The 56818-nt window shown below is 52.5% G+C and carries 55 protein-coding genes (2 of these 55 only partly in view); 23 read left to right on the top strand and 32 right to left on the bottom strand.

The features are described from left to right. The 5 genes from F3J38_RS23610 to spfP form a co-directional block, all read left to right on the top strand. Positions 1-258, top strand: the 3' portion of a protein-coding gene (locus tag F3J38_RS23610) for a YihD family protein (RefSeq protein WP_084935705.1). 18 nt of this gene lie to the left of the window's left edge; the window shows 258 of its 276 coding nt (coding positions 19-276); the start codon falls outside the window, past its left edge; the stop codon is at positions 256-258. Between the two features lie 46 nt (positions 259-304). Beyond that, the gene (locus F3J38_RS23605; protein WP_167142805.1) at positions 305-1291 is read left to right on the top strand and encodes a serine/threonine protein kinase; all 987 of its coding nucleotides are present in this window, start codon (positions 305-307) and stop codon (positions 1289-1291) included. A gap of 26 nt (positions 1292-1317) precedes the next feature. Next, complete coding sequence (dsbA, locus tag F3J38_RS23600) at positions 1318-1947, top strand: thiol:disulfide interchange protein DsbA (RefSeq protein ID WP_167142784.1); 630 nt, start codon at positions 1318-1320, stop codon at positions 1945-1947. A gap of 367 nt (positions 1948-2314) precedes the next feature. Next, positions 2315-5104: a DNA polymerase I gene (gene polA / locus F3J38_RS23595; RefSeq protein ID WP_167142781.1), complete on the top strand. Its 2790-nt coding sequence runs from the start codon at positions 2315-2317 to the stop codon at positions 5102-5104. Positions 5105-5379: 275 nt separating this feature from the next. Continuing rightward, entirely contained in the window at positions 5380-5427 is a 48-nt protein-coding gene (spfP, locus tag F3J38_RS28500) for a small protein SpfP (RefSeq protein ID WP_071892919.1), read from the top strand. 85 nt (positions 5428-5512) lie between these two features. On the opposite strand, the gene yihA is transcribed toward spfP, so the two are convergent. After that, entirely contained in the window at positions 5513-6154 is a 642-nt protein-coding gene (gene yihA / locus F3J38_RS23590; RefSeq protein ID WP_167142777.1) for a ribosome biogenesis GTP-binding protein YihA/YsxC, read from the bottom strand. Between the two features lie 555 nt (positions 6155-6709). Between yihA and yihI the strand changes: the two genes are divergently transcribed. Together yihI and hemN are read left to right on the top strand one after the other, a co-directional pair. After that, entirely contained in the window at positions 6710-7231 is a 522-nt protein-coding gene (gene yihI, locus F3J38_RS23585; RefSeq protein WP_167142774.1) for a Der GTPase-activating protein YihI, read from the top strand. A gap of 237 nt (positions 7232-7468) precedes the next feature. Next, entirely contained in the window at positions 7469-8842 is a 1374-nt protein-coding gene (gene hemN / locus F3J38_RS23580) for an oxygen-independent coproporphyrinogen III oxidase (protein ID WP_167142771.1), read from the top strand. A 29-nt stretch (positions 8843-8871) separates the two neighbouring features. On the opposite strand, the gene glnG is transcribed toward hemN, so the two are convergent. The 3 genes from glnG to glnA all read right to left on the bottom strand — a co-directional run bounded on the left by glnG (position 8872) and on the right by glnA (position 13009). Further along, complete coding sequence (gene glnG / locus F3J38_RS23575; protein ID WP_167142768.1) at positions 8872-10281, bottom strand: nitrogen regulation protein NR(I); 1410 nt, start codon at positions 10279-10281, stop codon at positions 8872-8874. 7 nt (positions 10282-10288) lie between these two features. Beyond that, complete coding sequence (gene glnL, locus F3J38_RS23570) at positions 10289-11338, bottom strand: nitrogen regulation protein NR(II) (RefSeq protein ID WP_167142765.1); 1050 nt, start codon at positions 11336-11338, stop codon at positions 10289-10291. 261 nt (positions 11339-11599) lie between these two features. Beyond that, positions 11600-13009: a glutamate--ammonia ligase gene (gene glnA / locus F3J38_RS23565; RefSeq protein WP_167142762.1), complete on the bottom strand. Its 1410-nt coding sequence runs from the start codon at positions 13007-13009 to the stop codon at positions 11600-11602. 439 nt (positions 13010-13448) lie between these two features. On the opposite strand from glnA, the gene typA reads away from it, so the two are divergent. From typA to fabY, 5 genes are all read left to right on the top strand, one after another. Further along, the gene (typA, locus tag F3J38_RS23560; protein WP_166935480.1) at positions 13449-15269 is read left to right on the top strand and encodes a ribosome-dependent GTPase TypA; all 1821 of its coding nucleotides are present in this window, start codon (positions 13449-13451) and stop codon (positions 15267-15269) included. Positions 15270-15452: 183 nt separating this feature from the next. Further along, the gene (gene yihX, locus F3J38_RS23555; RefSeq protein ID WP_167142760.1) at positions 15453-16049 is read left to right on the top strand and encodes a glucose-1-phosphatase; all 597 of its coding nucleotides are present in this window, start codon (positions 15453-15455) and stop codon (positions 16047-16049) included. Beyond that, positions 16050-16922 (top strand): virulence factor BrkB family protein, encoded by an 873-nt coding sequence (locus F3J38_RS23550; protein WP_167142757.1) that lies wholly within the window; start codon positions 16050-16052, stop codon positions 16920-16922. Continuing rightward, entirely contained in the window at positions 16919-17356 is a 438-nt protein-coding gene (gene dtd / locus F3J38_RS23545) for a D-aminoacyl-tRNA deacylase (protein WP_167142754.1), read from the top strand. Before F3J38_RS23550 ends, dtd begins: the two co-directional genes overlap by 4 nt. Before the next feature lie 59 nt (positions 17357-17415). Beyond that, positions 17416-18363 carry a fatty acid biosynthesis protein FabY gene (gene fabY / locus F3J38_RS23540; RefSeq protein WP_167142751.1) on the top strand — a complete coding sequence of 316 codons (948 nt, stop codon included), beginning with the start codon at positions 17416-17418 and terminating at the stop codon, positions 18361-18363. 146 nt (positions 18364-18509) lie between these two features. Here fabY and F3J38_RS23535 read toward each other — a convergent pair whose 3' ends face one another. From F3J38_RS23535 to F3J38_RS23525, 3 genes are all read right to left on the bottom strand, one after another. Next, a complete protein-coding gene (locus tag F3J38_RS23535) occupies positions 18510-20189 on the bottom strand; it encodes an AsmA family protein (RefSeq protein WP_167142747.1) in 1680 nt (559 codons plus the stop codon). 122 nt (positions 20190-20311) lie between these two features. Further along, positions 20312-21688: a nucleobase:cation symporter-2 family protein gene (locus F3J38_RS23530; protein WP_167142744.1), complete on the bottom strand. Its 1377-nt coding sequence runs from the start codon at positions 21686-21688 to the stop codon at positions 20312-20314. 92 nt (positions 21689-21780) lie between these two features. Then, a complete protein-coding gene (locus F3J38_RS23525) occupies positions 21781-22716 on the bottom strand; it encodes a quinone oxidoreductase family protein (protein ID WP_167142741.1) in 936 nt (311 codons plus the stop codon). A gap of 70 nt (positions 22717-22786) precedes the next feature. Here F3J38_RS23525 and F3J38_RS23520 point away from each other — a divergent pair, with 70 nt between their 5' ends. Further along, positions 22787-23263: a MarR family winged helix-turn-helix transcriptional regulator gene (locus F3J38_RS23520; protein ID WP_167142738.1), complete on the top strand. Its 477-nt coding sequence runs from the start codon at positions 22787-22789 to the stop codon at positions 23261-23263. 51 nt (positions 23264-23314) lie between these two features. Here F3J38_RS23520 and recG read toward each other — a convergent pair whose 3' ends face one another. From recG to gmk, 5 genes are read right to left on the bottom strand one after another with little or no spacing between them, the layout of a single operon-like run. Beyond that, on the bottom strand, positions 23315-25393 hold the full coding sequence (gene recG, locus F3J38_RS23515) for an ATP-dependent DNA helicase RecG (protein ID WP_167142735.1): 2079 nt from the start codon (positions 25391-25393) through the stop codon (positions 23315-23317). Continuing rightward, entirely contained in the window at positions 25390-26085 is a 696-nt protein-coding gene (gene trmH, locus F3J38_RS23510; protein WP_167142732.1) for a tRNA (guanosine(18)-2'-O)-methyltransferase TrmH, read from the bottom strand. Before trmH ends, recG begins: the two co-directional genes overlap by 4 nt. 3 nt (positions 26086-26088) lie before the next feature. Further along, a complete protein-coding gene (gene spoT / locus F3J38_RS23505; protein WP_167142729.1) occupies positions 26089-28197 on the bottom strand; it encodes a bifunctional GTP diphosphokinase/guanosine-3',5'-bis pyrophosphate 3'-pyrophosphohydrolase in 2109 nt (702 codons plus the stop codon). A 20-nt stretch (positions 28198-28217) separates the two neighbouring features. Continuing rightward, on the bottom strand, positions 28218-28493 hold the full coding sequence (gene rpoZ / locus F3J38_RS23500) for a DNA-directed RNA polymerase subunit omega (protein WP_034823855.1): 276 nt from the start codon (positions 28491-28493) through the stop codon (positions 28218-28220). A gap of 57 nt (positions 28494-28550) precedes the next feature. Next, the gene (gene gmk, locus F3J38_RS23495; protein ID WP_167142726.1) at positions 28551-29174 is read right to left on the bottom strand and encodes a guanylate kinase; all 624 of its coding nucleotides are present in this window, start codon (positions 29172-29174) and stop codon (positions 28551-28553) included. Positions 29175-29412: 238 nt separating this feature from the next. Between gmk and ligB the strand changes: the two genes are divergently transcribed. Further along, positions 29413-31158: an NAD-dependent DNA ligase LigB gene (gene ligB / locus F3J38_RS23490; RefSeq protein WP_167142723.1), complete on the top strand. Its 1746-nt coding sequence runs from the start codon at positions 29413-29415 to the stop codon at positions 31156-31158. On the opposite strand, the gene F3J38_RS23485 is transcribed toward ligB, so the two are convergent. From F3J38_RS23485 to F3J38_RS23455, 7 genes are all read right to left on the bottom strand, one after another. Beyond that, positions 31099-31716 (bottom strand): trimeric intracellular cation channel family protein, encoded by a 618-nt coding sequence (locus tag F3J38_RS23485; RefSeq protein ID WP_084935683.1) that lies wholly within the window; start codon positions 31714-31716, stop codon positions 31099-31101. The genes ligB and F3J38_RS23485 overlap by 60 nt on opposite strands. 311 nt (positions 31717-32027) lie before the next feature. Continuing rightward, positions 32028-32669, bottom strand: coding sequence for an oligosaccharide flippase family protein (locus F3J38_RS23480; RefSeq protein WP_167142720.1), 642 nt, complete (start codon positions 32667-32669; stop codon positions 32028-32030). 74 nt (positions 32670-32743) lie between these two features. Next, positions 32744-33010 (bottom strand): hypothetical protein, encoded by a 267-nt coding sequence (locus F3J38_RS23475; RefSeq protein WP_167142717.1) that lies wholly within the window; start codon positions 33008-33010, stop codon positions 32744-32746. Between the two features lie 436 nt (positions 33011-33446). Further along, positions 33447-33842 (bottom strand): polyketide cyclase, encoded by a 396-nt coding sequence (locus tag F3J38_RS23470; RefSeq protein ID WP_167142715.1) that lies wholly within the window; start codon positions 33840-33842, stop codon positions 33447-33449. A 234-nt stretch (positions 33843-34076) separates the two neighbouring features. Continuing rightward, positions 34077-35510 carry an efflux transporter outer membrane subunit gene (locus F3J38_RS23465; protein WP_240156066.1) on the bottom strand — a complete coding sequence of 478 codons (1434 nt, stop codon included), beginning with the start codon at positions 35508-35510 and terminating at the stop codon, positions 34077-34079. A 150-nt stretch (positions 35511-35660) separates the two neighbouring features. Next, positions 35661-36584, bottom strand: a complete 924-nt coding sequence (gene lpxP, locus F3J38_RS23460; RefSeq protein WP_167142709.1) for a kdo(2)-lipid IV(A) palmitoleoyltransferase — start codon at positions 36582-36584, stop codon at positions 35661-35663. 421 nt (positions 36585-37005) lie between these two features. Continuing rightward, positions 37006-37869, bottom strand: coding sequence for a YicC/YloC family endoribonuclease (locus F3J38_RS23455; protein ID WP_167142706.1), 864 nt, complete (start codon positions 37867-37869; stop codon positions 37006-37008). A 174-nt stretch (positions 37870-38043) separates the two neighbouring features. Here F3J38_RS23455 and F3J38_RS23450 point away from each other — a divergent pair, with 174 nt between their 5' ends. Then, positions 38044-38487, top strand: coding sequence for a DUF3574 domain-containing protein (locus tag F3J38_RS23450; protein WP_167142802.1), 444 nt, complete (start codon positions 38044-38046; stop codon positions 38485-38487). A 41-nt stretch (positions 38488-38528) separates the two neighbouring features. Here F3J38_RS23450 and F3J38_RS23445 read toward each other — a convergent pair whose 3' ends face one another. Beyond that, entirely contained in the window at positions 38529-39713 is a 1185-nt protein-coding gene (locus F3J38_RS23445) for a NupC/NupG family nucleoside CNT transporter (RefSeq protein ID WP_167142800.1), read from the bottom strand. Positions 39714-39859: 146 nt separating this feature from the next. Between F3J38_RS23445 and rph the strand changes: the two genes are divergently transcribed. Further along, entirely contained in the window at positions 39860-40576 is a 717-nt protein-coding gene (gene rph, locus F3J38_RS23440) for a ribonuclease PH (RefSeq protein ID WP_167142703.1), read from the top strand. A gap of 49 nt (positions 40577-40625) precedes the next feature. Further along, positions 40626-41267, top strand: a complete 642-nt coding sequence (gene pyrE, locus F3J38_RS23435) for an orotate phosphoribosyltransferase (RefSeq protein WP_034823839.1) — start codon at positions 40626-40628, stop codon at positions 41265-41267. A gap of 61 nt (positions 41268-41328) precedes the next feature. Here pyrE and slmA read toward each other — a convergent pair whose 3' ends face one another. From slmA to coaBC, 3 genes are all read right to left on the bottom strand, one after another. Next, a complete protein-coding gene (slmA, locus tag F3J38_RS23430) occupies positions 41329-41925 on the bottom strand; it encodes a nucleoid occlusion factor SlmA (RefSeq protein ID WP_167142700.1) in 597 nt (198 codons plus the stop codon). 117 nt (positions 41926-42042) lie between these two features. Next, complete coding sequence (gene dut / locus F3J38_RS23425; RefSeq protein WP_167142697.1) at positions 42043-42501, bottom strand: dUTP diphosphatase; 459 nt, start codon at positions 42499-42501, stop codon at positions 42043-42045. Further along, a complete protein-coding gene (gene coaBC / locus F3J38_RS23420; RefSeq protein WP_167142694.1) occupies positions 42479-43699 on the bottom strand; it encodes a bifunctional phosphopantothenoylcysteine decarboxylase/phosphopantothenate--cysteine ligase CoaBC in 1221 nt (406 codons plus the stop codon). Before coaBC ends, dut begins: the two co-directional genes overlap by 23 nt. A gap of 189 nt (positions 43700-43888) precedes the next feature. On the opposite strand from coaBC, the gene radC reads away from it, so the two are divergent. The 4 genes from radC (at position 43889) to mutM (ending at position 46084) form a co-directional block, all read left to right on the top strand. Then, positions 43889-44545 (top strand): RadC family protein, encoded by a 657-nt coding sequence (radC, locus tag F3J38_RS23415; RefSeq protein ID WP_167142691.1) that lies wholly within the window; start codon positions 43889-43891, stop codon positions 44543-44545. Between the two features lie 243 nt (positions 44546-44788). After that, on the top strand, positions 44789-45025 hold the full coding sequence (rpmB, locus tag F3J38_RS23410) for a 50S ribosomal protein L28 (protein WP_007885297.1): 237 nt from the start codon (positions 44789-44791) through the stop codon (positions 45023-45025). Between the two features lie 11 nt (positions 45026-45036). Further along, entirely contained in the window at positions 45037-45204 is a 168-nt protein-coding gene (rpmG, locus tag F3J38_RS23405) for a 50S ribosomal protein L33 (protein ID WP_001051798.1), read from the top strand. Between the two features lie 70 nt (positions 45205-45274). Then, positions 45275-46084 carry a bifunctional DNA-formamidopyrimidine glycosylase/DNA-(apurinic or apyrimidinic site) lyase gene (mutM, locus tag F3J38_RS23400; RefSeq protein WP_167142688.1) on the top strand — a complete coding sequence of 270 codons (810 nt, stop codon included), beginning with the start codon at positions 45275-45277 and terminating at the stop codon, positions 46082-46084. Here the strand turns inward: mutM and coaD are convergent, their stop codons facing one another. The 6 genes from coaD to F3J38_RS23370 form a co-directional block, all read right to left on the bottom strand. Next, a complete protein-coding gene (coaD, locus tag F3J38_RS23395) occupies positions 46085-46570 on the bottom strand; it encodes a pantetheine-phosphate adenylyltransferase (RefSeq protein WP_167142685.1) in 486 nt (161 codons plus the stop codon). It abuts the gene before it with no gap. Next, positions 46567-47343, bottom strand: coding sequence for a glycosyltransferase family 2 protein (locus F3J38_RS23390; RefSeq protein WP_167142683.1), 777 nt, complete (start codon positions 47341-47343; stop codon positions 46567-46569). Before F3J38_RS23390 ends, coaD begins: the two co-directional genes overlap by 4 nt. A 3-nt stretch (positions 47344-47346) precedes the next feature. Further along, entirely contained in the window at positions 47347-48621 is a 1275-nt protein-coding gene (waaA, locus tag F3J38_RS23385) for a lipid IV(A) 3-deoxy-D-manno-octulosonic acid transferase (RefSeq protein ID WP_167142681.1), read from the bottom strand. An 85-nt stretch (positions 48622-48706) separates the two neighbouring features. Continuing rightward, positions 48707-49840 carry a glycosyltransferase family 4 protein gene (locus tag F3J38_RS23380; protein WP_167142678.1) on the bottom strand — a complete coding sequence of 378 codons (1134 nt, stop codon included), beginning with the start codon at positions 49838-49840 and terminating at the stop codon, positions 48707-48709. Next, on the bottom strand, positions 49833-50909 hold the full coding sequence (gene rfaQ, locus F3J38_RS23375; protein ID WP_167142674.1) for a putative lipopolysaccharide heptosyltransferase III: 1077 nt from the start codon (positions 50907-50909) through the stop codon (positions 49833-49835). Before rfaQ ends, F3J38_RS23380 begins: the two co-directional genes overlap by 8 nt. 73 nt (positions 50910-50982) lie before the next feature. After that, a complete protein-coding gene (locus tag F3J38_RS23370) occupies positions 50983-51972 on the bottom strand; it encodes a glycosyltransferase (RefSeq protein WP_167142671.1) in 990 nt (329 codons plus the stop codon). Between the two features lie 181 nt (positions 51973-52153). Here F3J38_RS23370 and F3J38_RS23365 point away from each other — a divergent pair, with 181 nt between their 5' ends. Then, complete coding sequence (locus tag F3J38_RS23365; RefSeq protein ID WP_167142668.1) at positions 52154-53185, top strand: glycosyltransferase family 9 protein; 1032 nt, start codon at positions 52154-52156, stop codon at positions 53183-53185. Here the strand turns inward: F3J38_RS23365 and F3J38_RS23360 are convergent. Beyond that, complete coding sequence (locus tag F3J38_RS23360) at positions 53160-54131, bottom strand: polysaccharide deacetylase family protein (protein ID WP_167142665.1); 972 nt, start codon at positions 54129-54131, stop codon at positions 53160-53162. The two genes, F3J38_RS23365 and F3J38_RS23360, sit on opposite strands and share 26 nt — an antisense overlap. 184 nt (positions 54132-54315) lie before the next feature. On the opposite strand from F3J38_RS23360, the gene F3J38_RS23355 reads away from it, so the two are divergent. After that, the gene (locus tag F3J38_RS23355; RefSeq protein ID WP_167142797.1) at positions 54316-55395 is read left to right on the top strand and encodes a glycosyltransferase; all 1080 of its coding nucleotides are present in this window, start codon (positions 54316-54318) and stop codon (positions 55393-55395) included. 33 nt (positions 55396-55428) lie between these two features. On the opposite strand, the gene tdh is transcribed toward F3J38_RS23355, so the two are convergent. Together tdh and F3J38_RS23345 are read right to left on the bottom strand one after the other, a co-directional pair. Further along, entirely contained in the window at positions 55429-56457 is a 1029-nt protein-coding gene (gene tdh, locus F3J38_RS23350; RefSeq protein ID WP_167142663.1) for an L-threonine 3-dehydrogenase, read from the bottom strand. Next, positions 56454-56818, bottom strand: the final stretch of a protein-coding gene (locus F3J38_RS23345) for a glycine C-acetyltransferase (protein ID WP_167142660.1). 844 nt of this gene lie beyond the right edge of the window; only the last 365 of its 1209 coding nucleotides appear in the window; the start codon falls outside the window, past its right edge; it ends in the stop codon at positions 56454-56456. Before F3J38_RS23345 ends, tdh begins: the two co-directional genes overlap by 4 nt.

The following is a 56818-nucleotide window of genomic DNA, read 5'->3' as shown; positions in this document are numbered from 1 at the left end:
AATGAACTCCTCGAACTCCTGCAACCAGCATGGCAAAAGGAGTCCGATCTTAACCTGCTGGCATTTTTACAAAAACTGGCGCAGGAATCCGGTTTCAGTGGCCCATTAAGTGAATTAACAGATGATGTATTGATTTACCATCTCAAGATGCGTGATGCCGATGGCCATGCTGAAATTCCCGGACTGAAAAAGGATTATGAAGTGGACTTCAAAACTGCGCTATTACGTGCACGCGGTGTGATTAAGGATGATGAGTAGTGTTATCCTTGCGCATTCCTTGCAACGGTAACACACAGGCAAAATGATGAGCGAAGCCGCCTTTACTTTCCAGACGCTGGACCCCGATGTCATCCTGGATGCACTTTGGGATGCGGGTCTGCGTGTCGAATCTGGCTTAACCGCCCTCAATAGCTACGAAAACCGTGTCTATCAGTTCAGTGATGATGATAAGCGTCGCTATGTGGCCAAGTTTTATCGACCACAGCGTTGGAGTGCGCAGCAAATTATTGAAGAACATCAGTTTACGCATGACCTGCTGACTGATGAGGTCCCAGTGGCTGCGCCAATGACACTGCAAGGCAGCACGTTAAATCATCATGCCGGATTTATGTTTGCCGTTTTCCCGAGCTTGGGCGGGCGGCAATATGAAACCGACAATGAAGAGCAGATGGAGTGGGTTGGCCGTTTTCTGGGACGCATCCATCAAACGGGTCGTCAGAGTCTGTTTCAAGAACGCCCCACGTTCGGTCTGGATGAGTACGTGTTTCAACCTCGCCGTGAACTGGAGCAAAACACACTGGTACCCGGTGCGTTAAAAGACGCATTGCTGAATGCTGTTGATAAACTCAGTGACACACTACAGCAATGCTGGCATAGCCGATGGCAGCCGCTCAGGCTGCACGGTGACTGTCATCCAGGCAATATTTTGTGGCGAGATGGCCCCATGTTTGTCGATCTTGATGATGCGCGTAATGGTCCTGCGGTACAGGATTTGTGGATGCTGGTGAATGGCGATCGTCAGGAACAACTGATCCAATGGGACATTCTGTTAGAAGCTTACAATGAATTCAGTGATTTCGATTTAAATGAATTGTCACTGATTGAGCCTTTACGCGCTATGCGCATGGTTTATTATTTGGCTTGGGTGGTACGCCGCTGGCAGGATCCCGCTTTTCCGCGCGCCTTTCCGTGGATGACCGATGAGGATTTCTGGCGCCGACAAATTGCACTATTTATCGAGCAGGAGAAGCTGTTACACCAACCTCCGTTGCAGCTTAGCCCGCAATTTTAATGATGTACTCAGGAGATTTTTTCACGATGAAAAAGATTATGTTTGCGCTGGTAGGATTAATGCTGGCATTTGGCGCTTCAGCGGCACAATTTGATGACGGCAAACAATACGTCACGTTGCCTAAGCCCGTTGCCGGTGAGCCACAGGTGCTGGAGTTTTTCTCCTTCTTCTGTCCGCACTGCTACCAGTTCGAACGCGTTTATCACGTGAGCGATGCAGTGAAAAAGAACCTGCCAGCGGATACCAAAGTCACTAAGTACCACGTTGATTTCCTTGGTGGTGATTTCGGTCCGGTAGTGACTCAGGCATGGGCCGTGGCGATGGCGCTCGGTGTCGAAAGCAAAGTGACTACAACAATTTTCGATGGCATCCAGAAAACCCAAACCATCACTGATGCGGCAAGCCTGAAGGCGGCCTTCATCCAGGCTGCGGGCATCTCTTCTGAAGATTATGATGCGGCATGGAACAGCTTTGCAGTTAAAGCTCTGGTCGCACAGCAGCAGAAAGCGGCTTCAGATCTGAATCTGCAAGGCGTGCCAGCGATCTTCGTTAACGGCAAATATATGGTTAATAATGGTGGTCTGGATACCAGCTCCATGGACAATTTCGTTGCCGATTATGCCAACGTAGTGAAATTCCTGGTTGAGAAGAAATAATTCAGCTCAGTTAAACGCCGACAATGTCGGCGTTTTTGTTGCATTTATCTTGTCGCACAAATGATATTCCTGTACAGCCTCTGCTTAATATCCACATGGACGATCCCCTTTTCAAAAAGCGGCTACGCATCACGGTAAGTTTATAGTTCATTGAATAAAAAGAACTTTTATAAGTAAAATGATTGCAATTAACGTAAATAACAATACGTTATGATTTTTACGCACAAACTTATCCACAATCTGATCCCTGCGATCCGTGCCGCGTAACAGTGAAAAAGATCCTCACTTCCCCGTACGGATTCAACATTCTTCTCTGGATGTGGCATCCTTATACCCCTGATTATCGCAACGAAGAAAATACGAACCTATGGCGCAAATTGCAGAAAATCCCCTGATTCTGGTAGACGGATCCTCCTATCTCTACCGGGCGTATCATGCCTTTCCGCCGCTGACGAACAGTGCTGGCGAGCCAACAGGCGCCATGTATGGTGTGCTCAACATGCTGAAGAGCTTGTTGATGCAGTATCAGCCAAGCCATGTGGCTGTGGTCTTCGATGCAAAAGGAAAAACCTTCAGGGATGAGCTATTCGAGCATTACAAATCCCATCGCCCACCCATGCCTGATGATCTGCGTGCGCAGATTGAGCCCTTGCATGAGATGGTAAAAGCGATGGGGCTGCCATTATTAGCGGTCACCGGCGTTGAAGCGGATGACGTTATTGGCACGCTGGCGCTGGAAGCTGAGAAACAGGGCCGAGCGGTCCTGATCAGTACCGGTGATAAAGACATGGCACAGTTGGTTACGCCAGGCATTACGCTGATCAACACCATGACCAATACGGTACTAGGCCCGGAAGAGGTTGAGCAGAAGTATGGCGTACCTCCTTCATTGATTATCGATTTCCTCGCCATGATGGGCGATAGCTCGGATAACATTCCTGGCGTGCCAGGCGTGGGAGAGAAAACCGCGCAGGCCCTGTTGCAGGGCTTGGGCGGCATGCAGTCCATCTACGATAACCTGGAAAAAGTCGCTGACCTCTCGTTCCGTGGCGCGAAAACCATGGCAGCGAAGCTGGAGCAAAACCGTGAGGTCGCATTCCTGTCCTATCAGCTGGCGACCATTAAAACTGACGTTGAACTGGAACTGGGTTGTGAGCAACTCACCGTCAACGAGCCGGACGTTGAAAAACTGCAAAATCTCTTCGGCCGCTATGAATTTAAACGTTGGATCAGCGATTTACAGGACGGCACTTGGCTGCAGGGCAAAAAGAGCAACGTGCAGGCGCAGAAATCGCTGGCTAGTGAACCTGCGGTTGAGGCTGTTGAAGCAGCCAGCGTGCTGTCATCAGACGGTTACGTCACCATTCTTGATGAGGCAACCTTTAGCGAATGGCTGCAGAAGCTGAAAAAAGCGGAGTTGTTTGCCTTCGATCTCGAAACAGATTCTTTGGATTCGTGGAGCGCGAATATCATTGGTCTTTCCTTTGCCACCGCACCGGGTGAGGCTGCTTATCTTCCTGTGGGCCATGACTATCTGGATGCGCCAGACCAGTTAGATCGTAATGAAGTACTAAAACGGCTCAAACCTTTATTGGAAGATGCCAAAGCGGCGAAAGTGGGGCAAAACCTCAAATACGACCGTGGTGTGCTGAAGAACTACGATATTGAGCTGAACGGCATAAAATTCGACACCATGCTGGAATCATACTGCCTGAACAGCGTCGGCGGTAAGCATGATATGGATAGCCTCGCAGCGCGTTGGCTCAATCATAAAACGGTCACTTTCGAAGAGATCGCGGGAAAAGGTAAAAATCAGCTGACCTTCAACCAGATTGCTATTGAGCAGGCTGCTCACTACGCCGCGGAAGATGCTGATGTCACCCTGCAACTACATCTGCAAATGTGGCCAAAACTGGAACAGGAAGCGGGTCCGAAGCAGGTCTTCACAGATATTGAAATTCCACTGGTCACGGTCATTTCACGCGTAGAACGTAATGGCGTGTTAATCGATCAAAATATTCTGGCGAAGCACTCGCAGGAGTTAACGACTCGCCTGGCTGAACTTGAGCTGAAAGCACACGAGTTAGCGGGGGAACCCTTTAACCTCTCGTCTACTAAACAGCTGCAAACCATTCTGTTTGAAAAGCAGGGGATTAAGCCTACTAAGAAAACGCCAGGCGGTGCGCCGTCTACCAGTGAAGAAGTGCTGGCTGAGCTGGCACTCGACTATCCACTGCCAAAAGTTATTCTGGAGCATCGCGGTCTGTCGAAGCTGAAATCGACGTATACCGATAAACTGCCACTGATGATCAATCCGATTACGGGTCGCGTACACACGTCTTATCATCAGGCCGTAACGGCAACCGGGCGACTCTCGTCCACCGATCCGAACTTGCAAAATATTCCGGTACGTAATGATGAAGGGCGCCGTATTCGTCAGGCGTTTATTGCGGGTGCTGATAAGCGCATTGTTGCTGCTGACTACTCGCAAATTGAACTGCGTATCATGGCACACCTGTCGCAGGACAAAGGTTTGTTGGACGCCTTTGCCCAAGGTGAAGATATTCACCGCGCGACGGCGTCAGAAGTCTTTGGTGTCGCGCTGAGCAAAGTCTCAAGCGAGCAGCGCCGCAGCGCCAAGGCCATAAACTTCGGCCTGATTTACGGGATGAGTGCGTTTGGTTTGTCGCGCCAGTTGAATATCGGTGCAGGAGAAGCGAAAAAGTATATGGATCTCTACTTTGAACGCTATCCGGGTGTGTTGCGTTATATGGAAGAGACTCGCGCGCAGGCTGCTGAGAAGGGTTACGTTGAAACGCTGGATGGCCGCCGCTTGTGGTTGCCAGACATCAACTCCAGCAACGCCATTCGTCGTAAAGCGGCCGAGCGCGCGGCGATCAATGCCCCAATGCAAGGTACAGCAGCAGACATTATCAAACGTGCCATGATTGCCGTGGATGGCTGGTTACTGCAGCAGCAAGACGATGCGGTGAAGATGATCATGCAGGTACACGATGAATTGGTGTTTGAGATTCACAATGATGTGGTAGAGAGCGCCAGTGCCAAAATCCGCCAACTAATGGAAAGCAGCATGAAGTTAGATGTACCGCTGCAGGTTGAAGTCGGTATGGGCGATAACTGGGATCAGGCGCACTGATAAGGCACTATCGGCGGCTTATCCAGGTCGCCGATGTCGTCATAAGAAAAAAGTTTACTTAATCGGTTCAGCAACCTGTCAAAGCCGCTGGTTAAATACGCGTTTTGTAACTCTCTATAGCCTAAGCATTTTTTTAGTAATTAAACTACATGCCATGAGTCAAAGTGTGACGTACTTGGTAAAAAAGATGTCGTTTCCTGAAACTTAACAACAAAAAAACCTTTGTTGGTCAGGAAAAATCAGGTAAAGTTCATCGCGTAGGGTACAGAGGTAAGATGTTCTATCTTTCAGACCTTTTACTTCACGTAATCGGATTTGGCTGAATATTTAGCCGCCCCAGTCATTTATGACTGGGGCGTTTTTTATTGGGCTTTTTCTGAAAAAGCGGGCTTAAACCCGCTTTTCACATCACGAAGATGGCGTTTCTTCCTCACCTTCTTGTGCCGGTTCCAGCTCGCTGAACCAGGTGTCCAGTTTGCGGCGAACGACATCAACGCCCAGCTTTTTCAGCGATGAGAACATCTCTACCTGCACATCGCCCATAAATCCGAGTGCGGCTTCACGCACCATATTCAACTGGGCTTTACGCGCACCCGAAGCCAATTTATCTGCCTTCGTTAACAGCACCAGCACCGGAATGCCGCTCTGTACTGCCCACTCAATCATATTTTGATCGAGGTCTTTCAGTGGATGGCGGATATCCATCAGCACCACCAAGCCTTTCAATGCCTGACGTTTCTGCAAATATTCAGACAGTGCACGCTGCCATTTGCGCTTCATCTCTTCGGGAACTTCGGCGTAACCATAGCCCGGTAAATCGACCAGGGTTTTCCCCTCAACAACCTGAAACAGGTTGATGAGCTGAGTACGGCCAGGCGTTTTACTGGTACGCGCAAGGCTTTTCTGGTTGGTGATGGTATTCAACGCGCTGGATTTGCCTGCGTTAGAGCGCCCGGCAAAGGCGACCTCAATGCCCACATCCGCCGGTAAATGGCGAATATCTGGGGCGCTGAGCACGAAATGGGTCATGTGATAATTCAAAGCAGACAAAGTAGAACTCCAGCAGAGTGATTCGATCAATTGAGCTGATTATACCTGTTATGGCGCAAAAGTACCCGATGGCGTCTTAACGCGCTATTTTGTAAGAGATCGACGATTACTACTGCCAGTCATTACCCTTTAATACAATGTTCATTTTATTTTTTATTATTAAATTTCAATGCATTAATAAAAAATTGAAAAATACCATTCTAAATTAGAGACAAGTCCCACTTGTTCATTTTACTGGTTGGTCTACATTTGGTGTCAGTGCACGGCGGCACCCATCAGGATGATGCGCTCAGGAGCGTCGAGGATGACCATGAGCATGGCAGGATACGATTCAGGAAAGAGTCGGACAGGGATAAGGAGTCATCGCAGGAGCGATTGGGCGAAGGAGCAACCGGGACGTTGTGAGCCGTAAAGGATATATAACGTCATTCCTTCATAAGAAGGTGCGAAATAAGGCGATAGCATAGGCTGTCGCCTTTTTTCTTTGCCCGCTTTCTGCTAGATTTCGCCGCAATTCTATACTGAATTCACTGAGCATGACTGAGACCGGACACCATGAAGCAACCTGCACAAGCCCAGCGTGGCAAACCTGCTGCTAAAACCAAACGCAAATCGCGTGAAGAACTGAATCAGGAAGCACGCGATCGTAAACGCGATAAAAAGCACAGCGGCCATAAAGCGGGCAGCCGCGCGAATCCAGAAGCGCAAGCCGCGCAGAAAGGACAGGGTAAAAAAAGCCAGGACCCACGTGTAGGCAGCAAAAAGCCGATTGCGCTGGTGGCCGATGGCAAAACCCAGCCAGAGAAGAAACCCGCGGTCAAAGCCAAGCCGAAAGCGGAAAAAGTTCGCTTAAGCCCGCAGGAAGAGCTGGCTAAGCTGGAAAACGACGAGCGTCTTGATACGCTGCTGGATCGCCTGGAGAACGGCGAGACGCTGAGCGGTGAAGATCAAGCCTGGCTGGATCAAACGCTGGATCGCATCGACGAGCTGATGGAAACCCTCGGCATCGCGCTCGACGACGAAGCTGAAGATGAGCAGGCTGAAGAAGATATGATGCGTCTGCTGAAAGGCAACTAAACGTCTATTTTGATCGGCATGTGCTTTTGTGCATGCCGCGCTAAACAGGTATTTGCCTATGCTTTGGCCTGGATCAATTTTAGCGCTGCTACTGACATGTTATCTCCTGTGGTTATTGTTTAAACTACGTCGCCTGTCGCGTCTGAAGTCGCGTTTACGCCGGCGTACGGCACATCGCTTCATCCACTCTTCTGCTACGCGACCCTCTCTCAGACGACGTCACCCTAAGGAGTGAGCATGTCATCGCAGCAGATTGAATGGGATCAGCCGCTCGTTGAAAAATACAATTATGCGGGCCCGCGCTACACCTCGTATCCTACCGCACTAGAGTTCGATGAGAACTTTGGTGAGGTCGATTTTCGCGCTGCGGTTGAACGCTACCCTGAGCGTTCCCTGTCGCTCTATGTACACATTCCCTTCTGCCATCGTCTGTGCTACTTCTGCGGCTGCAATAAGATTGTGACGCGCCAGCTCCACAAAGCCGATCGCTATCTTGATGTGCTGGAGCAGGAGATCCGTCAGCGAGCTCCCCAATTTGCGGGTCGCCGCGTGACGCAGCTGCATTGGGGCGGGGGTACGCCAACATTCCTGAATTCCGTTCAAATCAGTCGGCTGGTGGCGCTGCTACGCAGCCATTTTTCTATCACTGAAGATGCTGAAATGTCGATCGAGGTCGATCCCCGCGAAATTGAGCTGGAGATGATCGATCATCTTCGCGCAGAGGGTTTTAATCGTATCAGCATGGGCGTGCAGGACTTTAATAAAGCCGTACAGGAACGCGTCAATCGCGTGCAGGACGAAGACACCATCTTCGCGCTGGTACAGCGGGCACGTGCCCAAGGCTTTCGCTCCATAAGCCTTGATCTGATCTACGGCCTGCCGTTGCAGACGCCTGAAAGCTTTGCCTTCACCCTACAGAGGGTGATTGCATTGAACCCCGATCGCCTCAGCGTATTCAACTACGCGCATATGCCCACGCTGTTTGCGGCACAACGTAAGATCAAAGATGACGAGTTGCCAAATGCGGCACAGAAGCTGCTCATCCTGCAACAAACCATCGCAACGTTAACCGGTGCAGGCTACCAGTTCATTGGAATGGATCACTTCGCCAAGCCACAGGATGAGTTGGCAGTGGCGCAGCGTGACGGGGTTCTGCATCGTAACTTCCAGGGTTACACCACGCAGGGAGAGAGCGATCTGCTCGGTTTTGGCGTATCAGCCATTAGCATGCTGGGTGATAGCTATGCGCAGAATCAGAAAGAGTTGAAGGCGTATTACGGCGATGTGGAGCAGCGCGGCAATGCGTTATGGCGTGGGCTTACGTTAAGTGAAGATGACTGCCTGCGTCGTGAGGTGATTAAGGCGCTGATTTGTCATTTCTCACTGGATTTTTCGACAATCGAAGCGCGATGGTCAGTGGAGTTTGAGGCCTATTTTTCAGAGGATTTGGCACTCTTAGCACCGCTGATGGCAGATGGTTTGCTTGAGCAGCGAGATCGCAGTTTGCAGGTAACAGGTGTCGGACGCTTGCTGATCCGCAATATCTGTATGTGCTTCGATCGCTATCTGCGCCAGAGGGTACGCCAGCAGCAATTTTCCCGCGTGATATAAGAAGGGGAGCATCCGCTCCCCCTGTTCACTTATTCCATGCCAAGCTCTTTCAATTTACGCGTCAGGGTATTGCGGCCCCAGCCGAGTAAACGTGCGGCTTCTTGCTTGTGCCCTTGAGTATGACGCAGTGCGGTCGTCAGCAGCGTGCGTTCCATTTCGGGCTGTGCTTCAGAAAGCAAGTTTTGATGACCGGAACGCAACGCGCGATCCGCCCATTGCGCCAACAGCGTGGCCCAGCTATCCGGCAATGATTGAACCGGATTGTCAGCGGTGCTGGTTTCAAACAGCTCCGGCGGCAGATCCTGTATCAATACTTCCTGGCCCGCAGCCATCACCGTTAGCCAACGGCAGGTGTTTTCCAGCTGACGCACGTTACCGGACCAATGCAAGCGCGTTAGCGCAGTTTCGGTTTCCGGATGCAAAATCTTCGCTTCAACGCCCAGTTCACGCGCTGCCACTTGCAGGAAGTAGCGAGCCAAACGCGGAATGTCTTCACGACGTTCACGCAACGGCGGAAGATGCACACGAATCACGTTTAGGCGGTGGAACAAATCCTCACGGAATTTGCCTTCCTGTACGCGCAGCTCAAGGTTTTGGTGGGTTGCTGCGATGATTCGCACATCCACTTTCACCGGTGCATAGCCGCCCACGCGATAAAATTGACCATCGGCCAACACACGTAATAAGCGGGTTTGCACGTCGAGTGGCATATCACCAATCTCGTCGAGGAACAGCGTGCCGCCATCGGCTTGCTCGAAGCGACCCTGACGAATCTGATTGGCTCCGGTAAAGGCCCCTTTTTCGTGCCCGAACAGTTCAGACTCAATCAGGTCTTTCGGGATCGCCGCCATATTCAAGGCGATAAACGGTGATTTGGCGCGCGGGCTGTGGCGGTGCAACGCGTGCGCCACCAACTCTTTACCCGTGCCGGACTCACCGTTAATCAGCACGCTAATCGAGGAGCGCGACAAACGGCCAATGATACGGAACACATCCTGCATCGCTGGCGCTTCACCAATGATGTCGGTAGTGGGGCCGCTAACAGGCTGATTGCGCGGTTGCTGCTGTTCCTGGTAATGACTGATCGCGCGCTCCACCAGTGCGACCGCTTCGTCAATATCAAACGGCTTTGGCAGATAATCAAACGCACCTTGCTGATACGCACTCACGGCGGCATCTAAATCCGAGTGTGCGGTCATGATGATCACTGGCAGCATCGGATGACGCTGTTTAATCTGTTTCAGCAGCGCCAGTCCATCCATGCCTGGCATGCGAATATCCGATAACAATACATCTGGGGTCTTACTTGAGAGTGCATCCAGCACCTCATTCGCGCTGTCAAATGTTGCGCAGCTCAAACCGGCTCCAGTGAGCGCACGTTCAAGCACCCAGCGGATGGAGCTATCGTCATCGACGATCCAGACTATCCCTCGTTGCATAGAAACCTCACTGGCGAATAGGCAGGTAAACCGAGAATTCGGTGTGTCCTGGCCAACTGTTAAATTCTATTTTTCCCGAATGCTGATCGATCAGACTGCGGGCGATGGAGAGGCCTAAACCGGTGCCACCTTCGCGTCCGCTGACCATCGGATAAAACAGCGTGTCTTGTAACTGGGCTGGAATGCCCGGGCCATCATCTTCAATATCAATGCGCGCCACCAGGCGATAGCGCGTGCCGTGCAGCGTGAGCTGAAAGGCCGTACGCGTGCGGATCACGATAGTGCCGCCTTCTTCACCCAGCGCCTGTAGTGCATTGCGAACGACGTTGAGCAGCACTTGTTCAATCTGATCGGGATCGTGTGGCAACTCCGGCAGGCTGGGGTCGTAATCACGCACCAGCGAGACGTTTTCCGGTAATTCCATCGAGACCAGATTGACAACACGCTCGGCCACCTGATGAATGCTTTGTGTGACATGCATGCCAGGTTGTTGCGGTCCGAGCAGGCGATCAACCAGATTGCGCAGGCGGTCTGCCTGTTCAATGATGATGCGGGTGTATTCATGCAGCGACGGGTCGGGCAGGGCTCGGGTCAGTAACTGCGCCGCGCCACGTAATCCCCCCAGCGGGTTTTTAATTTCATGCGCCAGTCCGCGGACTAAATCTCGGGCGGCGACCTGCTGTGCATGTTGCAGCTGTTCCTGGCTCAGGCGACGTTGATTATCCATCGGCGCCATTTCCAGCAAAATAAGGCCATCAGGCAGACGTTGTGCCGTCAGCGACATAATATGTGCGCGACCATCAACGACCAAAGTCACTTCGCTGTCGGTAAAGCCCTGGCCGGCTCCAAGACTCTCGCTCATGACCTCAATGTTCAGCGAAAAATAACCCGTTAATTCCGGTAATGGCGTGCCGAATAATTTTCGTGAGCTTTGCGCCAGTAATTGCTGTGCAGCCGGATTGGCATAATGGATAACCAGATCGTTATCGACCAGCAAAATACTGTTGATTAGAGAGTTAAGAATCTGCCCCGCATCGGGCAGCGTGCCAGTTGCCATACAGCGTTCCTCTGCACCAAGTTAGTGCATTATAGCCTTTTAGGACGGAAATCTGTCGTTCAAACGGTGTTTGCGCGGAGAAAAAAGCCCATCCGAAGATGGGCCAAAGTTTCCACGGCAATATAAAATCTTCGGCGACTTTTGCACCCCAGCTGCGTTGGCTGCTTTCGTTCACCCGAGTCACTGAGTTATCTCAGCTCCTCGGGATTCACTCGATTGCCGCCTTGCTGCGGTACAAAATTCGCGAATATTTAGTGCTAATTAAACGCTGTAGTACAGTTCAAACTCAACTGGGTGCGGAGTCATACGCACGCGGTCAACGTCTGGCTTACGCAGTTCGATGTAAGCATCGATAGCGTCGTCAGTGAACACGCCACCACGGGTCAGGAACTCACGGTCTTCGTCCAGTGCGATCAGGGCTTCTTCCAGAGAACCTGCAACTTTTGGAATCTCAGCTTCTTCTTCCGGAGGCAGGTCATACAGGTTTTTGTCCATTGCATCGCCAGGGTGGATCTTATTGATGATGCCATCAAGACCTGCCATCAGCAGTGCGGTGAACGCCAGGTATGGGTTAGCCGCTGGATCTGGGAAGCGCGCTTCGATACGACGTGCTTTCGGGCTAGCAACCACTGGGATACGGATAGAAGCTGAACGGTTACGTGCTGAGTATGCCAGCATGACCGGTGCTTCGTAGCCTGGAACCAGACGCTTGTATGAGTTGGTGGTTGGGTTCGCCAAGGCGTTGATTGCTTTAGCGTGCTTGATAACACCACCGATGTAGAACAGTGCAGTCTCAGACAGGCCGCCGTATTTATCACCTGCGAACAGGTTCACGCCGCCTTTTGACAGAGACATGTGGCAGTGCATACCAGAACCGTTATCGCCGAACATTGGCTTAGGCATGAAGGTTGCAGTTTTGCCGTATGCGTGCGCAACGTTGTGCACTACATATTTGTAAATCTGAATTTCGTCAGCTTTTTTGGTCATGGTGTTGAAGCGGGTTGCCACTTCGTTCTGACCAGCAGTTGCTACTTCGTGGTGATGGGCTTCAACAACCAGACCCATCTGCTCCATGGTCAGACACATAGCAGAACGGATGTCCTGAGCTGAGTCGACTGGTGGAACTGGGAAGTAACCGCCTTTCAGACCTGGACGGTGACCTTTGTTACCGCCTTCGTATTCTTTACCGGTGTTCCAGCACGCTTCGATATCATCGATAGCCACGTGTGAACCTGAGGTAGAAGAACCGAAACGGATGTCGTCGAACAGGAAGAACTCTGGCTCTGGGCCAAACAGTACGGTGTCCGCGATGCCGGATGCCTGCAGGAACTCTTCTGCACGCTTAGCAATGGAGCGTGGGTCACGATCGTAGCCCTGCAGTGTGCCTGGCTCAAGAATGTCACAACGGATGATCAGAGTTGAATCTTCGAAGAACGGATCCATAACCGCAGTGGTCGAATCTGGCATCAGAACCATGTCTGATTCGTTAATGCCTTTCCAGCCACCGATGGAGGAGCCATCGAACATTTTGCCTTCTTCGAAGAAGTCAGCGTTAACCTGGTGAGCAGGGATAGTAACGTGCTGTTCTTTACCTTTGGTATCGGTAAAACGCAGGTCAACAAACTTAACTTCGTGCTCGTTCATCATCGAGAGGACGTGTTCAGCGGACATACTTAAACTCTCCTGGAAATGGTCATAATCGTCATGGTGAGAGAACTTCGTTGCCTGGAATGTGTCACGCTTACTGACCACCCCTAACCAAGATCTCGGCAAGCTCTTTCAACCGTTGTGTAACTGTCGTTTTCGCTTGAAAGATATAAAGCGAATTCTGTGCCAACTTTATTACAATGGTAAAAATGGCGCTGTGACGCGCTCTTTCGTGAGTCGGTCACTGCACCAGTATGGATGAAGCGCACTGATTTGGTGCTTCATAGATCAAATATCGCCCCAAAAAGGTGCAAAACACCATCGCAGTGCAGATTAATGCACCGTTATTGGTGCTAAAAAACAGCACTAAGAGAAACTTTAAGGGAATACTGTGATCATGTTCAGTCTTTCGCTTAATCCGTGTACAATACCGCGTTATTTCTATAATGCCTGAGGCAAAGCTGTGATCGAAAATTTGCGTAACATCGCCATCATCGCGCACGTTGACCATGGTAAGACCACCCTGGTTGATAAGCTGCTGCAACAGTCCGGTACTTTTGATGCTCGTACCGAAGCGACTGAGCGCGTAATGGACTCCAACGATTTGGAGAAAGAGCGTGGGATTACCATCCTCGCAAAAAACACCGCCATCAAATGGAACGACTACCGTATCAACATCGTTGATACCCCAGGACACGCCGACTTCGGTGGTGAAGTGGAACGTGTTATGTCCATGGTGGACTCGGTGCTGTTGGTTGTAGATGCGATGGATGGCCCTATGCCGCAAACCCGCTTCGTAACCAAAAAAGCCTTTGCTCATGGTTTGAAGCCGATTGTAGTTATCAACAAAGTTGACCGTCCGGGCGCGCGTCCTGATTGGGTTGTTGATCAGGTATTCGACCTGTTCGTTAACCTGGATGCGACTGACGAGCAGCTGGACTTCCCTATCATTTATGCATCAGCGCTGAATGGTATTGCAGGTCTGGACCACAACGACATGGCAGACGACATGACCCCGCTGTACCAGGCGATTGTGGATCGTGTGTCTCCACCACAGGTTGAAGTTGAAGCACCACTGCAGATGCAGATCTCGCAGCTGGACTACAACAACTACTTGGGCGTTATCGGCATTGGCCGCATTAAGCGCGGTAAAATCAAGCCGAACCAGCAAGTCACTATCATTGATAGCGAAGGCAAAACCCGTAACGGTAAAGTCGGTAAAGTACTGGGCCACCTGGGTCTGGAACGTATCGAGAGCGCCGAGGCTGAAGCAGGCGATATCATCGCTGTGACCGGTCTGGGCGAGCTGAACATCTCTGATACCATCTGCGACACACAGAAGGTCGAAGCGCTGCCAGCACTGAGCGTTGATGAGCCAACCGTAACCATGTTCTTTAACGTCAACACTTCACCTTTCTGCGGTAAAGAAGGTAAGTATGTGACTTCGCGCCAGATCCTGGAGCGTCTGAACAAAGAGCTGGTACACAACGTAGCACTGCGCGTTGAAGAAACCGAAGATTCAGACGCCTTCCGTGTGTCTGGTCGTGGTGAGCTGCACTTGTCTGTTCTGATCGAGAACATGCGTCGTGAAGGTTTCGAACTGGCGGTATCCCGTCCGAAAGTTATCTTCCGCGAATTCGAAGGCCGTAAACAAGAGCCATTCGAAAACGTGACCCTCGACATCGAAGAAACCCACCAGGGTTCTGTGATGCAGGCGATGGGTGAGCGTAAAGGCGATCTGAAAAACATGGATCCAGATGGCAAAGGCCGTGTACGTCTCGACTACATGATCCCAAGCCGTGGCCTGATCGGCTTCCGTAACGAATTCATGACCATGACTTCAGGTACCGGTCTGCTGTACTCCACCTTCAGCCACTACGACGACGTACGTCCGGGCGATGTGGGCCAGCGTCAGAACGGCGTTCTGATCTCTAACGGTCAAGGTAAAGCAGTCGCGTTCGCACTGTTCAGCCTGCAGGATCGCGGTAAGCTGTTCCTGGGTCACGGCGCGGAAGTATATGAAGGCCAGATCATCGGTATTCACAGCCGTTCTAACGACCTGACAGTTAACTGCCTGACCGGTAAGAAACTGACCAACATGCGTGCGTCAGGTACTGACGAAGCGACCACTCTGGTTCCACCACAGAAAATGACGCTGGAGCAGGCTATCGAGTTCATCGATGATGACGAACTGGTAGAAGTGACTCCGCAGTCAGTCCGTATTCGTAAACGTCACCTGACCGAGAACGACCGTAAGCGTGCGTCTCGCGGCGGTAAAGAGTAAGCGAAACAGTCTGATATTAAGCCCCGCACTGCGGGGCTTTTTTTTGCCTGCAACCCGCTGCAACGCTCACTTCGCGAACTTTGGCCCCGCTTCCAGATCGCTTATTTCCTCCTCATCGTACCTGTTCAGCACTCTCTTTTACCGCTAGAGTGAATGATCCAGGGAACATAAAGGAGAGGCGTCATGCTGTACATTTTTGATTTAGGCAATGTGATTGTTGATATCGATTTTAATCGTGTGCTCGGCGTCTGGAGTGACCTGGGACGTGTGCCGCTGGCGACGTTGCAGAGTCGTTTCCGTATGGATGAAGCGTTCGAGAAACATGAGCGGGGTGAAATCAGCGATCCTGAATTTGCGGCACGCATTTGTGACCAACTGGATATTGCACTGAGCTATCCGCAATTTACCGCGGGCTGGCAGGCGGTGTTTGTCGGCACACGCCCGGAAACGCTGGCGATCATGAATAAGCTACGTGATAACGGTGAGCGCGTGGTCATTCTGTCCAACACGAACCAACTGCATTTTGAATTTTGGCCTACGCAGTATCCGGAAGTGCAGCAAGCGGCCGACCGCGTTTACATGTCGCAGGATATGGGGATGCGGAAACCGGAAGCGCGTATCTACCAATCTGTGCTGGAACAGGAAGGCTTCACTGCCGATCAAGCGGTGTTCTTTGACGATAACCTCGCCAATATTGAGGCCGCCCGTGCGCTGGGTATTGAAAGCGTGCTGGTGGAAGATGATAAAACCGTGCCGAACTGGTTTGCGAGCCGTCTCTGAGTGCTGACGCGTAACCATCTTCGCCATTCGGCGCATGCGTTTTTTCTGTGGGTAAAGCTCCTGTGGCGGCGCATAGATGAAGACAATATGACGACGCAGGCCGGAAATCTGGCCTACGTCTCATTGCTGGCGCTGGTGCCGCTGATTGCCGTGGTGTTCGCGCTGTTTGCTGCGTTCCCGGTGTTTTCTGGCATCAGTGTGCAGCTTAAGCACTTTATCTTTAGCAACTTCATGCCTGCCGCGGGTGACGTGATTCAGCGCTATCTCGACCAGTTTGTTCGCAACGTGAATAAGATGACCGCGGTAGGTGCCGTGGGGCTGATCGCGACAGCACTGCTGTTGATGCACTCTGTGGACAGCGCACTCAATACTATCTGGCGCAGTGATAAGCAGCGACCGATGGTGTATTCATTTGCGGTGTACTGGATGATTTTGACGCTAGGCCCTTTGCTGGCGGGCGCCAGTCTGGCTATTAGCTCTTACTTGTTATCACTCCGCTGGATCAACGTCACAGGTGTCAACAGCCTGATCGATCAGGTATTACGCATTTTCCCCTTACTGCTCTCCATCCTCACCTTTTGGCTGCTTTACAGCATTGTGCCAACACGTCGCGTACCCACACGCGATGCGTTGATCGGTGCGATAGTCGCGGGTCTACTGTTTGAGCTGGGTAAAAAAGCTTTCGGGCTCTATGTTACGATGTTCCCTTCGTATCAGTTAATTTACGGCGTTCTGGCGGTAATCCCGATTCTCTTTCTTTGGGTTTACTGGACCTGGTGTATTGTGTTGTTAGGTGCGGAAATTACCGTCACGCTGGACGATTATCGTCAGCTAAAACAGCAGGAACGCGAAAAAGAACGAGAGGGTGCATGATTGCTTTAATTCAGCGCGTCAGTCGCGCCAGCGTCACGGTTGATGACGAGACGGTGGGCGAAATTGGTGCTGGTTTGCTGGTGTTATTGGGTGTTGAGAAGGGCGATGACGAGCAAAAGGCACAGCGCTTAACTGAGCGTGTGTTGGGCTATCGCATCTTCGGTGATGAGAACGACAAGATGAATCTGAACGTGCAGCAGGCGGGCGGCAGCGTGCTGGTGGTGTCACAATTTACGCTGGCCGCGGACACACAAAAAGGTATGCGCCCTTCTTTTTCTGGCGGTGCCGAACCGGCTGAAGCCGAACGTCTTTATCACTATTTCAGCGATCGCTGCCGGGCACAGGGTGTGACCACGGCTAACGGTCGTTTTGCTGCCAATATGCAGGTCTCGCTGGTTAATGACGGCCCAGTGACCTTCTGGTTGCAGGTGTGAGGTATTTAGCCGAGCGGACAGGGATCAGCCACGCAAGCTCCGAACGAGAGAATCACTTTATGTATCATCTTCGTGTGCCGCAAACAGCGGAAGAGCTGGATATGTATTACCAGTTCCGCTGGGAAATGTTACGTAAACCACTACGCCAGCCGCAGGGCTCCGAGCGTGATGCCTGGGATGCACTGGCGCATCATCAGATGGTGGTCGATGAGCAAGGCAAACCCGTCGCTATCGGCCGTCTCTATATCAATGCAGAAAATGAAGCGGCGATCCGCTTTCTGGCCGTTCATCCCTCCGTGCAAGGCAAAGGCTTGGGCACGTTGGTGGCGATGACGCTGGAATCTGTTGCGCGTCAGGAAGGGGCGAAGCGCGTCACCTGTAGTGCACGCGAAGATGCCGTTGAGTTCTTTGCCAAGCTGGGCTTCGTCAATCAAGGTGAAATCACCGCGCCTCAAACCACGCCAGTGCGCCACTTCCTGATGATTAAGCCTGTGGTGACGCTAGATGACATCCTGCATCGCGCCGATTGGTGTGGGCAACTGCAGCAGGCTTGGTACGAGCATATCCCGCTGAGCGAAAAGATGGGTGTGCGTATCCTTCAGTATACCGGGCAAAAATTTGTCACGACGATGCCGGAAACCGGCAATCAGAATCCACACCACACGCTCTTCGCCGGTAGCCTGTTTTCCCTGGCGACATTGACGGGCTGGGGGCTGATTTGGCTGTTGCTCCGTGAGCGTCACCTCGGCGGCACCATTATTCTGGCGGATGCGCATATTCGCTACAGCAAGCCCATCAGCGGACGCCCTGGCGCCATTGCCGATCTCGGTTCATTGAGTGGCGATCTCGATCGCCTGGCGCGGGGTCGTAAGGCGCGTGTACAGATGGAAGTGGAGCTGTTCGGCAACGATGAGCTAGGAGCGGTCTTTGAGGGCGTTTATATCGTATTGCCTGCCGATGCAGACGGAGCGCTCGAAGAGGGGGGGTCCGGCGCGCATATCAATTAACACACCCTGCACATTCGTTAGCGGCGCAGCTTATTGCCCATCTGCAAGCTTCAGGTGTGTGCGATGAATCGCGCCGCTTCTATCTTGAATGTGTTGCTGGCTAGCGAAGAGCAACACGGAACGGCATCGGCACCGTTCCTGTCATATTATTGAACCTGCCCTGCATGCATCGTTTGCTGCACCGATTGTGTATCGGTCGTCACTGACAGGTTCGCCTCAACATTTGGGCGCAACGGGGCATTCGCGCTGAGCGCCCCTTTCAGCTGCAACAGCAGATTGCTATTGCCACTCAATGGTAATGCAGGCCATCCCCAGTTTTGCAACGCATTGGCAGGCACGGCCTGGCCTTTAAGATTAAGCGTCAATGGACGCTGCGCATCCTGCCCAACGCTCGCAGTGCCTTCCAGCAGACCACTGCCATTAAAGGCGCTCATTTCGGTGACTTGAATCTGCTGATCATTGGCTGTCAGGGCAATCGACGGATGACGCAAATCGCTGCGGTTAAACGTCGCTTCTGCCGCGTTAAAACTCGCCTTGCCTCCCCAGATCCCCCATTGATGCTGGCGCGCCAGCAGCACGTTGTCTGCATTGCCATCCAGCGCGGTCATCTGGAACGGGAAGTCTGGATTAATATCGATAACCAAATTGCGATTCGCGGTCGCGTGCTTCACGAAGACACTGTCTAGCCAGGAAGGTAAAGTCTGTTGCCAACGATCGCGCCAGTTCAGGGGTAAGGTATATTCCAGCCCGGCAATCGCTAAGTCATCGAGCGTGAGGCGTTTATCACTGCGCGTCCAGGTACCACTGGTACGGATCACGCCATTGACCCAACGTGAACTAAATTGTGCTAACTCAATTCCCTGTGCTGAGAAATTGGCATTAAGAATCGGATCGTTAAGCTCGAAGCTGCCGTTGATAAAATTACCGGCGTTCATCGACAGTGAGCCGCCATCGCTCTGCCAGTCATCGCCACGCAGCGTAATGTTCTTTAAGGTCAGATCGAGGTCAGTGACCGCCCAATCCGGGCCTTGCAGGCGGGCATCAGTCATATCCAGCCGATTAATGCTAACCGAAGGCACATCGCGCAGCGGGTTCAGGAAATCGCTCAGACTTTGATGGGTTTGCAGGCGGATGTCATTGAGGCGCAGCTGATCAATCTGCCAGTTGCCTTGCGCGTCGCGCTCAGCGTTGCCGGTCATCGAACCGCGCGCAATATCGGCCCCCATATTGGTCAGTACTAAACGTCGCTGATTCACGCTGCCTTGCAGCAGCACATTATTGCCCGTTACGCCGTTGAGCGTCATGATCCCTGCGCTCATCTGGAACTGGGCATCGCTGCCCAGCATATCCGTCGGCGTGGGTTTCCACGGGAGAATTCCACCATTCACCCGTTGGGCCGTCATCGGCAGCGTGCTATGCGGGCTGTCGATACGTACATTGTTTAGCTGCAGGCGGTTGGCCTGAATCGGCAGTGTGGTATCGGGGGTTTGATTGGCAAGATTGATCTCGCCATCACGGACTTCAATACTGTCAAAATGCAGCCAATCGCTGAATTGCACCAGTGCCAGACCCAGATCGACACGCTTGGCGACCAGCACCGCTGGCTGGCCATCATGACCAAAGCTGAAATCATCCAGAATGATGTGCGAGGGTGAAGAGAAGTTGTGCTCAATCTTGCTGAGAGAGAGATGCCAGGCGGTTTTATCACTTACCCAGCGGCTAAACCAGCCAGCGCCCCACTGAGTCTTCAGCATGACATACAGCACGACCAGCGCCAGCAGAATCAGCAGCAGTAAGGTAAGGAAAAACTTGCCTAAAAATTTCATCGCATCCATCCATCCCGATATTTATCCGGTAAGAGGTTGTTATGCCTGAATTACCGTTGCAGCTCAACAGCCTGGATGTAAAAGCGGATAAATAACAGGCAGGCCGAAGCCTGCCTTACAGGTTACTTTTCCTGTGGAAAGACGAGGTTAAGGACGATTGCGGTGATACCACCGGCGGCAATGCCTGATGACAACAGGGTTTTCAGCCAGTCTGGTGCAAATTGCAGGATCAGCGGTTGCTGTGAAACACCTAAGCCAACGGCCAGAGACAGTGCGATGATCATAATGGCGCGACGGTTCAGGGGTTCACGTGAAACGATACGCACACCGGAAGCGGCAATCGTACCAAACATGACGATAGTCGCACCGCCCAGTACCGGTTCAGGGATATGCTGCACAAAACCGCTCACCGCCGGGAACAGGCCAAGCACTATCAGCATTAATGCCACGACAAATCCCACATAACGGCTGGCGACGCCAGTCAGCTGAATCACGCCGTTGTTCTGCCCAAAGCAGGAGTTCGGAAACGTATTGAACAATGCAGATACAAAAGAGTTAAGGCCGTTGGCCAGTACGCCGCCTTTCAGACGCTTCATATACACGGGACCGGTAACCGGTTGTTCAGAAACATCAGAGGTGGCGGTGATATCGCCGATGGTTTCCAGTGAGGTCACCATAAACACCAACATCAAAGGAACCAGCAGATTCCAGTCAAAACCCAGACCGTAATAGAGCGGAGTGGGCACCGCGACCAGTGGCTGATTTGCCGGAGCGCTGGTGGTGGGCAGCATATCCAGTGCCCATGCCAGCGCATAACCCACGGCCATAGCGATCACCAAAGAGGCGACGCGCAGATAGGGGTTACGTTGACGGTTTAGCAGAATAATCACCACCAATACCGCGCCCGCGAGCAGCAAGTTTTTCGGTGCACCAAAGCTATGATCGCTCATCGCCGCAAACCCGCCGCCAATCGAGGTCAGGCCTACTTGAATCAGCGACAGGCCGATAATCATCACCACGATGCCGGAAACCAGGGGGGTAATGATGCGGCGTGCCAGGTGCAGTACGCGCGAAAGCACCATTTCGGTACAGGATGCCACCATCAAGGTGCCAAACAGTGCCGCCATCATGGTTGGGACATCCGCACCGCCATTTTTCAGCGCCATGCCGCCCATAATCAGGGGGGTGACAAAGTTAAAGCTGGTGCCCTGAATCGAGAGCAGGCCAGAACCCACCGGTCCCCAGGTTTTGATTTGCAGAATGGACGCCACACCTGACGCAAACAGCGACATGCTGATGATGTGCTGCGTATCTTGGGCGGGTAGACCCAACGCCTGACAGATCAACAGCGCAGGTGTAATCACTGCAACGAACATCGCCAGCAGGTGCTGACAAGCAGCAAACAACGTTTGCGGCAGCGGTGGGCGGTCTTCAAGGCGATAAATCAGTTCGCTTTTTGCGGTAGCTGGCTGGTGAGCTTCAGCGGTATTGACGGACATGGTGGGCGGTCTCAATAACAACAAAGGGGGGATTTTAAACGGTTGCGTTGTGAAAGCAATCGTTTGCAATGCCCCTTTGTCATTGCATTGATTTAAAGCGTAAACACGGTACGGCTACGGCTATCATCTTCCTGCCAGGCCTGCGCAACCTCGCTTAACGGACGCATCTGGAAGGCGATTGAAAAATCACTTTCCGCAGCGGCATTGAGCATCTCGCTAATGCAAGCGACCAGTTCTGCATCGGACACGCTGCCCAAGCCGCTTCCCATCAATGTGAGTCCAGATGAACGTAACAACTTGCTGTGCAGTGATATTTCCTGGCCGCTCAGTGAACCGATTTGGACAAACCGCACCACTTTCTCACCGCCTGCTACAGCGGCTTGCATAATATCGAGCGCGCTCTGGCCCCATAGATAATCCAACACCACATCAATGCCTTCTCTCATCAGTGCCGGGAGGACGCCTGGCAACTCGTCCAGTGTCAGAGTGATATCCACACCCTGTGCACGCAGTTGATCGAGCACGTCTCGGTTGCGTCCAGTGGCGATAATCTTTCCGGCACCAAGATGTTTGGCAATGCGCACTGCCAATCCACCAGAGGTTCCTGTCGCGCCATTAATCAGCACCGTCTCCCCTTGCTGTAACTGGGCACGACGCGTCAAGGCTGCCCATGATGACATGCCGGGATTAGCGATTGCCGCCGCCAGCACCGGGTCTAACGAGGCAGGCAACGGGACGATAGCCCCTGATGGCACCTGTGTTCTTTCGGCCATACTGCCCCAAGGGGCATTGAAAGCGAGAAAATAGACCGGATCGCCATTTTCAAGCGTGCCCGTGCCATCAATACCCGTGATAAACGGATAGTGCGAGCCTGCGCTGTAGTGCTTGCCTGCGGCGCGCGCTTTTGCCAACTGGCTGATGGCCGCGGCTTTAACGGAAACCACAACCTGCTCTCCCTCGGCCTGAGGTTCCGGGAAGTCACCATAAACGGGTCGTTCACCTGCTGCAGAAACGATAGCTGCTTTCATGCTTTCACCTTTGGGGAATCGGACAATATGTGTAATATGCACACATTAGTTCTGCCTCGGGATAACGTCAATGAAAAGTGTGCAAAATACACATAATAGTGCAGAGTTTGATGATCTGCATAATGCGCTGCTGATGATCGTTGGGACGTTCAATCGCCCCCAACGTGATGAGTTACTGATTAAAGAGTCCAATATTCAACTCGATCGGGCGCTGTTTCCGCTGCTAATCCAGATTGGCCGCTTCGGTCCGATTGGCGTGGTGGAATTGGCTGAGCGTGCTGGGCGTGATTACACCACGGTAAGCCGTCAGGTGGCGAAGTTAGAGGAGCTAGGGCTGGCGCAACGGCAGAAAAATGCCAAAGACAAACGCATCAATGAAGCGGTCATTACCGCAGCGGGTAAGGTAATGACCGATAAAATCGATGCAGCACGCGCGCAGATTTATCAGCATCTGTTTGAGAACTGGCAGGATAGCGAACGCACCGAACTGGCGCGCCTGTTGCAGAAATTTGTCGGGGATTTTATGGCGATTGACCGCAACCTGTAGGGCTGAGCATTTAATCGTGCGGACGATTCAACACGCAGCAAATGCTCATCGTTAAGCGTTGCTGTAGCGCTCTGTTTCCGGCAGCCATCGCTCAATCAGCGCCTGTGCCTGTTCGGGATAATGCTGGTGGATATGACGCGCGACGCGCTGCACTTCGGGGATCATGCCCTGATCGCGCAGTAAGTCAGCTACTTTGAACTCGGCGTTGCCGGTTTGGCGGGTGCCCAGTAGTTCACCGGGACCACGAATCTCTAAGTCGTGCTGAGCAATCACAAAGCCGTCGTTGCTGTCGCGTAAAACCTGCAAACGCTTCTGCGCGGTCTTGCTCAGCGGCGCTTTGTACAGTAGCACGCAGTGAGAGGCAACTGCGCCGCGTCCCACGCGGCCACGCAGCTGGTGGAGCTGCGCTAGACCCAACCGTTCCGGGTTTTCGATGATCATCAGGCTGGCGTTAGGCACATCGACGCCGACTTCAATCACTGTCGTCGCGACCAGCAACTGAATCTCGTTGGCTTTGAAGGCCGCCATCACCGCCTGTTTTTCTGCCGGTTTCATGCGGCCGTGTACCAGTCCAACCTGCAAGCCTGGCAGCGCGAGTTTTAACTCTTCCCAAGTGGCTTCCGCCGCCTGCGCTTCTAATACGTCTGACTCTTCGATCAGCGTACAGACCCAGTAAGCCTGACGGCCTTCATGGCAGGCATTTTTCACCCGCTCGATAATATCGCCGCGGCGACTGTCAGGAATCGCCACCGTCGTCACTGGCGTTCGGCCGGGCGGTAATTCGTCGATGGTGGAGGTATCGAGATCGGCGTAAGCGGTCATCGCCAAAGTGCGCGGGATGGGCGTGGCGGTCATGATCAGCTGATGCGGGTGGAAACCCTGCTCTTCCCCTTTTTCCCACAGCGCCAGACGTTGATGCACGCCAAAACGATGTTGCTCATCAATGATCACCAGCGCCATGCCGTTGAATTTTACCTGCTCCTGGAACAGCGCATGGGTGCCGACCACCATGGCGACCTGGCCGCTAGCAATTGCTTCCTGCTGCGCTTCACGCGCTTTGCCTTTCTGCTTACCGGCTAACCAACCCACTTCAATGCCCAGTGGTGCAAACCACTGACGGAAGTTATTGGCATGTTGCTCGGCCAGCAGCTCTGTCGGTGCCATTAGCGCGACTTGTTTACCGTGAGCGATAACGTCCAGTGCGGCCAACGCAGCGACCAGCGTTTTACCGGAGCCGACATCCCCTTGTACCAGGCGCATCATCGGGAAGTCGTTGGCTAAATCGCGCTCAATCTCCTCAACCACGCGCTTCTGAGCAGCAGTAGGAGAAAAGGGGAGCGCGGCCAGCAATTGTTTCGCCAGATTGTGCTTGGCGGGCATCGGCAAGGCATGATGGCGCTGCGCACCGGCGCGTACCGCCAGCATGCTCAAGTTATGCGCCAGCAGCTCTTCGAGAATTAAACGTTTTTGCGCCGGATGGCGGCCGGTTTCGAGCTCGCTGAGACGTAAGTCGGGCGGTGGACGATGCAGAATACGCAGGGCATCCGGCAAACTCATCAAGCCACCACTCAGCTCTGACGGCAGTAGCTCGGCAATGGGGCAGCTCTCCAGTAACGTGAGCGCCTGATCGGTAAGATTACGCAGCGTCGCCTGGCGAATACCTTCGGTGGTGGGATAAACCGGCGTAAGAGTTTCCTGTAACTCTACGCCGCCTTGTTCACCCTGTACGCGATACTCAGGATGGATAATCTCAGCACCGCGCTGGCCACGTTTAATTTCGCCATAAGCGGTGACGCGGCGGCCCGGCGCCAGACTGTTTTTCATGCCAGCATTGAAATTGAAGAAGCGCATGGTCAGTACGCCGCTGCCATCACTTATCTGGCACACCAGCATACGGCGACGGCCAAACGTGATGTCGCTGTGCAGCACTTCACCTTCCACCGTGGCCCAAACGCCCGGCAGCAGATCATTAATTTTGTAGAGTTGGGTACGGTCTTCGTAGCGCAGGGGCAGATGCAGCAGTAAATCTTGGATGGTAAACAGGCCTAGCTTGGCCAGTTTGCCCGCCTGACTGGCGCCGACGCCGGTCAGGGTACTGAGCGGGATGGCATCCAGCAGACGGCCTTTCATTTTTTACCCGTCGCTTGCATGGTCGCCCACCAATTGGCGTCAGCTTCCACTTCGCCCTGGGCATTGATAAACGGATACGGCAGACCTTTCTGCTTAGCGACACGCGCCAACACCGGATAGCCGCCTTCAAACAGCAAACGTTGCTGCTCGTCTTCATCCAGCAAGCTGTGTTTGCGTTGATACATGCCGGCGTTCTGACGTTGGCGCTGTGCTTCATACAGAATCAGCGCGGAGGCAACAGAAACGTTGAGCGATTGCACCATGCCTACCATCGGGACAATGATGTCCTGATCGGCGAGCGCCAGCGCTTCGGCGGAAATACCGGTCTTTTCCTGGCCCATCAGAATGCAGGTGGGTTTGGTGTAGTCGATGGCGCGGAAATCAACCGCATTGGCAGACAGATTGGTGGCGAGCACCTGCATCCCCTGATCTTTCAGGTGACGCACCGCTTCTGCAATATGGGGATGAGTTTGGACTTTCACCCAACTATTACTGCCCGCAGAGGCAGACACCATGGTGCGCATGCGCACGCTAGGCCAGACGGCATGGACCTCATGAATGCCCACCGCATCGGCAGTACGAATCACCGCCGAGACATTATGCGGCTTGTGGACCTGCTCCATGCAGACGGTGAGGTCGTGCTGGCGCATGGCCAGCATTTCCTGGATACGAGCAAAACGTTGAGCGTTCATGCACTAATTACGATTACGGTGAACTTTAATCACATCCGGCATTACGCGGATTTTACGCATAATGTTGGCCAGATGGACGCGGTCGTTCGCGGTGAGGCGGATAAAGGCGCTATATACGCGGCCATCACGCTCTTCCGTGTTCAGACTTTGAATGTTGGAACCGGCGGTATTGATTGCCGCAGTCAGGTTAGCCAGCGCGCCTTGGTGGTTGAACATATCCACCTTAATTTCAGCGACAAACTCCTGATCGGTGACTTTATCCCACTCAACCGGCATGAACTTCTCTGGCTCTTTCTGGTAGCCACGGATGTTACGGCAGGATTCGTGATGCACCACCAAGCCCTTACCCGGGCTGACGTGCGCGACAATTGGATCGCCAGGAATCGGTCGGCAGCACTTGGCAAAGGTAATGAGTACGCCATCTGCACCTTTGATTGGAAGCTTCTTGCGTTTGCTATTGCTCTGCGGCTCTTCACTGCCGGATTGCAGCAGGTTCTTCGCCACCACCACGCTCATGGCATTGCCCAGCCCGATTTCTGCCAGCAGATCTTCAATACTGGCGAGCTTCATGCGCTCAAGTTCATGCTGAATATTTTCCGCCGGAATCTCTGCCAGCTTCTTACTGCCGCCGAGCGCGTGGCTCAACAGACGGCGACCCAGGTTGACGGAGTCTTCACGTTTCAGGTTTTTCAGCAGCTGACGAATTTTTGCACGAGCTTTAGAGCTGACGACAAAGTTAAGCCATGCAGCATTTGGACGGGCGCCCGGTGCGGTGATGATTTCAATCGTTTGGCCGCTGGTCAGGGATTGTGACAGCGGATAAGGCTGGCGATCGACGCGAGCCCCCACACAGGCATGACCGATATCGGTATGTACCGCGTAGGCAAAGTCCACTGGCGTGGCGCCAGCGGGCAGTTCAACGATGCGGCCTTCCGGCGTGAACACGTAGATCTCATCCGGGAAGAGATCGGATTTCACGCTTTCGATAAATTCAAACGAACTACCGGCGCTTTGCTGCAGCTCCAGCAGGCTTTGCAGCCAGCGCTGGGCGCGAATCTGCGCGGTCGTGCCGCTTTCACCGGCTTCTTTATAAGCCCAGTGTGCAGCGACCCCCATTTCAGCCATCTGATCCATATCTTCGGTACGGATCTGCACTTCGACCGGCACGCCGTGCGGGCCAATCATCGAGGTGTGCAGTGATTGATAGCCGTTGGCCTTGGGAATCGCGATGTAATCTTTGACGCGTCCAGGACGCGGCTTATACAGACTGTGCATCTGTCCGAGCACGCGATAACAGGTATCCAAGTCTTTCACGATAACGCGGAAAGCATAGATATCCATGATCGAGTGGAAGCGTTGCTCTTTCAGGTGCATTTTGCGGTAAATGGAGTAGAGATGTTTCTCGCGACCGCTAACACGGCAGGGAATACCTGCTTCCTGTAAGCGTCCGTCGATTTCAGAAAGAATTTTCTGAATCATCTCTTTACGGTTACCGCGCGCTGCTTTCACTACCTCTTTAATCACCCGGAAACGGTTCGGGTAGAGGGCTTCAAAGCCGAGCTCTTCCAGTTCAGTTTTCAGGTGATGGATACCAAGGCGGTGCGCCAGAGGACTGTAAATCTCCAGCGTTTCCAGCGCGATACGACGCTTTTTATCCGGTCGTAATGCACCGAGCGTGCGCATGTTGTGCGTGCGGTCAGCCAGTTTGATCAGAATGACGCGGATATCTTGCACCATTGCCATGATCATTTTGCGGAAGTTTTCAGCCTGCGCTTCTTTCTTGTCGCGGAACTTCAGCTTGTCGAGTTTCGACACGCCTTCCACCAGTTCAGCCACGCTTTTGCCAAACAGCTGTTCCATGTCTTGGTAGGTGGCAGGGGTATCTTCAATTACGTCATGCAGCAGCGCGGCCATCAGCGTTTCGTGGTCGAGTTTCATCTCGGCCAGAATGCAGGCTACGGCAACAGGATGGGTAATGTAAGGTTCACCGCTGGAGCGTGTCTGACCCTCGTGGGCATCACGCGCGACAAGATAAGCTTGCTTGAGGCGCTTGATTTGCTCCTCAGGCAAGTATTTTTCAATCAGTTGATTGAGGCTTTCAAACAGATACAAGGTTGACCTGCAGAGTGCTGTTAACGACGACCTTCAGCGATAGCGGTAACGGCTTGTAACTCAGCGGCTTCCTGCTCTTGCTGCTCCTGACGATCACGCACATCCAGAATCTGGGTAGTGATCAGGCCTTCTTCGATTTCGCGCAGGGCGATAACGGTGGCTTTATCGTTCTCTTCTGGAACCAGCGGATCTTTTCCGCCTACCTGCATCTGACGTGCACGACGTGCAGCGACCAACACCAGGTCAAAACGGTTACCAATTTTCTCTACTGCGTCCTGAACGGTTACGCGTGCCATAGGTGTGCTACTCCACAGATGATGAAGAAATGACTGGGCATAATACTGAAAGTGACTTCAGACTGCCAATAGTTTGCTGATTAAAGCGTCATGTCGCGATTTTTGGCGACTCATACGCAGACGTTCTGCGCGAATAATGTGTTTCAGGTCTGTCAACGCCAGGTCGAAATCATCATTCACAATCAGATAGTCGTATTCGGCGTAGTGGCTCATCTCCGCCACGGCTTGTGCCATGCGGCGGGCGATGACCTCTTCGCTATCCTGACCGCGGCCACGCAGGCGGCGATCCAGCTCTTCGGTTGACGGTGGCAACACGAAAATGCTGCGTGCTGCAGGCATTTTCTGACGAATTTGCTGCGCACCTTGCCAATCGATATCTAAAAACACATCCACACCGGTCGCCAGCACGCGCTCAATCGCGGCGCGCGAGGTGCCGTAGTAATTGCCGAACACTTCCGCATGTTCGAGGAAGTCGTCTGCGGCAATCATGGTCTCGAATTCGGGCTTAGAGACGAAGAAGTAGTGCTCACCATGGACTTCACCTGGGCGCACGCCGCGGGTGGTATGAGAAACAGACACCTGCGTATCGTACAGCGGCTGTGTCTTTAACAGTGCCTGAATCAGGCTGGATTTACCCGCGCCGCTAGGGGCGGAAACAATATAAAGCGTGCCTTGAGCCATGGTTATCTTGAATTGAGTAAAGAGCGGAGTCGATTTCCTGCACAGTATACACGGCTTAAGCGTGCCACGCAGCGTTTGCCGCTGAGCCTGGGCAATTCTTTTTCTGTGAGCCACCTTTTAAAGCTGAATAAGATGCTGCGAACCCGGCAAAAAGTCAGGAATCTGGCTCTCTCTTTTTGCCTTCCCGGCTGGTAATCAACAAAGCGGAACTCTCCAATAGGCAAAAAGGAGAGTCACGATGAAAGGATGGCTGTGTCTGTGCTATGGGTTGATGAGTACGGGAAGTTGGGCGGCGGAGGCCCTGTGTCCCGGTTGGGCACCCGTGCGTGCTGAGCAAGAGATAGTGAAGCTACAAAGCCAGCTGCGCCATTGGGATGATGCTTATTACCGACAGGGCACCAATCTGGTTAGCGATGCCGATTACGATAGCCTGCAACAGCGGCTACAGAATTGGCAGCGCTGTTTCACACCTGAACGCTCAGAGGATGAGCCTCAGTTGAAAACGGACGGTACAACACGTCATCCGGTTGCGCACACTGGCGTTCGCAAGCTACGCGACATACGTGCGGTGGCTTACTGGATGCAGGATAAAGCGCCACTTTGGATACAACCCAAGGTCGATGGGGTGGCAGTCACTCTGGTGTATCGGCACGGTAAGTTGGTGTCTTTGATCAGCCGTGGTGACGGTTTGCGTGGGGAGGAGTGGCTGGCAAAAGCCTCACACATTCCAGCTATTCCGTTGCGCATCAAGACTGATCTTGATGACGTCGTACTGCAAGGCGAATTGTTCCTGCAAATGACCGATCATCAACAGGCGCGTGACGGTGGCAAAAATGCCCGGGCGCAAGTTGCGGGTGCGATGATGCGCCATGAAGCCTCAGCGCTGTTGTCACAACTCGGCCTCTTTATTTGGTCATGGCCCGATGGCCCCGAGCAGATGGCGGAACGCCTGCAACAGTTATCACACTGGGGAATGGATTTAGCGCAGCAATGGAGTCGCCAGGTCAACAACGAAGAAGAGGCCGCCGTATGGCGCGATCGCTGGTTTCATGCAGCGTTGCCATTTGTCACTGATGGTGTGGTCATTCACCAATCGCCAATGCGCGATGGGCGTGACTGGCAGCCTGGGCAGGGCAGTTGGTCGGCTGCATGGAAGTATCAGCCCGTTGAGGTGAGCACTGAGGTGCTATCGGTGGATTTCAACATTGGCAGAACGGGGAAAATCGCGGTGGTGCTGAATGTGCTTCCGGTGCAGTTAGATGACAAAACGGTACGGCGGGTGAATATCGGCTCACTGCGCCGTTGGCGCGAGCGAGATGTGGTTGCTGGTGACCAGATAACCCTGGCGCTGGCCGGTCAGGGCATCCCACGGCTAGAGCGGGTGATATGGCGTGTTGCGCAGCGTGATTACCCTACAGCACCTCAGCCGAATGCCTATGATGCTCAGACATGCCTGACTTTCAGCGCCGAATGTCGCCTGCAATTTTTATCTCGTCTGAGCTGGCTTAGCCAGAAGTCGGTACTGGATATTCCGGGTATGCAGCGCATTAGTTGGCAACGTTTACTCAATGGCGGCGCAATCACTCATCTCTTTTCCTGGCTCACGCTCACCCCGGCACAAATCGCACAAACCGACGGCATTTCCCTTCAGCGCGCACAGCATATCTGGCAACATTTTCACCTGACTCGGCGGCAGCCTCTTCGTCGCTGGGTCAGTGCGCTTGGTTTACCGCTACCCCGTGCGGCACTGCAATCGTTACCTGATACGGAGTGGTCACACTTGCTGGACCGCTCCACTGGGGATTGGCAGCAGTTACCTGGTATTGGCCCAGTATTAGCTCAACGCATTGTGGCTATGTTGCAAGATAGCGAGTTGCGGCAACTGATACTTTTTTTGCAGCAGCAGGGTATTCCTGCTGCTCACTCAGTGCTCGGGATGGGGGTAATTGAAGATGGGCAACCCGAGACGGAAGCGCAACGCTAACAGACGGGCAAAGAAACCGAAGAGCAGTGTGATGATCACCACGGCTTCATTGGGCAGTGGCGTTTTCAGTAACAAGATATAGAGCCAGCCGGACGCGAAGGCGATGCCTGCATAGAGCTCTTTCTGAAACACCAGCGGGATGCGGTTACAGAACATATCGCGTAGCACGCCGCCAAACACGCCGGTGATCACGGCAGCAATCGCCGCAATGATCGGAGCGTGTCCGGCATCAAGCGCGACCTGGGCACCAATAATTGAAAACACCACCAGACCAAGCGCGTCCAGCACCAGAAACACTTTGCGCAAATGGTTCATCAGTGGGGCGACGAAGGTGGTGACCACAGCTGCTGCGGCCACAATCATGATGTATTCGGGGTTCTTTACCCAACTGAGTGGATAATGCCCGAGCAAGATGTCTCGCACGGATCCTCCGCCGATAGCGGTGACCGAGGCAATGATAATCACACCAAACAGATCCATTTTACGACGCCCTGCTGCCAGCGCGCCGGTCATGGCTTCGGCGGTGATGCCAATAATATAGAGAACGGTTAATAACATAGAGCACTCCAGAAGATTGGCGGCAAGCCTAAAGATTTCCCAGAGTCTAGACCACTGAGTTTTTCTCAATATGACGCCATCGGATTAGCCATTTTGATGACGAACATGCTAACAGCCTTAGCAGAAGGGATAAATCAGTAGTGATATGCAGATTTGCATAAAAAAATGTGATGTGAAAAAGGGAAGGGATGGCAATCGGCGTTGTGGCTAAAGCGCTTGCTGCGTCAAAAAGAAAAAAGCGTGCTGGCGACCAGCACGCGAACGCATCCTCTCAGATGCCCAGAGCCCACCATACAGACTTGTTTTTATTATCAGTTTCTTGCTCGCACATTTGCGAAACTTTTCAGGCTAAAACGGTATTCTGGTTGGAACCAGGAGCGACCGTAGTAGCAGTAAACCAACATTCTGATAGAGACCATGGCGAGGTATCCCCAGATGGCGCAAAGCACTGAAGGGGTCAGCCAGACAGTAAACAGCGTAATACCCAGGCCTACCAGAACTGATGACGTCTCAGTAAAGGCAATGCGTGAAAATTGTTTTTCCCGCTGCAATATAGCCCGGTAGTGTTGCCCCTGTGGAATAATAATGAAAATCACCGAAATCATTTCCAGCATAATTGCCATTTCCGGTTGATTCATTATTCGGCTGTAAAGGTCGCTTCCAATAAATAGTGCGGCGAATATCGTTATTCCACTGAGTACATTTCCCCAGTATAAAATGGAGAGTTCACTGTTATTCAGGTTTTTATTTCTTATTGCCGCGTTGCCAAATCCACGATCAGCCAGGGTGTCAATAGCCAATAAAATAATGATGGCAATAGCGAGTAAATCTAACTCGTTTGCCTGGAGTATTTGAGCCAGAAGTGAAAGTTGTAAAACACCAATGCCGACGATTTTAATCGATGACAAAATTGACCATTTGGCACTGGCCAAATTTTTTTCTTTTATCGTCATATTCTGCTCGTTATGGTACATGTACCAGTACAATTGAGGGTTTGCCCGGGCTGAAGCCCAGCGTACAGATCACATCAATGCAGCGTTTCCTGACGCAGCCCTGAAATACCTTTCAGAGATTGCCACGTAAAGATGCATTCAATTAGATGATGCTCTGAATGTAAAAAGATGACCCTGGCGCATAATTGTTTTTTTGTCTCGTCGGTATCTCCTCCTGTTAGGAGGAAATCCGCAAGATCATTATAAAATCCCTTTGCATTGTTATATTCCCCGGCCAGCATCCTTCTGGCAATCTCAACAAATTCTTTTTCTGATAACAAAGGATAAGTTGAGCGATCCATGTTATTTCCCTGCTGTTGTTATTATTGTGTGTTGCTGTGTGTGAATGAGTTATACCGCGTTTTAATTAAATTAACACCATAAGAAAACTCCTATAAATACACTTCAGGAATAAATGGTTTCAGACTTTGCATCTGAATTAATAAGGCGCCTGATTTATTATTTATTAGTGTTTTTCTACATTTGGATATGAAAACCAGTGAGCCAATTGAGCGGGTGCATAAAAACATCGATAAATCATAGGGTGTCAGAAAAACTTATCTCACTCTCACCAGGAATTTTCCTGGTGAGAAGACTTTAGCCAGACTGGTGATTAGCGAGGGAGACAGTAATAATTTCCCAAGAACAGTTAAACGCTGCTGAGTGAAAAAAATGGATTTTTTTAGTGATTACAGCCAGCGTAATTTGAAACACCAATGATTTTATAATGCATTGATTCTAATGAGTTAATAGATGAAGGAGTTGATCAAGGTCTCGCTTAACCCACGCGACATCCTGTGCAAATTTTTCATCAGACATCAAGGGCTGGCGATAAACGACCATGACAACCTCTGCGCCCTGTTCGTTGGCAATCACCCGCATTGGCATATAAATCTCTTTACCGATACCGGTATCAATCCAGTGATCCATCACACCAAACGGGTTATGGGGTGTAAAACGGATTTTCACTGAGCCTTCAGGCCCTTTCGCTTTCCAGTAGTTACCCTCTTGCGTCAGGGTGCTGGCACTTAACCCGCTAGCCCATTTCGCAAAGCATTCAGGTTTCCAGATGGTTTCATATAAATCTAACCAGTTACGTGGGATGGTTAGCGTGACTGTCTGAGATGGCAGCATGGAACCTCCAGTTGAGCAGATAAGCCGACGATAACAGGCGACAACATGATAGGGCTGTGTGTAATACACGCCCGAAACATTTTTACCTTATCTGAAGGCCAGCCTGCTGCAAATGGCACGCTGGTGGAAATGTGGTGTGAGTGAGGTTTCCTGCTAAAAGTCTTTTCCTGCCTGTCGCAAGAGTCCGCAATATTGCGGACTCTTGTTTAGCCATCACAGCTGCGCGTTGTGCATTTATCCCTTTTTGGCTGGTGTACTGCCTTGGAATCCGCCGCCCAAATCTTCAATTAGCACGACGGCCAGATTGATTTGCTGTGCCTGCAGCGCCACCAGTTTTTGATCGGATTCAATGAGCTGATTCTGGATGGTCAGGACATCGAGATAAGGGCGAAGTCCCGCAGCATATTCACGGTGTAAATCATCCCATGCGCTGTGAATCAATTGGTTAGCACTCTGTTGCTGGGCTAACTGATCCTGAATGGACTGTAGCTGCGTGATGGTATCGCTGATGTTGCCCAATGAACCGATCAGCAGCTTGTTGTACTGCGCCACAGCTAAATCCCAGTTAGCATCGCTCTCCGCCAGGTCGGCGCGTCGTTTACCGGCATCAAAAATGGGCAGTGACAGGCTTGGGCCAACGTTAAAGAAGCGACTCGGTGCGCCGAAGAAAGCATCCCCTAACAGCGAACGCGTTCCTGCTTCTGCCACAAGGTTAATATTGGGATAAAACTCGGTTTTGGTTGCGGCAATCTGCTTCGAGGCCGCTTCAACACGCCAGCGAGCAGCGACCACATCGGGACGGCGCCCAAGCAACTCTGCTGGGATAGTGCCTGGCAGCGTTGCGGCGACCGGTACGTTCATTTTCGCTGGCTTTAGCTGGTGCCAATAATCGGGTCCTTTGCCAATCAGTGTCGATAGCTGGATTCCCGCATCAGTGACGCTCTGCTTAGCTTCGGTCAGGCTGGCCTCGGCAGTTTTCTGCTCTGACAGTGCCTGCTTGTATTGATAGTCCGACGTCAATCCGGCACTGACGTACTGTTGCTGGATTTTAGCGATGCCATCAGACCGGTCGGCATTCTGTTTAGCCAACTCAGCGTTGGACCAAGCCAGATTAAGGTTGTTCCATGCGCGTGTTACGTTGGCTGCGAGGGTCAGTTGGCTGGCCTGACGATCTAATTCGCTTGCCCGAGCCTGGCCAATTGCGGCTTCGGCTGCATCTTTTTTACCACCCCACAAATCGAAGGTGTAGCTCATCCCAATGTTGGCAGTGCGCAGCGTGCTGTAGGTTTTGCCCTGCAGCAGCGGGTCATCCACTTTCGCGACGCGTGAGCGCGTTATCCCTGCATTGAGGTCAACGTCTGGGTAACGCTCAGCATCTGCGGCAATCACCTGGGCGTTAGCTTTATCAGCTTGCGCGTTGACGATCTGTAAATCAGGGCTGGACTGCATCGCATCAGCGATCAATTGGTTCAGCTGGGTATCGTTAAAGCTCCGCCACCAGTCGCTTTTAGGCCAGTTGGCGGCACTGAAGTGGGCATTTTTTAACGATTCGTTGGCCTGAAGCGAGTTAGCATCGAGGAGTTTATTACGGGTGTGTAAGCCATGTGGATTGGCGCAGCCAGCCAACAGGGCAATAGCAACGGCAAGCGTCAGACGTTTTGTTGTCAATTGCAGAGTCATGTTTTTGATCAGAATAGGAGAGAGCAGACCATTACATGAGTCTGTGCAAATTTTGACAAACCTGTTTTTCGTTAAGAATGGTTGGGAAATGTGAGTGACAAAAAGGAGCAGCAGACGAGTGCCTGCTGCATCAATAGATTACACGTAAAGTGAAGCTTCACCTGGTGGGCGAGTTTTAAAACGACGGTGCAGCCAAAGATACTGCTCTGGCGCACGCAGGATCTCTTTCTCAATAACTCTGTTCATATAAGCCGCTGCCGCCGCTTCATCTTCATAAGGATAGTTTTGCAATTCCGGCTGAATAATCAGCTGGTAACCGCTCTTATCGCTATTACGAATCAGCACAATTGTCAGCATGGCTGGCTTAGCCAAACGTGACAATACGAAAGTCCCGTTCGTGGTTGCGGCTTTCTCGACGGCAAACAGCGGTGCGAACACGCTGCCTTTTGGACCATAATCCTGATCCGGTGCAAACCACACGGCTTCACCCTGTTTCAGCGCCTGTACCATGCCACGCAGATCGCGGCGGTCAATCATTGCTTTATTGGAACGCATGCGGCCTTTAGTCTGCGCCCACTCCATCGCCTGATTGTTATGTGGACGGTACATCGCCATCATCGGCTGACAGAGCCCGGTAATACGACCACCCAGTTCCAGCGACATAAAATGCACGCCAATTGCCATCACGCCGCGATGATTCTGCTGGGCATTTTGCAAGTTGTGGAGCCCTTCAACACGGAAAAAGCGGCGCACACGCGCATCTGACCAAAACCAGGCAATCCCGGTTTCCGCCAGTGCCATGCCCAGTGATTCAAAGTTGCCCGCAATTAGCACCTCTTTGTCTTCCTCGTTGATATGTGGGAAGCAAAGCTCAATGTTGCGACGGGTAATACGCTCACGACGTTTAAGAAAGTGGCGTGACAGCTTGCCGGCAGACGCGCCAAGCCGAATTAAAATGGGATAAGGGAGTTGCACCAGCAGCCAAAGCACACCCAAGCCAAACCAGGTAAACCAGTAACGAGGATGCAAAAGTTTTGAACAGAATTGCCCGTTTTTCTTCATAACGCCTTCAGGGAAAGGGTGAATGTATCGCGCAAAGAAGGGGGTCCATGAATTCCTGGCGGTACGACTGTGTTAATTACGACCAGTAGATTAGCAAATAGTGCCTTTAAAGAAACGCAAACTCTGCAATCTTTAAGATTGAGAGGTTTCATTGAGGTTAGCATTTTCTGCATGCGAAACGCATGCTCAGGGATAAATTATCTATGATTAACAGCTATATAGTTGAATTTGGTGATAGTTAATGGTGTGAATTTATGGTCATGTTTGTTCAGTAATTGACACGCATACACATCAAAGTTTTCACAATCTTTACATTGAAAAGATAGAAAATTGGTCTAGCGGGTAAGCGAGGCGTGAAGAAAGTGTTGCGGTATTGAAATGGCCCGACGACCCGGGCCTCAAAATAACAGGAGAGTTAACGCTACTCGATGTTCTGAATCTGCTCGCGCATCTGCTCAATCAACACTTTCAACTCAATCGCAGAAGCTGTGATATCCGCGTTGATAGACTTCGATGCCAGCGTGTTGGATTCACGGTTGAACTCTTGCATCATAAAGTCGAGGCGACGGCCCACGGCTTCTTTTTTCTTCAGAATGCTGTAAGTCTCTTTAACGTGGGCATCCAGCCTATCGAGTTCTTCGGCCACATCAATGCGCTGCGCCATCATCACCAATTCTTGTTCCAGGCGATTGTTTTCCAACTGAACTTCAGCTTCCTCCAGTTTGGTTAACAGACGCTCACGCTGCCATTTCAGCACTTCCGGCATTTGCGCGCGCACTTTGCTCACCTCGAGCGAAACGCCTTCCAGGCGCTGTTCAATCAGCGATTTCAGCGCAGTGCCTTCACTTTCACGCGCCACGATGAAGTCATCAAGTGCACTATCCAATGCGGCCAGCAGTTCGGTATTGATAGCATCGAGATCCTGCTCTTGCGCTGACATCACGCCAGGCCAACGCAGAATATCCAGCGGGTTGATCGCGCCTTCATCCGTTTGCAATTTTACCCAGTTGGCAGCCCGGACGAGTTGTTTGGCGAGCGCCTCATTCAGTTGCAGTTCACCTTGTGCAGAGGGATCTGCGTCAAACCGCAGGTTGCACTCAATTTTTCCGCGCGTCAGGCGATTGCGGATACGCTCACGGATCATGGGTTCCAGGCTGCGAAACTGCTCTGGTAGGCGGATATAGGTTTCCAGATAGCGTTGGTTAACCGAACGGAGTTCCCAGGCGGCGCTTCCCCAGTGGCCTTTGGCTTCGCGGCGGGCGTAGGCGGTCATGCTGCGGATCATAAGCTTGTACTCATTTTCAGGAATGTTATCCGCATTATAGTGACGGGAGTGGAACCATGATAGGCATAAGCGCAATCAGCTTGTGTCATCCTCCGCTTTCAGTGAAAAGGATGACGAATCCACTCTTCACAACCTATGATGTTCTTTGTGTTACTTAAAACGTCTGAGGCTATGATGTTGAATAAATTGGCGATGCCGCTGGTTCTCGTTCTCTTTCTGGCCGGATGCCAGACACCTTCTGAAACCCGTGAACAGATTCCACCCAACACCGCTCCTGTCGCCGTGTGCGGCTCAGGAGACATCATGATGCAAACCACGTTGTGGTTCGGTATGAACAAACCGAAAGGTGGCACGGTGAGCAGCAGCGAATGGCAGCAATTTGTCGATAAGGATGTGACACCCAAGTTTAAAGAGGGGCTTTCGGTGTATGAGGGCAAAGGCCAGTGGCTGGGCAATGACGGGAAGCTGGCACGAGAAAACAGCAAAGCGTTAATGTTGATCCATCAGCCAGATCGCGCCAGTTCCGACAGCATCAATGCATTGCGTGACATCTATAAAAAGCGTTTCGAACAGGATTCTGTGATGCGTGTGGATGCTTTGGTGTGCGTGGCGTTCTAACAATTTGAAGGGCGCACTGAATGAAGTGCGCCCTGGTCGTGTTAAATAAACAGACCGGCAAACGCCGCTGATAGCAGGCTCACCAGCGTCGAGCCATACACCAGCTTCCAGCCAAAGCGTGAAACCACGTTACCTTGGCGCTCATTCAGCCCTTTTATCGCCCCTGCGACAATACCTATTGAAGCGAAGTTAGCGAACGACACAAGAAACACGGACAAAATGCCCAGTCCGCGCGGTGTCATTTCCGCTGCCACCTTTTTCAGCTCAATCATGGCGACAAATTCATTTGCCACCAGTTTGGTGGCCATGATGCTTGCCGCCTGCAAGGCATCGGCGGAAGGAATGCCAATCAACCACGCAAAGGGATAGAACACATAACCGAGCAGCTGTTGGAAGCTATAGCCAAACACGGCAGCAAACAGGGCATTAATGGCCGCGATTAACGCGATAAAGCCAATCAGCATCGCCAGAATAATCATCGCCACCTTAAAACCGGCCAGAATATATTCACCCAGCATCTCAAAGAAGCTCTGATCTTCATGCAGCTTATCCAGTGCAATCTGCTCTTCATTTTCTGGGCGTGTCGGGTTGATGATCGACAGGATGATAAAGGTGCTGAACATATTAAGTAGCAGCGCAGCAACCACATATTTCGCATCAATCATCGACATATAGGCACCGACAATAGACAGCGACACTGTGGACATCGCTGTCGCAGCCATGGTGTACATGCGCGGCGCGGAGATATCGCCGAGAATCCCTTTATAAGCGATGAAGTTTTCAGATTGGCCAAGAATCAAGGTACTGACGGCGTTAAACGACTCCAGTTTGCCCATGCCATTCACCTTCGACAACAATGTGCCGACCAGACGAATCAGCAGTGGCAGAATGCGCCAGTGCTGCAAAATGCCGATCAGTGCCGAGATGAACACAATCGGGCAGAGCACGCCGAGGAAAATAAAGGCCAGTCCCTGTTTTGCCATGTTACCGAAGACAAAGTCGGTGCCTTGTGCCGCGAAGGTTAATAAGGTTTCGAAGAAACCGCCGACGGCGGTCACGACTGCCTGACCGCCCGCTGAGTGCAGAAAGAACCAGCCAAGCGCGGCCTCGACAATTAATAATTGAATAATAAAACGCGGACGAATCCGTTTGCGGTCATGGCTGACCAATAGCGCAAGGGCGAAGATCACCGCCAACGCAAACAGGAAATGGAGTATCGCTGTCATCATGTGTCTTTTTATGTGAGGAAAGGGCGCATTTAGCCACAGCTGCGGCGAAATTTCATCCGGGAAAAGTGCCGCATGTGGGCAGGACAGCCGCGCATGAAGTCCGTATAATGCGCAGCCAAACCTAAGCAAGCCGGAGAGAAACCATGCGTCCAGCAGGCCGTAACGCATCTGATGCGCGTCCCGTCACCCTCACTCGTCACTACACCAAACACGCTGAAGGCTCTGTCCTTGTCGAGTTCGGCGAAACCAAAGTGCTGTGTACCGCCACTGTTGAAGAAGGTGTGCCGCGCTTCCTTAAGGGTAAAGGTCAGGGCTGGGTTACCGCTGAATATGGCATGCTGCCGCGTTCAACTCATAGCCGTATGGCGCGTGAAGCCGCCAAAGGTAAGCAAGGCGGACGTACACTCGAAATTCAACGTCTGATTGCCCGTTCGCTCCGTGCTGCCGTGGATTTAGAGGCGTTAGGTGAATTCACTATCACATTAGATTGCGACGTAATTCAGGCGGATGGCGGTACGCGTACGGCTTCTATTACCGGTGCCTGCGTGGCGTTGGCCGACGCGCTGAATGCGCTGGTCGTGGCGGGTAAACTGAAAGCCAGCCCATTAAAAGGCATGGTGGCTGCTATCTCGGTGGGCATTGTCGGAGGAGAGGCGCTGTGCGATCTGGAGTATGTCGAGGATTCTGCGGCTGAAACCGATATGAACGTGGTGATGACGGAAGATGGCCGCATGATTGAAGTGCAGGGCACCGCCGAAGGCGAACCGTTCAGCCATGAAGAGTTACTGCAACTGTTGGCGCTGGCACGAGGCGGCATTGAGCAGTTGATTCAGGCGCAAAAAGCAGCGTTAGCAAATTGATTTAACAGGCGACCACAGAGTCGCCTTTTCTTTATTTGAGGAGTGATAAATGAAAGCCTGGCAACGTCAGTTTATTGAATTCGCCCTGAACAAAGGCGTGCTGAAGTTTGGCGAGTTTACCCTGAAATCAGGTCGTAAAAGCCCCTATTTCTTTAACGCTGGTTTATTTAACACAGGGCGTGATTTAGCGCTGCTGGGACGCTTCTACGCGCAAGCGCTGGTGGATGGCGGCGTTGATTTTGATCTGCTGTTCGGTCCTGCTTATAAGGGTATTCCCATCGCGACCACGACCGCAGTGGCACTGGCCGATCATCACGACCGTGACGTGCCTTACTGCTTTAATCGCAAAGAAGCCAAGGATCACGGAGAAGGCGGCTTGCTGGTGGGCAGCCCACTGCAGGGTAAGGTGATGTTGGTGGATGATGTGATTACAGCGGGCACCGCGATTCGTGAATCGATGGATATCATCAGTGCACACAATGCGACCCTCGCGGGCGTGATGATTTCACTGGATCGTCAGGAGCGTGGTCGGGGTGATATCTCCGCGATTCAGGAAGTAGAGCGTGATTATCAGTGCAAAGTCACCGCAATTATTACGTTGGCTGAGTTGATTGATTACCTGGAAGAGAAGCCAGAGATGGCAGACCATCTGGCAAAAGTACGGGCGTATCGTAAAGAGTACGGCATTTAAGGTTTTCGCTTTGTACTGAACCGTAGCGGCGCCATTTTTTTTTGCGCCGCTACGCTATGTATTACACCAACTGGGCAGCAATCAGCGGCCAGCGGGTGTCAAAATCCGCTGTTGGACGAAAGCGAAATTCAGAACGCACATAACGCGACAGTAACCCCTCGCAAAATGCCAGAAGTTGGCTGGCCAGCAGCGTTTCATCTGTCTGAAAACCTTCACCATCACGCATTTTTTTCTCACGCATCACCTGACGCAGTTGCACCTCGATGCGTTCGAACAGTTGGTTAATACGCCCTTGCAGGCGGTCCTGCTCAAACATCAACGCGTGACCTGTCAAAATACGCGTCAGCCCCGGATTACGCTCACCAAATCCCAGAACCAGCTGCACAATCAAACGCAGACGTGCATGGGTCTCTTTTTCATCTTTCAGGATAAGATTGATGCGGGTAATCAGACTGTCTTCAATAAACTCGATAAGGCTATCGAACATCCGCGTTTTGCTAGGGAAGTGACGATACAGTGCCGCTTCCGAAACGCCGACATTGGCTGCCAGCTTGGCGGTGGTGATGCGCTGACTGCCATCGCTCGACTCTAGCATTTGCGCCAGTGCCTGCAAAATTTCTTCGCGACGGTTTCGTTTCGCGACTTTTTTTTCTGCCATGACCTTCAAGACCCCTGAAATTCACCAAAAACAGGCAATACGGCCTCATCTGCCACTGACTGGGTGACCTGTGGCAGATGAGAAATAAAAAGATGGCTAAGCGAAAAGTGTCGCGTATTACTGACGACCAGAGTGGCCAAAGCCACCCGCGCCGCGATCGCTGGTATCAAAATCTTCAACCAGGTTAAATTCTGCCTGTACCACCGGCACGAAGACCAGCTGTGCCAGACGATCCCCCGGCTGCAGCGTAAAGCTCTCCTGACCACGGTTCCACACGGAAACCATTAACTGGCCCTGATAATCGGAGTCGATTAAGCCCACCAGGTTGCCCAGCACGATGCCGTGCTTATGGCCCAAGCCAGAACGCGGCAAAATCACTGCTGCCAGCGCAGGGTCAGCAATGTGAATCGCTAAGCCGGTTGGCACCAGCGTGGTCATGCCTGGGGTAATCTCCAGTGCGCCATCCAGGCAGGCGCGCAGGTCGAGGCCTGCTGAACCCGAGGTTGCATAAGTCGGCAGTGGGAATTCATTACCCACGCGCGCATCAAGAATTTTAACGTCGATTTTTTTCATCATAACGGCTGACAATCTCGTCTATTAATTGTTGGCCAAGGAGCGTCTTATCACTGAGCGGTAAGACTTTCTCTCCTTCCTGCCAAAAAAGGTGAAGAGCATTGGTGTCGCTATTGAATCCCTGCCCGGCCTGCGCAACATTGTTCGCGCAAATCAGGTCCAGGTTTTTCCGCGCCCGTTTTTGCCGCGCGTATTCTTCCACATTCTGGGTTTCAGCAGCAAATCCCACCACATAAGGGCGATTTTTCTGCAGCGCCGCGACGCCTGCGACAATATCCGGGTTTTTCACCAACTGCAGCGTGACGTTATCATCGCCACCCTGTTTTTTGATTTTCTCTGCGGCAATGTTTGCCGCCCGGTAGTCTGCCACGGCTGCGCTGGCAATGAAAATATGTTGTTGGCTGATTTGCGCCATCACCGCCGCTTCCATTTCCAGTGCGCTGCCCACATCCACGCGTGTCACGCCTGCTGGCGTTGGGAGCGTGACCGGACCCGAAATCAACGTGACCTTCGCACCGCGTTTTGCGGCAGCGGCAGCAATGGCATACCCCATTTTGCCGGAGCTGTGGTTGCTGATATAGCGTACCGGGTCCAGTGCCTCACGGGTTGGGCCGGCGTTGATCATAATGTTGAGATGTTGCAGATCGTTGACGGGCTCCGCCCATTCGAGCGCATAAGCCACTATCGCCAGTGGGTCGAGCATGCGCCCTGGGCCAACATCGCCACAGGCTTGGCTGCCGCTGTCGGGACCCCAAATCAGGACGCCTCGCTTCGCCAGACGCTGGAGGTTTTCCTGCGTCACCGCTGCGCGATACATCTGCTGATTCATGGCGGGCACAATGGCCAAAGGGGCATCGCTGGCGAGGCAGGCGGTGGTGACCAGATCGTTCGCCATACCTGCGGTAACGCGCGCAATCAGGTCGGCCGTTGCGGGTGCCAGTACAATTAAGTCCGCCCACTTTGCCAGCTCAATGTGACCCATAGCGGCTTCCGCTGCGGGGTCGAGCAAGTCGTCAAATACCGGATAGCCCGAAACGGCTTGTAAGCTGAGCGGCGTAATGAACGCTTTTGCCGCTTCGGTCATCATCACACGCACGTCTGCGCCGCGATCGCGCAGACGACGCACCAGCTCGGGGGCTTTATAAGCAGCGATACCACCACTCACGCCGAGCAGAATTTTTTTTCCGGCTAATCCCGTCATGTTCCTGGCCTCAACTCAAACGGATTGCCGCGCCAAGCGCGACAGATGTTGGCAACTTTATCACAAAATCCTCCACTCGCCTTTTCACTGCCTGCGACCTTTGCGAGCCGTCTCTGAAATCGTAAAGGGGTAGCTGGTGTCCAACAGGGCAGGCGCGCACAATCGCCCTTCCACAGGGAGGGTAAGGTGATGATGGAACTGGCACCACGGGAAAAACTGGCTATGTTGGGTGCAGAAGCACTGAGTGATGCTGAACTCTTAGCGATTTTTTTGCGTACTGGCAGCTATGGCACCAAGGTTATGGTGCTGGCTCAGCAAATGCTCAATGAATGGGGCTCGCTTTATCGCATTATGACTGCCAGTCAGGAAGAGCTTGGCGTGATGAAAGGCTTGGGCATGGCAAAAATTACACAGCTGCATGCTGTAGCCGAACTTGGCCGACGTTTTTTCACCAGCCAGCTGGCACGAGAAAATGTGATGGAAAATCCTCAAGTGACGCGCCACTACCTGCAAAGTGTGCTGGCGCATCAGGAGCGAGAGGTGTTCATGGCGCTGTTTCTGGATAATCAGCATCGGGTATTGCAGGCACAGAAGATGTTTTCCGGCTCCATCGCCAGTGTTGAGGTGCATCCACGTGAAATTGTGCGCGAAGCGCTGAAACTTAACGCCGCTGCGGTGATCTTGGCGCATAATCATCCCTCTGGCATCGCCGAACCCAGCCGTGCCGATCGTGAAATTACCGGTAAAGTCGGTCAGGCTTGCGCGTTGCTGAATATTCGCTTACTTGACCATTTGGTGATCGGTCACGGCGAGTACACCTCTTTCGCTGAGCGCGGTTGGCTGTAAAACATCCGTCCGATTGGGCAAAAATGATGCGTTTTCGCGCGATCCATTGGGATCTTTATCTGTTCGGGACTTGAGCACTCGGGCTGAGCGGCGTATACTACGCCACCTTTGAGAATCTCGGGTTTGGCGTTTGGGCCAGCTTAGCGGGTTCACATGGAACTCGCTTGGGCGGGCTAAGGCCTGACGAGGCGGCCAAAACCTAGTTTTTAAAGCTCGAGCTGATTTGATTTTTGGAGAATAGAAATGTCACGAGTCTGCCAGGTAACTGGAAAGCGTCCGGTAACGGGTAACAACCGTTCCCACGCAATGAACGCGACGAAACGCCGTTTCCTGCCGAACCTGCACTCTCACCGTTTCTGGGTTGAGAGCGAAAAGCGCTTCGTTACTCTGCGTGTATCTGCTAAAGGTATGCGTGTTATTGATAAAAAGGGCATTGATACGGTTCTGACCGAAATCCGCGCCCGTGGTGAGAAGTACTAAGGAACTGAATCATGGCTAAAGGTATTCGTGAGAAGATCAAGCTGGTTTCCTCTGCTGGTACAGGTCACTTCTATACCACCACGAAGAACAAACGTACTAAACCAGAGAAACTGGAACTGAAAAAGTTCGATCCGGTTGTACGTCAGCACGTGATCTACAAAGAAGCCAAAATTAAGTAATTTTGGTGTTCTTGCGAAAAACCCGGCTTCGGCCGGGTTTTTTGTTTCTGCGGTTTGTTGAGGAGATGACATGCCTGAATTACCAGAGGTAGAAACCAGCCGACGTGGCATTGAGCCACATTTAGTGGGCGCAACCATTTTGCATGCGATAGTGCGTAATCCACGCCTGCGCTGGCCGGTATCGCATGAAATCCACGCGCTGAGCGATCAGCCCGTATTGAGTGTGCAACGTCGTGCGAAATACCTTTTGCTGGAGCTTCAACACGGCTGGATTATTATTCACCTCGGTATGTCCGGCAGCTTACGTATCTTGCCGGGCGAACAACCTGCCGCGAAGCATGACCATGTTGATTTAGTGATGAGCAACGGCAAAGTGCTGCGCTACACCGATCCCCGCCGCTTTGGGGCATGGTTGTGGACAGCAGACCTTGAAGGCAGCAGTGTGCTTTCTCATCTCGGCCCTGAGCCACTCAGTCAAGAATTTGATGGTGCCTATCTGTTTGAAAAGTCGCGCGGTAAACGCACCGTCATTAAACAGTGGTTGATGGATAACAAAGTGGTGGTGGGTGTGGGTAACATCTATGCCAGTGAGTCACTGTTTACTGCGGGGATCTTACCCGATCGTCCTGCAATGAGTTTAAGCCGCGATGAGGCTGAATTGATGGTGGCCACCATCAAAGCCGTGTTATTGCGCTCAATTGAGCAGGGTGGAACGACGCTGCGTGATTTTCTGCAAACTGACGGCAAGCCGGGCTATTTTGCTCAGGAATTGCAAGTTTATGGTCGAGCAGGAGAGCCGTGTCGGGCCTGTGGAACGCCGATTGTCAGCGGCAAACACGGTCAGCGTAGCACGTTCTGGTGCCCACGCTGCCAGCATTAATCAGGGTTGCGCTAACTTCGCCAGCAGTGCCTGATGCACCACGGCAGGTAGAAATGCCTGCACATCGCCTTTGTGACGCGCGACTTCCTTTACCAGAGAGGATGACACAAAGGAGAACCCTTCGGACGGCATCAGGAACACACTTTCAAGCGTAGGGAGCAAGTGGCGGTTCATCTGCGCTAGCTGTAATTCATACTCGAAATCCGAAACCGCACGCAGACCGCGCACCAGCACATTAGCGTTTTGTGTTCTGGCAAAGTTCGCCATCAAATCGCTAAAGCCCACAATCTCGACATTCGGTAAATGCGCTGTGGCTTGGCGCGCCAAATCCACACGCTCATCCAGACTAAACAGCGGCTTTTTGCTAGGGCTGGCAGCAATCGCGACCACGATGCGGTCAAACATCTGCGCGGCACGTGTCACAATATCCAGATGACCCAGGGTGATGGGATCGAAAGTGCCGGGATAAATCGCTTTAGTGCTCATACGCGGCCTTGTGTTGAGGTGTGATGCAGCGCCCAGAGCGCTGAGTATTTGTTAAAGGTGTACTGTGCGTTCACCACAGCCAGTATCCAACCCTGTTTCCCATCGAGAAAACCGGCACGCAGCAGCAGCGTTTTGAGGAACGCGCCGAGGGTATGGCTGAAAACAGAGAAAATTCCACAACGTTTACCGCGCTGAAACCGCTCCTGTGCCCAGGCTTCGGCATAATTCATCTGTTTGCGCTGAAAAGCGATCAGGTCGCGGCAGGTCAGGTGTTGTAAATCGCCTGTCAGAGCAACAACGGGAGCGCCTTGCGTTTCCAGCGATTCATGTACCAGGTTGTCATTATAATTGAGGGCACGCGGATAGAGACGCATCACGCGATCGGGGTACCAGCCGCTGTGTCGCATAAAGCGTCCCAGAAACAAATTGCTGCGCCCCAAGCTATAAACCTTATTCGAGGCCGGCTGTTCCAGTACCTGTTCGATGGCGTGGCGCAATGCTGGCGTCACACGTTCATCGGCATCCAGCATTAAAATCATATCGCCGCTGGCAAAGGCCTGTGCGCGCTGACGCTGTTTCCCGAACCCGTCCCAACCGTTCGCCTGATAAACGTGTGCACCCAGCGCACGGGCAACGTCTGCGGTGGCGTCATGGCTGCCGGAATCCAGCACCACAATCTCATCCGCCCAACTGACCGAGGCCAATGCTTCCGGCAGCAGTTCAGCTTCGTTTTTGGCGATCATCACCACGGAAAGACGTTGGCGTTGCGACATGAGTTAGTGAGCCCGCGGCGGTAAATGAGGTTCGAGTAACTGTAGCAGACGCTGCAAGGCGCCTTGGTTTTGATGCAGAACTTCCACCGCATGGCGGCCATAGTAACGGCGGTAATCGTCATCTTTCAGTAGATTGGCGACTTCTTTTTCCAGCGAAACCACATCAGTGACGGTGATTAACCCTTCTGCCTGCTGCAATTTGGCGCAAATATCTTTGAAGTTCCAGATGTGCGGCCCCATCAACACGGGAATCGCATGTGCTGCGGGTTCGAGCGGGTTGTGACCACCGCGTTCGACCAGGCTACCACCGACAAAGGCAATATCAGCAATGCCGTACAACATCATTAACTCGCCCATGGTATCGCCGATCACCACTTGCGTGGCACTGGACGGAATTTCGCCGCTGCTGCGCAGCGTAAAGCTGAAGCCGCGCTTTTGCGCCAGATCGCAGGCATCTTTGAAACGCTCAGGATGGCGGGGCACCAAAATCAACAGCAGGTCTGGGAACTGATTCAGAAGACGGCGATGTGCATCCAGTATGATGGCTTCTTCACCTTCATGAGTGCTGGTCGCGATCCACACCTGGCGGCGCGATGCCCACTGGCGGCGCAGCGTCACGGCTTTTGCCGCGAGCTCAGGCGTTACAGAAATATCAAATTTGAGACTGCCGGTGACGGCTAAGTGCGAGCGCTTAAGACCCAGGCTCAGGAAGCGTTCGGCATCCTCATTGTTCTGCGCCGCAATCAGCGTGATACGTTGCAGCAAATCGCGCATGAAGCCGCCAAGCTTTTTATAGCCTTTGGCTGAACGCTCTGACAGACGGGCGTTAGCAATCACCAGCGGAATCTGTCGCTGGTGCAGAATACGGATGATGTTTGGCCACAGTTCGGTTTCCATGATGATCACCAGACGCGGATTGACGGTGTCGAGAAAACGATTGATTGAGCCAGGCAAGTCGTAAGGCAGATAGACATGATGCACGTCTTTGCCAAATGCCGATTGGGCGCGTTCGGAGCCGGTTGGCGTCATGGTCGTGACGGTAATCGGCAGCGTAGGATAGCGATGACGCAGTGCGCGCACCAAGGGGACGGCGGCTAGCGTTTCGCCAACAGACACGGAATGCAGAACAATGCCATGCGGTTGAACTTTGCCCACGCAATAGCCGTAGCGCTCAGCCCAGCGTTTACGATAGGCCGGTGCTTTTCGACCGCGCAGCCACAGGCGCAGCCAGATCAGTGGCTGAATCAGATAGAGCAGGGCTGTGTATAGAGTTGTCATCGTTATCGGTACGACAGGTTCGCGTCAAAAAACACATGAAAGGCGGCATGTTATCAGAAATTGGCCGCCTGCTCCTACCACTTCGTCAGCTGCTCTTCAACACTTGCTGATAAAGTGATGTCAGTGCTTGGGCCAATCGCTGTGGGCCAAAAGGTTCAATTCTGCGACGCGCGGCTTCGCCCATGGCGGAATTCTGTAAAAGTGCGGGTGTAGCGTTAATCGCTTCATTTAATGCCTTGATATCCAAAGCATCACAAACGAAGCCTTCTTGACCAGCCGTAATGAATTCTGCGCCACCACAACCCGTGCTGGTGATCACTGCCAATCCGCAGGCCATCGCCTCCAGCACCACATTCGGAAAAGGATCATAGAGCGTCGGCAACAGCAGCGCGTCTGCTGCGTGATAGTAAGGTTGTACGTCCTGTTGAACGCCAACAAAGCGTAAGCGATCGGCACAATTCAGCGTTTTTGCTAACTGCTGATAGCGCGTGGCTTGCTTATCCTGGCCAACGACAATCAGGTAACGGTCACTGCTGGCAAGAGCTTCAATCGCTGCTTTTAACCCTTTACGCTCAAAGCCAGACCCCACATAAATCATCACTGTGGCGTTCTGGGGCAAGGATAATTGCTGGCGCATAGCGTGGCGCTGCGCTTCGGTAGCGGGCTGAAAACGTTGACTGTCGATGGCGTTGTGAATGACATGAATCTTGCTGGCATTTAACGTGAAATGACGCAAAATATCCTGTTTTACCATTTCTGAATTACAAATTACTGCTTTCAGTGACGATGCATTAAACATCTCTGCTTCTGCTTGTAGCACGTAGCGATGATAAGGACTCAGCGTGGCGCTGAGGCGTTGCCAAGGCGATACAATACGAGCACGTTGTTCCAGCCAGACACGGTGGACCCCATCCCCAGCGCGAAAGATGTCGCAACCTGCAATGCGCTCATGACTCTGCACGATATCGAATTGCTCGCGCTCCCAGCACTGGCGGGCGGCGTGGGCGAATCCGCGTTCACGTGATACGCGACCAAACTTGGTTGGATTGCAGATATGCAGGTGCCAGGCGGGATTGGGTGTGCCCTGCCAGCTACGCGTAATGATGTTGAGATCAAGCTGATCGCTGTCGAGTGCTTCCAGCGCCCGCGAGATAAAGCGCTCTGCACCGCCATCTGGGCGATATTTCTGCCGGACGATCGCCAGGCGTAACTTAGTCATGTAGAAAGCTCCTTGCAGCGGCAACCACGTCTTCAACCGGAATCGCGGAGAGATAGCGCTGCTCGGTTTTGGTATCGATATCGTCAGGTGAGGGCAGCGCTGCATAATCTCCGGCCCAAATCACCTGATTGTTATCGCCCCACGGACGCCAGTGATGCAGTTTGGTGGGCCCAAATAGCGCCAGACACGGGGTATTTAAGGCGGCGGCCATGTGCATCGGGGCCGAATCTACGCCGATGAACAGCTGTGCTACATCAATGAGCGCTGCCAGCTGCGGTAATGAAAGCTGCCCAGCGAGTGAAACCACCTTTTGGCTGTGGCACAGCGAGAGAATGTTGGCGATCATCGCTTGTTCTTGCCGATCGGGGGCGGCGGTGAGGACGATGGTGTGACCGTCAGCGGCGAGCGTATCAATCAGCTGCGCGACTTTCTCATCCTCCCAGCATTTAAATACCCAACGTGAAGTGGGCTGAATCACGATAAACGGCCCGCTAATCCGCTGTTGCGCCAATATATCCTGTACTTTTTGCTGGTCTGCTGCGCTGAAATGCATCGACGCTTTTGCGCCTTCTGCGCTAATGCCGAGCGGCTCGAGCGCGGCCATATTTTGCTCAACCGTGTGTAGCTGGTTGTAATTTTGGGTGGATATCAGGTGATTGTGGCACCAGCGCCAAAGCAGGTTGTCACGCTTCGCAAAGGCAAAACCAATACGCACGGGGGCCGCTGAAAAGCCGGTAATAATGGCGCTGCGCCACTGGTCAGCCAGATTAATCACCACATCATAATGGCAGGCGCGCACTGCAGAGAGCAGGGCCATTTCGTGACGAAACTTCTGCCATCCGCCCTCTTTTTTCCAGTTGCGATCGATGATGTGCAACTGACGGATGGCGGGATGAGCTTCCAGCATTGGCCGTGTCTCTTTATATAGCAGGACGTCAATGTTGGCCTGAGGATAGCGCTGACGTAACGCATTGATCGCGGGCGTGGTCAGCAGCATATCGCCGTGATGACGCAGCTTAATCAGCAGAATGTTTTGCGGTGCAAATTGGGCTGGAATCGGGCTTGCCATACTCAAATGATCTCAAAATTCAGTGAGCTGATTGTAGGGTAAACCCCTATGCGGCGAAAGCCAGCGCCGCCGCTTATTTCTTTCGCCAGCGATAAATCCGGCTCAGCCATAGTAGCAACTGATACCACTGCTTTGCACCGCGTGCATTGCGCAGCATGCGCTTGTGGGTTTGGGTAGCAAAGATATCTGCGATCATCGCCTGGCGTGCGCTCTCTTCAGGTTCGCGGCGGATGGTGTGGCAGACACTAAGTGCTTCACGAGTAATCTGATAGTGAAAGGCGGGGTAAATTTTAACGCTATCGCGATAGCGTGCATTGATCTCTTCCAGCATCTGCGCGATTTTCAGGTAGTGCCGTTGGTATTCCACATTGCGCTGACCGGTGCGTTTGCGGTTGCTGATCGACGCATCGTGCATGTAGTAGCGATAGAGCACTTGATCGGTATAGCGCACGCGCTGAACATTGAGCATAAACTCGGTCGTCCAGGGAATATCCTGATGGTGTAGACCTGGCTCGAAGGTGAGATGGAGCTGTTTAATCAGTTCAAGGCGGTAGATGCCGAGCCACACCACATGCATGTAACGGTGGGTTTGCAGTGCGGTGTTCAGCCAATCTGGGCCACTCAGCACCTCGGTGCTGGTTAAACGGTCTAGCGGAATGAGGGGTTTGGTGGTCTGGCTGGATTTGAAAAACCACTCGGCATTGCACTGCGCGGCGTCGAGATTATCGCGCTCAGCCATCTCAACCAGCGTCTGATACATCGCTGGGCTCATGGTGTCATCTGCATCCGGGAAAGTGACGTATTTACCTCGGGCGATAGCCAGACCGGCATTGCGGGCACGCGAAACACCCCCATTCACCTGATGGATGACGTGGACGTGAGGATGCTGCTGCGCGTAAGCGTCAGCACGTTCGCCGGATCCATCGGTAGAGCCATCATCGACGATGATAATTTCCAGTGACGTCAGCGTTTGTGCCAGCAGGGACTGCATAAACGTCTCAAGCATCGCACCGGCATTGTACATAGGTGAGATGATGGAGATTAAGGGAGCATTTAGCGACATTGTTCTGCGATGTTTTAATAATGATTCGTTTACGATTTTCTTACGTTAATTATTACTAAGGAATTCAGAACTTTTTGGACATTAATGGTCAAAAGTAGTTAGCTCGCTAGCATTTTTACGTTTTTAAGAATTGTTATAGCCGCAAAACTCGACGTATATCCTTATCTCTCTGGGCATCAGTATGAAAAACATCCTCGTTATCAGACGCGATAACATTGGCGATATGGTATGTACAACCCCGTTACTAGAGGGGCTGAAGCGGGCATTCCCCGAGGCGAAAATTACGCTGCTGGTGAATAAAATTGCTCAAGACGTGATAAGTCATAATCCGCATGTCGATTGCTTGTACGTGTACAAGAAAGCCAAGCACCGCGCAAAAAATGAGACAACATTGGGCGTTTACTGGCAGCGTGTGAAGATCATGCTGGCACTCCGTAAAACCCGATTTGATGCAACCATTTTGGCAAATCCCGTGCCCTGCAAATACAGTTTGCGTCTGGCGAAAATGGCCGGCGCGCATAATATCATCGGCGCCGCACAGCCCGATGCGCATCTTGATCACCCTTTCCAGAAGCAGGATTTCCAGGGTAAACATCAGGTAGAACATACCTACTCCTATCTCTCGGCGCTGACGGATGCATCCCCTGCGATACCTCAGGTCAATCTCTATCTGGCTGATGCAGAGCGTGAGGCAGCTAAAGCTCGTGTCGCGGCACTGTTTTCTGCACCGGGAAGAGTGTTTGGCGTGCACATCAGCAGTCGCAGCCCTAAACGCCGCTGGCCAGTGGCATCCTATGCGGCGTTTATCAATAAGCTGTTGGAAGATGAGCAAGCACAGGTGCTGGTATTCTGGTCACCACAAGGCACTCTGGATCCCCATGACAAGGGTGACGCCGCGCGTGCAGAAGAGTTGATGGAGCAGGTGAGTTCACCACGTGTGGCGCGTTACCCGACCGCATCGGTGCGCGAATTGATTGCCGGATTTGATCGCTGTGAGCAGATTTTGTGTAGTGATGGTGGGCAGATGCACTTAGCTGCAGGGTTACATAAAAAGCAGGTGGTGTTCTTCGGCGATACCAACGCCAGCATCTGGCATCCCTGGTCTGGCAAATATCAAATTATGCAGACCGATTCCGGTGAGTGTAGCGATATCACGCTGGAAACGGTCTGGCAGGCATGGCAGCAGCTCAGCGTTGAGCCTGTTGCTGTGTAAAGGTGTCATAATATTCCGCCAGGGTTTGCCCGACAAAGTTCGGTGCAAGCCAGGCGAACAACGCTTCAAGATCTTCGTAGAGTTGCTCGATGTCGCGCTCATTTTTAAAGGTTGGGCTGCCATCGGGCATAAACTCTGAGCTGTGTAGCATAAACTCGGTGTAGTTGTTCCCTTCAGCCAGAGACATTTCCACCACGCGCTTCATGTCTGCAAGGTTACCGCCAGATGGACGTAACCAGTACACAGCCGGGCTTTTTTGCTTACCGCGTAGGCGATACACACCCTGCTTAATCGTATTCATCAAAGAAGAATATTTGTATTGAATGCTCATGGGAATTTCGAGCAGCGATGAATGACCACTGCGTGAGATATCCTGCGGATCAATGAAGTAGGGATTGGCTGGAAAGTGAGTGTAGTTTGTCCCCCCTTTCCCCTGTGGCGCCCCGCGCGTGTAGGACCAGTTCACACGTGGCGTGACGGAACAATCGACCTGATAGCCCAGTTCGGTCAAGATCGCGGCGTAACGCTCATCAAATGCCCATCGGCCCGCTCGATGACTTAGCATTTTAGTTTGGAACTTTTCTTCCAGCAGATCCGTCATATAGGCGACTTTGTCACGCAGTACCGCATCAGGGTACTCAATCAGGAAAGGCTGCCAGCGCCAATCATCGTCTGTCAGCGGTGCTTCCGGGGGGCTATTCCAGGCATGGAGATGCATACCGATTTCGCCCTGCTTGCGGGCAATCACATCTTTGCCAAATTCAACAAAAGCGGGGTCGATTGCCATTTCATAGTTGGTCAACCAAGTGGGTTTAAAACCATAACGCTCGCATAGAGACTGAAAACGCGGCAGATAGCCGGTATTTTTGGTGGTGATCGAGCGATGATTACGCCAGAGATTATCGCCCTCGGTGTCTATGGTAATAAGGAACGCGTGCCGGGTCATATTCGCCGCCTGAAGCCAATAAAATCGCCATGTTACGCTGTGCCCTTCAGTGACGCAAAACTATTTGCCACGGCAGCAAACAGGCGAAAATTGTGGTTAAAATGCGGTAAAATTCTCTACATGTAACGGGTATTAATCCGCTTTTCAAACTGACAGGTAGGACATTTTGTCAAAACGCATACTCATGGTGATTGATGGTTTACCGGGCGGCGGCGCCGAGAAAGTGGTGCTGACTTTGGTGGCCGGTATGCTGGCGCAGGGGCATCGCGTCTCACTCTTTTCCTTACGCAAGGTCTGCGAGTATCCCCTACCACAAGGTGTGGATTATCAGGTGATTCAGGACAGCAATCGCAAGCCATGGCGCAAACTGACTGAACTCAGCCGACGTGCGCGTTTGCTGGATGCTGCGGTAAGGAAAGCGGAAAAAGAGGCGGGTGCGTTTGATCTGGCTGTTTCACACTTGCATAAAACCGACCGTATCGTACGTCGTTGCCGGGCACTCTCGCCTGAAAAAACGTGGTTCTGCCTGCACGGCGTATTTTCGGCTTCTTATCTGGGACACCGCACTGGGATGTCACGCTGGCTGAAGGCACGTAAGATTCAGCAAGTGTATCAGGGACGCAACGTCATTGGCGTATCGCCAGCGGTGTTGGAAGACCTTAAGTCGGCTTTTGCAGTGCAGCCTTCGCGTGAAGCTGTAATAGGTAATCCGTTCGATATCACTCACATCCGGCAACAAGCTGCCGAATTCGCCGAAGTACCCTCAACGGGATTTTTGGTTCATGTAGGGCGTTTCCACGAAACTAAACGGCATGACCGCCTGCTCAAGGCCTATGCATTAAGTCACATTCAACTGCCTTTGGTGTTATTAGGGCAAGGTTCACCACAGCGTAAAGCGTCGCTTGAAGCGCAAGCGCAGGAGTTAGGCATTGCTGACCGAGTGATTTTCCAAGGCTTCACCCTGAATCCATACGCATGGATTAGTCGAGCGGAAATGTTGATTGTCAGTTCGGACAGTGAAGGTTTTGGTAACGTACTGATTGAAGCAATATTGTGCGGTACGCCAGTGGTGAGTACCCTTTGTCCGGGCGGCCCAGAATGGTTGTTACAGGGTGAATTAGCGCGTGGCTTATCGGCGCTTAATCCTGAATCTCTGGCGGAGAAAATGCAGGATATTTATCAGCACCCACCGCGATTGCCAGAGGATGCCTTTGCAGAATTTGATACTGCGGCAATCTGTCAGCAGTACCTGGCATTGATATAGGAAATAGGGGGGAATTGCATTCCCCCACAGACATTAATCCCAGCTCAATACCACTTTTCCAGATCGTCCAGAACGCATCTCGTCAAATCCCTGCTGGAATTCATCAATGTGATAGCGATGCGTGATGATCGGTGTGAGATCAAGGCCTGATTGAATCAGTGCCGCCATCTTGTACCAGGTTTCAAACATCTCCCGGCCATAAATGCCTTTAATGAACAATCCTTTAAAGATCACTTGATTCCAGTCGATTGCCATTTCGCCCGGTGGAATACCCAGCAAGGCGATGCGGCCACCGTGGTTCATCACTTCCAGCAACGTTCGGAATGCGGGTGGTGCACCGGACATCTCCAGCCCCACATCGAAGCCTTCCGTCATGGCTAATTCGGCCATCACATCACGCAAATTCTCCTGCGCCACATTGACCGCGCGCGTCACACCCATTTGGCGCGCCAGCCCCAGCCGGTATTCGTTGATATCTGTAATCACCACATTGCGCGCGCCGACATGTTTGCATACGGCTGCAGCCATGATGCCAATCGGCCCTGCGCCAGAGATCAAGACATCTTCACCGACCAAATCGAAGGACAGCGCAGTATGCACGGCGTTACCGAAGGGATCGAAAATCGCGGCCAGTTCGTCGGAGATATTGTCAGGAATTTTGAAAGCGTTATAGGCCGGAATCACCAGATATTCGGCGAAACAACCCTGACGATTGACGCCCACCCCCACGGTGTTGCGACAGAGATGAGTACGTCCGGCGCGACAGTTTCGACAGTGGCCGCAAGTGATGTGGCCTTCACCTGATACGCGATCGCCCAATGAAAAACCTCTCACCTCTTCACCCATTCCCACCACTTCGCCCACATATTCATGGCCAGTGATCATTGGAACGGGGATGGTTTTGCGCGACCAGTCATCCCAGTTATAAATATGCACATCAGTGCCGCAGATTGCCGTTTTGCGGATTTTGATCAGTAGGTCGTTATGACCAGGTTCTGGGATGGGGGCATCCTTTACCATCCAGATCCCTTCTTCTGCTTTAAGCTTGGCAAGTGCCTTCATTTCTCTGCTCCTGCAATCACGCCCAGCTGTTGTCCAATACGCGTAAAGGCGGCAACGGCATGCTCGAGTTGTGCCTGCGTATGCCCAGCGGAGATCTGCGTGCGAATACGTGCTTGTCCCTGAGGTACAACGGGATAAAAGAAACCGGTGACATAAATACCTTCCTGTTGCAGCAAACTGGCAAACTGTTGTGCGACTTTCGCGTCACCCAACATCACAGGAATAATGGCGTGATCGGCCCCCGCCAGGGTGAAACCTGCAGCGGTCATTTTCTCACGGAAGAAGCGGGCGTTATCCCAGAGACGCTGGCGTAAGCCGTCTCCTTCACTCAGCAAATCCAGGACGCGTAGAGACGCGGCAA

The sequence above is a fragment of the Candidatus Pantoea formicae genome, from assembly GCF_011752625.1.
In the GTDB taxonomy this organism is placed as follows: Bacteria; Pseudomonadota; Gammaproteobacteria; order Enterobacterales; family Enterobacteriaceae; genus Pantoea; species Pantoea formicae.
The sequence above is the reverse complement of the archived record's forward strand: the minus strand, read 5'-3'. Positions and strand labels throughout refer to the sequence as shown.

What these genes read in the sequence shown, in the direction of transcription:
- F3J38_RS23605 (WP_167142805.1), top strand. Translation starts at nt 305, where the DNA reads ATGAGCGAAGCCGCCTTTACTTTCCAGACGCTGGACCCCGATGTCATC.
- dsbA (WP_167142784.1), top strand. Translation starts at nt 1,318, where the DNA reads ATGAAAAAGATTATGTTTGCGCTGGTAGGATTAATGCTGGCATTTGGC.
- polA (WP_167142781.1), top strand. Translation starts at nt 2,315, where the DNA reads ATGGCGCAAATTGCAGAAAATCCCCTGATTCTGGTAGACGGATCCTCC.
- yihI (WP_167142774.1), top strand. Translation starts at nt 6,710, where the DNA reads ATGAAGCAACCTGCACAAGCCCAGCGTGGCAAACCTGCTGCTAAAACC.
- hemN (WP_167142771.1), top strand. Translation starts at nt 7,469, where the DNA reads ATGTCATCGCAGCAGATTGAATGGGATCAGCCGCTCGTTGAAAAATAC.
- glnG (WP_167142768.1), bottom strand. Translation starts at nt 10,281, where the DNA reads ATGCAACGAGGGATAGTCTGGATCGTCGATGACGATAGCTCCATCCGC.
- glnL (WP_167142765.1), bottom strand. Translation starts at nt 11,338, where the DNA reads ATGGCAACTGGCACGCTGCCCGATGCGGGGCAGATTCTTAACTCTCTA.
- glnA (WP_167142762.1), bottom strand. Translation starts at nt 13,009, where the DNA reads ATGTCCGCTGAACACGTCCTCTCGATGATGAACGAGCACGAAGTTAAG.
- yihX (WP_167142760.1), top strand. Translation starts at nt 15,453, where the DNA reads ATGCTGTACATTTTTGATTTAGGCAATGTGATTGTTGATATCGATTTT.
- dtd (WP_167142754.1), top strand. Translation starts at nt 16,919, where the DNA reads ATGATTGCTTTAATTCAGCGCGTCAGTCGCGCCAGCGTCACGGTTGAT.
- fabY (WP_167142751.1), top strand. Translation starts at nt 17,416, where the DNA reads ATGTATCATCTTCGTGTGCCGCAAACAGCGGAAGAGCTGGATATGTAT.
- F3J38_RS23535 (WP_167142747.1), bottom strand. Translation starts at nt 20,189, where the DNA reads ATGAAATTTTTAGGCAAGTTTTTCCTTACCTTACTGCTGCTGATTCTG.
- F3J38_RS23530 (WP_167142744.1), bottom strand. Translation starts at nt 21,688, where the DNA reads ATGTCCGTCAATACCGCTGAAGCTCACCAGCCAGCTACCGCAAAAAGC.
- F3J38_RS23525 (WP_167142741.1), bottom strand. Translation starts at nt 22,716, where the DNA reads ATGAAAGCAGCTATCGTTTCTGCAGCAGGTGAACGACCCGTTTATGGT.
- F3J38_RS23520 (WP_167142738.1), top strand. Translation starts at nt 22,787, where the DNA reads ATGAAAAGTGTGCAAAATACACATAATAGTGCAGAGTTTGATGATCTG.
- recG (WP_167142735.1), bottom strand. Translation starts at nt 25,393, where the DNA reads ATGAAAGGCCGTCTGCTGGATGCCATCCCGCTCAGTACCCTGACCGGC.
- trmH (WP_167142732.1), bottom strand. Translation starts at nt 26,085, where the DNA reads ATGAACGCTCAACGTTTTGCTCGTATCCAGGAAATGCTGGCCATGCGC.
- rpoZ (WP_034823855.1), bottom strand. Translation starts at nt 28,493, where the DNA reads ATGGCACGCGTAACCGTTCAGGACGCAGTAGAGAAAATTGGTAACCGT.
- gmk (WP_167142726.1), bottom strand. Translation starts at nt 29,174, where the DNA reads ATGGCTCAAGGCACGCTTTATATTGTTTCCGCCCCTAGCGGCGCGGGT.
- ligB (WP_167142723.1), top strand. Translation starts at nt 29,413, where the DNA reads ATGAAAGGATGGCTGTGTCTGTGCTATGGGTTGATGAGTACGGGAAGT.
- F3J38_RS23485 (WP_084935683.1), bottom strand. Translation starts at nt 31,716, where the DNA reads ATGTTATTAACCGTTCTCTATATTATTGGCATCACCGCCGAAGCCATG.
- F3J38_RS23480 (WP_167142720.1), bottom strand. Translation starts at nt 32,669, where the DNA reads ATGACGATAAAAGAAAAAAATTTGGCCAGTGCCAAATGGTCAATTTTG.
- F3J38_RS23475 (WP_167142717.1), bottom strand. Translation starts at nt 33,010, where the DNA reads ATGGATCGCTCAACTTATCCTTTGTTATCAGAAAAAGAATTTGTTGAG.
- F3J38_RS23470 (WP_167142715.1), bottom strand. Translation starts at nt 33,842, where the DNA reads ATGCTGCCATCTCAGACAGTCACGCTAACCATCCCACGTAACTGGTTA.
- lpxP (WP_167142709.1), bottom strand. Translation starts at nt 36,584, where the DNA reads ATGAAGAAAAACGGGCAATTCTGTTCAAAACTTTTGCATCCTCGTTAC.
- F3J38_RS23455 (WP_167142706.1), bottom strand. Translation starts at nt 37,869, where the DNA reads ATGATCCGCAGCATGACCGCCTACGCCCGCCGCGAAGCCAAAGGCCAC.
- F3J38_RS23450 (WP_167142802.1), top strand. Translation starts at nt 38,044, where the DNA reads ATGTTGAATAAATTGGCGATGCCGCTGGTTCTCGTTCTCTTTCTGGCC.
- F3J38_RS23445 (WP_167142800.1), bottom strand. Translation starts at nt 39,713, where the DNA reads ATGACAGCGATACTCCATTTCCTGTTTGCGTTGGCGGTGATCTTCGCC.
- rph (WP_167142703.1), top strand. Translation starts at nt 39,860, where the DNA reads ATGCGTCCAGCAGGCCGTAACGCATCTGATGCGCGTCCCGTCACCCTC.
- pyrE (WP_034823839.1), top strand. Translation starts at nt 40,626, where the DNA reads ATGAAAGCCTGGCAACGTCAGTTTATTGAATTCGCCCTGAACAAAGGC.
- slmA (WP_167142700.1), bottom strand. Translation starts at nt 41,925, where the DNA reads ATGGCAGAAAAAAAAGTCGCGAAACGAAACCGTCGCGAAGAAATTTTG.
- dut (WP_167142697.1), bottom strand. Translation starts at nt 42,501, where the DNA reads ATGATGAAAAAAATCGACGTTAAAATTCTTGATGCGCGCGTGGGTAAT.
- coaBC (WP_167142694.1), bottom strand. Translation starts at nt 43,699, where the DNA reads ATGACGGGATTAGCCGGAAAAAAAATTCTGCTCGGCGTGAGTGGTGGT.
- radC (WP_167142691.1), top strand. Translation starts at nt 43,889, where the DNA reads ATGATGGAACTGGCACCACGGGAAAAACTGGCTATGTTGGGTGCAGAA.
- rpmB (WP_007885297.1), top strand. Translation starts at nt 44,789, where the DNA reads ATGTCACGAGTCTGCCAGGTAACTGGAAAGCGTCCGGTAACGGGTAAC.
- rpmG (WP_001051798.1), top strand. Translation starts at nt 45,037, where the DNA reads ATGGCTAAAGGTATTCGTGAGAAGATCAAGCTGGTTTCCTCTGCTGGT.
- mutM (WP_167142688.1), top strand. Translation starts at nt 45,275, where the DNA reads ATGCCTGAATTACCAGAGGTAGAAACCAGCCGACGTGGCATTGAGCCA.
- coaD (WP_167142685.1), bottom strand. Translation starts at nt 46,570, where the DNA reads ATGAGCACTAAAGCGATTTATCCCGGCACTTTCGATCCCATCACCCTG.
- F3J38_RS23390 (WP_167142683.1), bottom strand. Translation starts at nt 47,343, where the DNA reads ATGTCGCAACGCCAACGTCTTTCCGTGGTGATGATCGCCAAAAACGAA.
- waaA (WP_167142681.1), bottom strand. Translation starts at nt 48,621, where the DNA reads ATGACAACTCTATACACAGCCCTGCTCTATCTGATTCAGCCACTGATC.
- F3J38_RS23380 (WP_167142678.1), bottom strand. Translation starts at nt 49,840, where the DNA reads ATGACTAAGTTACGCCTGGCGATCGTCCGGCAGAAATATCGCCCAGAT.
- rfaQ (WP_167142674.1), bottom strand. Translation starts at nt 50,909, where the DNA reads ATGGCAAGCCCGATTCCAGCCCAATTTGCACCGCAAAACATTCTGCTG.
- F3J38_RS23370 (WP_167142671.1), bottom strand. Translation starts at nt 51,972, where the DNA reads ATGTCGCTAAATGCTCCCTTAATCTCCATCATCTCACCTATGTACAAT.
- F3J38_RS23365 (WP_167142668.1), top strand. Translation starts at nt 52,154, where the DNA reads ATGAAAAACATCCTCGTTATCAGACGCGATAACATTGGCGATATGGTA.
- F3J38_RS23360 (WP_167142665.1), bottom strand. Translation starts at nt 54,131, where the DNA reads ATGACCCGGCACGCGTTCCTTATTACCATAGACACCGAGGGCGATAAT.
- F3J38_RS23355 (WP_167142797.1), top strand. Translation starts at nt 54,316, where the DNA reads ATGGTGATTGATGGTTTACCGGGCGGCGGCGCCGAGAAAGTGGTGCTG.
- tdh (WP_167142663.1), bottom strand. Translation starts at nt 56,457, where the DNA reads ATGAAGGCACTTGCCAAGCTTAAAGCAGAAGAAGGGATCTGGATGGTA.